We start from the raw sequence: 57,671 nt of genomic DNA, 5'->3' as shown, positions 1-57,671 counted from the left end.
ATAAGAGTTCGTGTAGTAGATGACCGCATTATAATCCGAGAGCTGCAGCAGAACGTCGAATCCGAAGAAGGTCAGCAGACAGAGGGAAAGGATACCCCAGCCTGCGCGTTCTGCCATTTTGAAGCGGTACAGATGTCCGTAGACTGTAAGCGCCACGCCTTCCACCAGCCAGCCAATCGACCACCAGGCCGCTCCCAGCTGGAACGGAATCATCAGAATGGCGAAGGTCAGTGAGGTAACATAGAACAGCAGACGGCTCTCGCGTTCCTGCGGCATCTGCTTCTCCAGCACCACGCCAAGCCCCAGATACATCAGGCAGAAGGCCAGCGCCAGCGCGCCTTTGAATTCATCCAGACCGGCATTCAGGAACAGAAGATACAGCGTTATGCAGCTAACGAGCGTGTTACAGCCCAGCAGGCCGAAGTCCAGCCAGTTCAGCTTCGTCTTGAATTTGAACGGATACCAGAGTGTAATCCCCAGATACATGGCGAAGGTTAGCACAGCGCAGAGAATGCCCGCAGCATAGCTATCCGCCAGATAAATCAGCAGCAGGATAGACGGCGTATTGAACAGGAAGCTGATGTAATTGACAACCACCCAGCGCTTGCGCAGAGAGATCAGCAGAATCAGCAGGTTCAGCACGAACAGATATCCCATAGCCGCGTACACCGCACTCCCCTCCAGCCCGAAGGCTCCAATATAAGAGAAGAGCGGCAGATAGCCCCCTACAAGCCCCATGGAACAGATCGTCCGTGACTCATAGCGCAGCGACAGCAGCACAGCGGACAGCGTGACCAGCACCGACAGGCCGATCCCGGCCCATAACCCGATAATCTCCAGCAGAAAATAACTGTAAAATATCGAGCCGTACAGCACCGACACCCCGCCGCCAATCAGCCCCAGTGCGAAGGCTCCCCGCCCCTTGCGGAACAGCCACTCCCCGCCCGCCAGCATGACTGCCCCCAGCAGGAAGAAGGCGCTGCCCTTCATATAATCATTGAACCAGGTGGAGTAGGTGTATCTGAACCCGGCGCCCACAGCCAGGATTAGCAGCAGAATCCCCAGGCGGTTGATCCAGTTCAGGCCGATCTTCATTTCGATCCGGTTCTGCTTGCGGCGGCGCTGCAGGATCTCCTCATCAACCCCTTCAGCAGCCAAATCATCCAGACCGCTGTCCATCGTCCCCCTGAGCGAACGCTCTGCCTCCCGCTGCCATTGTCTGCGCAGCAGGATACTCTCATTCAGCTTCGCCTGTACCTCATCCAGAATATATGTGATCTGGGACTTCTCCTGGCCCAGCTCGCGTGCCCCGATACTGTACATCTCCTCTATTCGCCGCTTGGCGTCCTGCTCGAAGGACGTCAGCCGGTCGAGATACGCATGATCCCGGGAGGCAAAATAAGTCTGCAGCTTCTGCCGCGATACCCGCAGAATGCCCAGCTTCTCATCCAGAATCTGCTCCGCCAGCGCAGTCCGCAGCTCCGAGTTATCGCGCTCAAGCCTCGCAGCCTGAGCCTTCAGCTCCGCCAGGCTCTGCCTGTTTGCCCCATTTTCCGTTCTTAACACTTCGTTCTCACGGACGAGATCACTGCTCTCGTATTCTTCAATCAAAGACTGGTATTCCTTCAAAAGCCCGTCCTGCTGCTGCTGCACAGCCCTCATCCGATCTCTGAAATCCTCCATAGCCGCCCCCCAGTATCTGCTAATCGGCAAATTGTTAATATATTGATATTACTATATTTCTAATTACCACCACAGACCTTACAAAAACCACATCGCTTAGTTAAGATCCTGTCACATTTTTGTCTTGGCAGACGTTATAGGTTTATTATTATCTTAATATTCGGGAGATGGGGAGAATCGTACATTGAAACTGAACCTGCACAAACCACAACAACGTTATATCCTCATCTTGTTACTGCTGCTGGTCTTCCTGCCTGTGCCTTTTATACATAAAGCGATGACTAAGCTGAGTATTACCGGCCTTGAGGGAGTCGAATTCAAGACAGATGCCTATGCACTGACAGCGGACCATAAGCTAATGCTGGATAAAGACATCGCTGAACGGATTCTGAATGCACGTATCGGCTGGGAGAAGGAGACGCCGCTCCCCAAGGGTGTGTACTATAAGGATCATGTGGCGGTACTCATGTATCACCATCTGACGAAAGACCCGTTAATGCTCTATCCCGGCGTATTACCCGCAGCACAGTTCGATGAGCAGATGCAGCTCCTGATGCAGGAGGGCTTCCATGTCATTACGATGAAGCAGTACCGGGAATTCATGCTGGACCGCGCGCCGGTTCCCGATAATGCGGTTCTATTGACGTTCGATGACGGCTATGAGAGCTTTTACAAGCTGGCGTTTCCCATTCTGCAAAAGTACGGCTACACCGCAGTGAACTTCATCATTGTCTCTGATGTAGACAACACTAGTAAGCGTCAGGTGCCCAAGCTGACCTGGGAGCAGATGCGGGAGATGAAGCGCGCCGGAATGGGCTTTTATAATCATACGTATAATCTGCATTATTACGCCGAAGTCGATGCAGAGGGCGGCACCCGACCGGCGGCGAGCTCCCTGCTGTACATTCATGATGAGAACCGGAATGAACTGAATGAAGAATACTACAGAAGAGTAACCGGGGACCTGGCTCATGCAGAGCGCAGGCTGAAAGAAGAATTGGGCAATACCGATTCGGCTATCGCTTTCCCTTACGGCTCCTATAACGACAAGCTGCTGGAAGTCTGCGATTCACTCGGCATCCGTCTGAAATTCAATATCGGGCTGGGCCTGAGCTCCAGAACCACACTGAACGCTCCACGGATCAATGAAGGGAACCGGACCCTAACCCCAGAGCTGTCCATCCAGCAGCTGAAGCAATTCGAGCCGCCGATGATTCTGACCGTGAATGGGAAGAAGGTTCTCCTTACCGGAACTCCGCCGGAGCTGCGGAACGGGAAGGTCATGGTTCCGCTGGATGCGCTATGCTCCGAGCTAGGCGTAGCGATGCATTACGACCGCAGCAGCGCGGTCCTGAAGCTGACGCGTCTTTAGCCAGAACAAGGCCGGTTGAGGCCGCGCCTACCCCTTAGCCGCCTGACGCACCATAGGCTCACGGCCTAAGGTTACCCGGTTCTTGCCGGTGGCCTTGGACAGGTAGAGGGCCTCGTCCGCCTCGCGGTACAGGTCCTCGAAGGTCACATCCGTGCGATCCGTAAAAGCAATGCCGATGCTCACCGTAAGCTGGATGTGATGCCCCCCGTCCAGCTCAACGATGTGCTCGCCCATAGCGGTGCGGAAGCTCTCTGCCTCCTTCAAGGCCGCAGCTTCGCTGCCGGCGAAGAAGCAGACGGCGAACTCTTCGCCGCCTACGCGCCCGGCAATTCCTTTGTTATGATATACCCGCATAATCTTGCCAGACAAATCCACCAGTGCCTGATCACCGGCCATGTGTCCGTATGTATCATTAATTAATTTGAAATCATCGATGTCGAACAGCAGCAAGGCCATGCCCGCGCCGATCTGTGCGGAATAATTCTGCACCAGCCTCATGAAATGCCTGCGGTTGTACAGCCCGGTCAGATCATCCACCGTGGCCTGATACAGCAGCTCCCGCTCATACCGCTTCTTCTCGCTCAGATCACTGAATACCAGCAGCATTCCCGTACTCTTCGCCCGGACCTGCTCTGTGGCAATGAGCACAACCCCATAGCAGGACCCGCTCCGGCCGGGAGGCTCGATTTCGAACTGGCCTTCCCTCCGCTCCGCATAGCAGGCCGACAGCTGCCCGTGCTGCCTCAGCAGCGGCTGAATGCTAGTGCCCATCCAGGTCTCCGGCTTCTCCTCCAGCAGCTCAGAGAGCATAGCAGCAGCCGCCTCATTGATATCCATTATGTAATCGTAGCGGTCCGTCAGGACGATACCGTCCTTCATATTCTCGAAGATCTTATTCTTAGCCAGCGGATATAAGGACAGTCTGGGATCGCGGAACAAGGTGAGGTAAGCGGCCACGATGGGCGGCAGGTAGGTGAAGGCCGTGAAGCCTGTAATCGTAATCTGCAGCAGCGGAAGCAGGAACACCGCCAGGACCGGCACCAGCAGACTGAATAACAGCAGCGCATTATGGCGGAAATAATACCTGGGACCGTTCAGGAGGGAGATTGCCAGCAGATATACAGCATACAGTCCGAATAACTGATCGTACGCGATGAGAATCATGCTGAGTACCGTGGGCTTCACTACGATTCCGGTAACACCGGCTACCGTAGCCAGTCCGACCTCACTGCGCATCAGATGATGGTAAGAGTCGGTGAAGATCAGCAGCACATCCACCGCCACCGGGATACAAAAATAAATAAGCCTCTTGGACAAACCCTCAGAGGAACGGGATACATACTCTTTAATAACCGCATAGGTGAAGATCGCACTCAAAAAAAGCGGGCCCTGCTGCACATTCTTCCACCATAGCTTCGCCTCGAAGGAATCCGTTAGAATCTCTCCGGCTGTAGCCGCGAAGATCATGCTGACCAGCAGCATCAATATCCATAAATAGCATCTTCCTGGTGTATGTCGGTGCTTGTAAGAACCGATGCCCATGTAGAGACTTAGAACGCTGCCCATTACCAAGTAAAACGGATAACCCTGCATCCACGGCATGTCATATTTCTCCTATTTTTGAGATTGCTTTGCCTTATTATATCCTACTCTTTCGCACAAATGAATCATCCTGCCAAAAAATACTACCGGTACCTAAAGTACCGGACAAAACAAAAGAGGATACTCCTTCACCATCTGCATGGATGCGGGAATATCCTCTATAGCAATACCATTATTTCTTCTGAGCGAGACGTTGTTTGAACTTGTCAACGCGGCCGCCAGTTTCGGTATCTCTTTGTTTACCTGTGTAGAACGGGTGGGATGCAGAGCTGGAGTCTACACGGATTACCGGGTAAGAGTTGCCGTCTTCCCATTCCATAGTTTCACCGGATGATTTGGTGGATGAGCTAAGGAATTTGTAGCCTACGCTAGCATCGAAGAAAATAACCTGGTTGAACTTAGGGTGTATGCCTTGTTTCATTGTAGTAACCTCCTTTCCGTACGGATACAACTTATGAAGAATTATTGAAGCCATCTCTTGGTCTATTTGAAAATCCGGTTAGACAAAGGGAGATGCGTAAATCTTCCGATTTTTACACGCCATACTATCATACGTGAAATGAGCCGCTGAGTCAAGAGCCTGTCCTAGAGCGATTTCACCATTCCGCCGTCGATCAGCAGGGACTGTCCGGTTATATAAGTATTGGCAAAAGAACCGAGGAATACCGCCGCCTTGCCGAACTCCTCCGGCGTGCCGGTTCTTCCCAGCGGAATCGCCTTCAGGGCTTCCTCCTGAATCTGCGCAAGTGTGATGCCCTGCGCGTCCGCCCGCTTGCCGTCAAGCTGGAGGATCCGGTCTGTGCCGATCCGTCCGGGGGCCAGGCTGTTGATCAGGATGCCCTCCGGGGCAAGCTCTGTAGCCAGGCTCTTGTTCAGCGCGCTCACGCCTGCGCGGAACACATTCGAGAGAATCAGCCCCGCGATGGGCTGCTTGATCGAGACCGAGCTGATGCTGACGATCCGCCCTCCCCCTGTGCTGCGCATATGCGGCAGCGCCTCGCGGATCAGGCGGACCGCGCTCATCAGCGTAAGCTCGAAGCCGCCGCTCCAGTCAGCGTCGGCCATATCCCCGAAGCTGCCGCCCGGAGGCCCGCCGGCGTTCGTGACCAGCACCTCCAGGCCGCCGCCGAATTCGGCGGCCATCCGCACCGCCCGGGCAATCTCCTCCGGGCGGGTCACATCCAGCTCCGCTACGGCGACCTCCTGTCCCGTAGCCTCACGGATCGCCTGCCGCGCCGTTTCCAGCTGCGGCAGGCTCCGGCTCGCAATCGTCACCCTCGCCCCTTCACGGGCATACTCCAGGGCGGTCGCCAATCCCAGCCCCTTACTCGCTGCCGCAACGAGCACCGATTTCCCCTCAAGACCCAAATCCATCGTCCAGTCCTCCTGTCAGATTGGTTGCAGGACTTCCTGCTCCCACTCATTATACATCGTATTCCAGTTCCTTTTTGGCCTGGACAATGAAATCCAGCGGATTCTCGATGGTGTCCGCCGCATATTCCACTGCACCGATCTTCAGCCCCAAGGTGACCTTGTACTTGCCGGAGAACTCCGAGTCATTCAGCTCCTGCAGCCGCTGTTTGATCCGCTCAATGACAATCTTGGCTCCTTCCCGGTCCGTGAAGAGCAGAAGGCCCCAGGTAGCATCCTCCTTGTCCAGCAGATACAGCGCATCATTGGTACGAATGCTCGACTGGCTGAGCTGGGAGACATCGTAGATGGCTTCGGACAGCTGCTCTTCCGGGATCAGGCGGCGGATTTCATTCCAGTACTTCACCTTCACCACAAGCAGCGTCAGCGGGATTTTATAACGGACCGAGATTCCGGTGAACAGGCTGGCGTCCTTCTGAAAAGAAATGCTGTTGCGCAGATCCGTATTCTCATCCACCGCAGCCAGATTATTCGTGCGCTTCAGCAGCCGTTCATTCTCTGCCTGCAGCTCACGGGTGCTTGAGGTGAAGACCCACAGCACCACCGTAAGCAGCGGGGTCATAATCAGCCAGAAATACGTCTCTACACCGATCGATGCGCCCTGCGATACCGTCTGATAGACCACGAAGAAGCCGTAGCCGAAGACAAACGCCAGATTCAGCGTCAGTCCCGCCGTGACCGTGGTGAAATACGTGACCAGCGCCAGGATGAACGATACATTCAGAATAATAATGTTCTGGACGTAGTTATCCGGTGAGCCCGCGATATATACGATGCAGGCGAAGATCAGAACCAGAAAGGCCAGGAAGCCCAGATCCGAGGTTAGACTGCTGCGGTTACGTCTCACGCTTGATCACCACGTTTCTTCTTATGTTTGCGCAGCATCAGAATCAGCGCCACGACCACCAGCGTCACGATCATCACTGCTGCGGTCACGAAGCCCAGCACATCGCTGCGCTCCACCACCCGCGAGACCAGAGAGTCCGGCTTGGCGCCGGAGACCGTCTTGAAGCGGTAGGCATTCACCGTGCCGTCCTTATCCGCTACAACGCCGTCACCGTACACCCTCCACCTGTCCTTCTCGCTCCCGATCAGCTTGGAGACTACGAAGTAGCTCTCTGAGCTGACCGCAGTGACCGCCAGCAGGCCTCGTCCGCTCTCGTAAGGGGATTCCAGGAGCTGGAGCGTGCCGATGGCGGCTCCGTACTGCTCGTCCAGAGCGATTTTCTCATTGGAGAGGAGGGTTGATCCTTCTTTGTTATACTTGAAAAAGAGCTTGCCGTTGTTGTCACGGATCACCTTGTTATTCTTATAGGTCCCGATTGCAATGATATTGTTGTCCTTCAGGTTATCCGCTGCTGCGTTATCGCTGTAAAAGTGGACATCACCGGTATTTCCTCCGGCAAACTGCCCGAGCATATTGAAGACATTCCCGAGGCTCCGGTAGGTGTAATCATCCCTCTCCTTCGGCAGCACCACCGCCACACGGTTGAAGATGCCGTCCCGCAGGAACGGATAAGGGTAATTGCTCAGCAGGAGGTCGGTGCGGTCCTTCGTGTTCAGGCGCATGAGCGATTCCTTGCTGATATAGGCCCACGGCATCTCCTCTTTGTTCGGTGTACAGAGCATGCTCGCAAGCTCCAGATCGAACGCCACCGTCACGGTGAAGTTGCCGGAGATATTCAGGCTCTGCGGCACATTCAGATTCAGCACATCACCGTTGGCCAGCTCCTTCGTCAGCTTCTTGCTGCCGATGGGCGTATTATTGATGCTCACCGTCACCAGGGAACGGTTGAAGTCCAGATTCGCCGCATACCGGAAATCCAGGCTGATTCTGCCGTCATCCGCAATGGAGCGGTTGGACGGGAGAGAGACGAAATACGTCTGCTCCTGATGATTCGGCCCGGTGAGCTTGTCCCCCGTCTCCGTGAACGTAATGTTCGAGCTGATGGCCGGCGCAGGGTTCACTACATCGGTAGCACCAGTAACAACCTTCAGATCCTTGCGGAGCTGGCTCACCAGCTCCCGGCTTGCCATCAGCCGTCCGGCCTTGATCAGCAGGCTCTCGTCCTTGGAGGTCACCACCAGCGTAGGCAGGGAATCCTTGTTCACCAGCTGAATGACCGCATGGGTGCCGAGGTCATCCGCCGTACTTACCAGCTTCTTGATCCTATCGGGCAGATGATCATACATAGCCACCAGCACTACTGCACTCTTGTCCTTGACGGTATCCTCGCGGTATGGCAGCAGCGGAATGGTTCTGTCATTCAGCGTGTTGCCTTTGGCGAATCCCGAGAGGGCGTAAGTAGCACTCTCCAGCTCTGCTCCGCTGGCATTCTGCGGCACGGCGAGCAGACTTTGTTCATTTTTCACCGTATCCATTCCTGAGAATCTGGCACTGAAATCCTGAATGCCTCCTGTAATGGCCTTCGGTGTATAATTCACAGCAATGTTCGAGGTGTTGAACAGATGCAGCCAGCTGTCCTGCATATCATCGATATTGCACAGCTCATAGCCGCCCGTCGTGGTTCTTAAGCTCCCCTGTATCCTTAGCGTATTGCTACCCTTGGTCAGGAACCCTTTGGGCGCCTCTACACTCAGGCTCTGCTGCCCGTTATTGTCCAGGGACGGCCGGAAGGAATAGAACGGAATGCCGTTCAGCGACAGTGTTACGCTCGACAGCTTATCCTCACTGATCTGTGAGGTCTGGAATTGCAGATTGATCATCACTTTATCCACATTCCAGTAATCCATGACTGTGAAGAACTGCTGCTGGGAGCTTGCGCCCCTCAGCGAGACATCGCTGGTGAACAGCGTCTCATACGTTGCTCCGGCTTCACCGGGAAGCACCGCCGCCTGCGCCGCAGGAATTTGAACCAGGAAGAGGGAGAGGCAGAGCAGCACTGTTAGGATCTGTTTTTTCATCATGTTCCGTATCTCCTGTATATCTTATTTCTGGACCTCCGGCGCACTAGTACCGCTCGGTTTTGTACCACTTGACTTCCCGTTTGAAGATAACATCTTTGAAATAGTTGTACAGCCCGTAAGCGGCCACTACCATCCAGAGCTGGCAATACGAGACGTACATCAGCAGAATGATCCACAGGTTCGACAGGCTCATCTCGCCCTTCTCCGTGGTCAGGGTAACGAAGATCCCCACCACGAACAGCACAATGGCGAGCAGCCACAGGAAGCTGCTGAGCCCGGCGATGGTGGTATGTACATACCCCATGGCATGAAGCACGAGCAGAATATCCGAGGTGACCAGCGAGATCAGCAGCAGGAAGTAGATCGAGACATAATACAGAATATCGAAGCGGATCTTGACCGCCTTCCGGTCGAACAGAAGCGGAAGGTTCTTCACAATGACATAGATATTGCCCTTCGCCCAGCGTGTCCGCTGCTTGAACCATACCTTCACCGTCTGCGGCTCCTGCTCCCAGGTGACCGACTTCGGCTGGAACTTGATCCGGTAGCCCATCATATAGATGCGGAAGCTGATCTCCGTATCCTCGGCAATTGCCTTCACATCCCAGCCGCCGATGCTCTCGACAATGGTCCGGCGCATAATGAAGTTTGTTCCCGGGATCGTACAGAGCTTGAACAGCTTCCAGCGCCCTGCCTGCGCCATCCACTGGAAGGACAGCGTCTCGATATTAATGAACCGGGTCAGCAGGCTGGCATTCCGGTTGCGGGTTCTGAACTTGCCGATCACCGCCCCGAGGGTGGCATCATTCATAATCTCCGCCACCAGGTATTTCAGCGCCGTGCGCTCCGGCGTATTGTCGGCATCATAGATCGCAATCAGCTCCCCGCTGCTGCGGGTGAAGCCGATGTTCAGCGCATTGGATTTCCCTTTGCCGCCTGTGACGGCGTCCGTATTGATAATGATCAGATTGCGCTGCGGATTCCGCTCCTGGATAGCAGCCAGCAGCTCAGCGCTGTTGTCTGACGAATTATCATTGATGACGATAATCTCATACCGGTCATGCGGGTAATCCAGTGCCAGCAGGGATTCCACGGTTTTGCTGATGACGACCCCCTCATTGTGGGCAGGAACCATAATCGTCACCATGGGATGCTCCCCGGTAATCTCAGGCACCGGTTCGTTTTCCGTTTGAATGTAGTACAGATACCCCGCTATAATCAGCATCACATTCACCAGCAGCAGGGACCAGATACAGATGACCGCGATCACCATCAATACGTCTGAGATCGTCATAGTATTCTCCTAAACTCGCTATATTTTTCCCGAATTACTTGTTCAAATATTTCCTGCGGTACAACCTGTAACCGATAGTGAGCAGGCCGCCGAACAAGAGCAACGCAGCCAGGATCACGATGATGAAGAATTGATTCTGCACGCTGAACAGCTTGTTGAAGCTTGTCGCCTGCTTCTCCTTGTACTGGAAATCAACGGCGACCTTCTGCGGGGTATAATCGACATCCAGTGTGTTGCCATCCAAGCGGATCACCCCGTCAGCAGACTCAAGGGTGTGCATATCCGTGCGGACCGTATGGGCCTCCTGCTTATAGTCTGCGAAGGTATACCATTCCGCATTCAGATTCTGCAGAAGTTCCTCCAGCCCGCGCTCATCCTCCGGCAGGTCCAGCGTCACCGCCGTATTCAGCGGAAGCTCCGGCATCGCCTTGCCTGTTCTGCCAATTCCCTGCAGCAGTGCCGGGGGCAGACTGTACAGAGAGGAAGAGAAGGGCGCTGAGGTGTCTGTCTGCTCCATATAATGGGTCTCTCCGTCCGGGAAGAGCACCGCCGAATTGAAGAACCCCATGCCTGCGGCAGAATACTCCTTGTCATACGTCCAGTAGCTCTCGGCAGCAACGCCGAGCGGTGCCACGCCCCCTTCCGCCAGAACATTAATGAACTGATTCATCTTCCCGCGCAGGGACCGGTCATTCGAATTGATCGGCGGTCTGACCGCAGGGGCATTGACCACGATGCTGCCGTTGCGGGACTGGACGGCTCTGAGCGCCTCCAGATACCGCTTCATCGCGGGGAAATCCGTATTCGCGAATACCGGACGGACACTGGCGATGAAGGGAATACCGCTTCTATACAGGCGGTCTGCCATCTGCTCCAGCAGGTTCAGATCCGAGAAGGGATAGATCTCCTTGATTACCAGATACATCTGCGGCTGTGCGGTATAGTGCAGCCAATCCTTCAGCACATAGGCCGCAGCTATGGCTGTGAAATCGCCCTGCTTCAGATAAGGCAGGTATGCGGTCCGGCCGCTGCTTACCGCAAACGGCGCCTGCGCCCCCGCATCTGATGAGGACCACGTTCCATAAGAACGCCCCGCGGCCGAAGCGGTTATATAAGGCATCCCTTCGGCCTCCACCGGAATTCCGGTGAATCCGCCGATGGAGAGACTTGCGCCCGCTCTATGCCATACCCCGGTCTTCAGCCGCAGCGTCTGCTGCATCCGGGCAGGCGGTCTATATCCAACATGCAGCATAGCCCCCTTATACCCGGCTGCCTCCTGAAGGTAGGCTTGATTCGTAATCTCAAGCTCATCATTGTTAATCACAGTGATCACGCCGGAATAGCCCTTCATGCCGCCCGGCTCATAAGAGGAAATAGGCTTCAGCGTGACCTGTGCGCTGTAGGCGGCAAGCAGCCGTTGCAGCTCGGCCACATTCCCTTGCTGGCCTGAATTATTCGCCAGACTGTCGAACAGCAGCAGAATCCGCTGCGCCGGAGCCGGAGAAGCGGCAGCGGTTGCCGGACCGGCAGACGGCAGCAGATCACCCGCCAATACAATTAACAGTAGAATGACGATCCCTCTGCGTCTCACATGCCCACCCCTTTATTCAGTGCCGGATAATCCTTGAGCGGCCGTGCAGACGGCGCGGACGGTGCAGACGGCACCGATCTGCGTGATGAGATGCCGCGGCCGATTACGCTGGCAGCCGTCTGGAAGATGATCAGGTCGAAGGCCAGCGTGAACAGGAATTCATGCTTGGCAATATCCGCGTCACCTGCCCCGATAATGGAGACTACGATACCCGACAGTCCGACCAGCATGGTCGCCAGAATCACAAGCAGACGCTGCATGCCCCGGAAATCCCGGGTACGGATGGACCGGACGAAGGATGGCATATAGACCCCTATCGTTACGGCCATCCAGAGCAGAATGAAGGCAAAGGGACGGGGCGCCAGCTTCTCCTTAAGTGTGCTGTACAAGCTGAAGAAATGACTCTGCGCCCGGAACTCCTTGCCTGCGGACTGCTCGTAGTTCCCCATGGCCGCCGGCTTAATTTTATAGGCACTCTCAGAAGCCGTATCCAGAATCGAGCCCAGCTCATTCGGGTGAGAAGCATAATAGGTCAGAATGGAGACGAAGCCGTAACGGCTGTAGAAATTTTTATCCAGCAGCTCGGATTTCACATCCACCGTCCCGTATTGGTCATAGTACGTATTCTCTTTGAGAATTGCGTATTGTTCATTGATTCCGAAGGAGCCAAGCGCCGTCTCCGGGTTCTTGGATTCCATCAGCACCCCGCGCGTCATCGCATGATACTGGTTAATATTCACGAACTCTTTGGAGATATTAAGATACGTCGCAATTCCGGCGAACATCATCAGACCGGCCGACAGGAGCGTGACCCAGCGGAACAGCTTGTCCCGGCGGATCAGCACCAGCGGAACTGAGAGCAGGGAAATTACCATCCCCACCGGAGCATTCTGCTGCTTGGAGGTGGTCAGGATCAGGGTGCTGATCAGCAGGATCGCCAGCATGGCATAATCGTTGTATCTCTTCCGGTACAGCAGCAGCCAGGAGGCGAACACCAGAATCATGGTCACCATCACCAGGCTCTCGCCGAAGAAGGAGCTGAAGTAGTTGGTATACCCCGTATCCCCGAAAATGAACACCGCAAGAGCCGCGACTGCCATCCCCCGCTTAGTTGACATTTTCAGCGTGATCGCTTCAACCAGCAAGTAGACTGCGGCAACATACAGCACGGTGTAGATGGCAGCCTGGAAGCGGATATCGAAGACCTCGCGGCTGAAAAACAGCTTGTTGACGAAGATCGCCAGCTTGATGAACAGGGACTGGGAGGAGACCACCATCGTGCTGTTCTCGTTGAAATATTGAAAGATTCCGAACTGCTTCACGAAATAGCCGAAGTACTGGCTGTCATAGTCCGGAGCATTGAAATACAGGCCGTTGCTATATATAATCCGGTAAAAGTCTCCGTTATCCGCCATGCCGATATAAGGGGAGGTAAACAGCGAAATAGCCGTCACCAGCAGCACGCAGAATGCGGCGGCAAATGCCGGAGTAATCCGAAAGCCAGCTAACGTGATACCGGGCCGGGTGGATGTAAGCTCTAGGTTGTTTATCATTCCGATTCCCCTTTTGGTTATATTATGGAGCCTTATAGGAGTAAGCCAGCAGTGCCATCAGGTTATCAAAAGAGTATGCCTGCCCGGAGGCAGGATCACCGAAGCCGCCATATAGCGGACTCACTGGATCTGTCACCCTGAATTCATTCATCCGTTCTATACTGGACTGATAGAGGTCACCATCCTCCAGCACGGCTCCAATCATGGCTGTGAGCGCATAGACCGCTGTTGAACGGATATCATTAGCCGGCTTGCCCTCACGTGTATATTGTCCGAATAAGGTTCCCGCTGCGACCTGAGCTTTGATGTAGCTGATGCTGGCCGGCTTTTGACGGCCGGTCTCTGCCAGATGAAGAATAGTCAGCAGAGATTCTACCGAGTTGATGCCTTCAGAGCTGTACTGTCCGCTCTGGTAATCGAAGCGGGTCTCATAGAATGGAAAAGAATCGGACAAATATCCCTCCTCCAAAATACCGCTCATATTCTTCAGCAAATTCTCTTGTAATTCGCTAGATATCGACAATTTCTGCAATACACTCAGATCAATATAACACAAAGTTACGAAGCTGTTGACCACTTTCAAATAATTGTCATAGATGTCATAAATGTAACCTTTTTTAGTATTGTTTTTATAGAAACGTTCTCCATATTTATCAGCTTCTCTGGTATATTCCGGCTGGCTAAATGCCTGCCCTGCCTCATATAACGCTCCGATCATCCGCAGGTCATCCACCGCTGCATTCACGGGATAACGCTTCTGCTGCCTAGGACTGTAGCGGTAGCTGAAGCCGCCCTCCATATCGAAGGTTCTGCGGGCCGTCTTCCACTGTCGGTCGAACAGCTCCTGATTGCGGGTCCTGACAGCAGTCTCCATCAGGAGAGACGCGGACTCGCTCAGAATCTCATGGCCTGTAGCCACCTCTGCCGCTTCAGAGGTCTCCTTCAGATTCGTATATACACCATCGGGTCCTGTAAGCTGCGTATTTATGAAATGAAATAATTCCCGCTGTTCCACTGTAGGCTCAAGCTGCGGCGCTTCATCCGGCCGTGTAGTCTCTGAAGGAGAGGCTACCGGAGTATAGGGAGAGGATGGTGCCGGCCCGGCCTTATCGCCGCCGCAGGAGGTTAGCAGGAGCAGCGACATCCCCAGAACAGCAGCCTTGCTATATCTGTTTTCCAATCGATCACATCCTTAAATGACAACTACCAATTGATCCATACTAATATAACGGTAATTATTGTCACATTATTTACTGTTTCTTCAAACATTATGTGCCGCTATCACATATTTCTCCTTTTCCGCCAGAAAAAGAGCCGCTCCATGTCTTAACGACTGGAACAGCTCTTATGAATGCTTAGGTATTCTCTATCTCTAGCTCTCTTTAATTCTCCGGTACGTAGCCTCATCAGCGACGATGTAGAGTCTGGCGTCTGCGGGAATCGCCTGGTCAAGCTTACGGTTAATGCCCAGATCGCCACGGTCGGACAGCAGAGTCGCCCCCTGGCGCAGCAGATCCTGAAAGGCCTCTCCATAGGTTGTCCAGCCGCTGCGGCGGGGAATCTCAAAGATATCATCCCCGTGCTCGCGGCTGAGCAGCTGAGTAATGACCTCTGAATTGCCCTCCTGCAGGGCAGAGCGGACGGCCAGTCTGGAGATGGCATCATGGGAGAGCACGAACTCGTTCACCTGCACATGCTTGAAGTTCTGAATGTTCTTCTCCTGCATAATCTCTACGGTAGTATGTACCTGCGGGGCAATCCGCTCAATGCTGGAAGCAATCAGCAGCGACTTGCCGTCGCTTAAGGAAGCTTCGTCAATACGGGTGTCGCTGAACACAATCGCTGCTCTGGCGCTCCCGATATTCGCCTTCAGCAGAATGTCATCGCTCGCAGCATCGCCGCTGATGAAGTGGACCTGCTCCATGGATTCCAGCGGATGCCGTCCGTTCTCATCAATAATAACTACTTTGCATTCCCCGTCGTAACACAGAATCTCATCCACTGCCGCCTGTGTCTTGCGGTTCCAGTTAATCAGCACCACATGATTGTGCCCGTGAAAGGTCAAGGTTCCGGCTCCTCTCCTGCGCTGCATCTCGCCCATGGCATCGATAATCTTGCCGATCACCAGACTGAGCAGACCGATGCCAAAGATATATAAGAAAATCGTAAACACCTTGCCGGTGACGGTAGCGGCAAAGTAATCGCCATACCCGACGGTAGCCATGGTGGTCATTACCCAATAAAAGGCGTTGAACCAGCTATGAAACGTATCCGGCTCCAGCAGGAAGGCGATGGTTGCACTTAGAAGAATGAAGGCCAGAATAATAAAGGCAATGGACTTCTTCTTGAGATGAAGCAGCTTACCGGATAATTGGATTAGAAAATGCAATGCTCATCCCTGCCTCCCGGGTGAATTGAGCCGGCGGTCAGCAGCCTGCGCCAAGTCCCTCGCGGAGCGCAGCCGCTGACCGCCTGCCAGGCTTTCTAGATAATCAGACTGCTGACCGCGAAGGCCGTCCCGATGAACACCATGCAGAGCATGACGCCGACCGCAACATTTCCCTTCTCCAGCTGCTCTGAAATCCGGAAGCCGGGCGTGAACAGCTCGAAGATCCAGTAAGAAGCAATCAGGCAGACATACCCCACAGCGAACCAGAGCATCATGAACCAGATGGAGGTATTTGTGTAGGCGGCCACGCCTAGAATGACCGCCGTAGCCAGGAACTTGCCGCCGAACGCCAGGCCTACCGCAACATTTCCCTTTTTCAGCTCCTCCATATCCTTGAAAGGAGTCATGAGCGCAAAGATCACCATACCCAGCACCTGAAGCAGAACAATGGTCAGAATACTAACCACCAGATTAATTACGATCGTCATTTAGCCCACCCCCGAAATTTCGCATAGGCCGAATCATAGTCGGCGAAATCATGTACTTCCTCCAGCACCACTGAGACTTTCTTCTGCTTCTCCAGCGCGGTATAGCGCTTGTCGTCAATCGGCTGCTTGATCCGGTTGCCGGAAGGCAGCTCCAGCACTGCGAAATTTCTGGTCTTGCTCTGGTATTCCGTCTTGTACACGCCAACCAGGTCCACATCCGTTGTGATGGACACCTTGAGATTAGCCAGATCCTCTGTGGCCGCCTTCTGGTCGGCGTAAGACTTAAGTGTCGTCCAGGCGGACAGCTTAATCTCATTCTTCTGGTCAGCGTCCGTTATCAGCTCGGCATCCATGAACTGGAGCGTCCAGACGGTGTCGCCTGTAGCATAATTCCCGTCGTTGGGAAGCAGCTCATTATCCGGCAATATAGTCATATCGCTGCCGACCAGATCGCCAACCTTGCCTTCCACCACCCGGTAATCCCATGGTACACGCGATACACTATCCGACGTATCAGTGCCGGTATGAAATACACTGCCGCTGTTCGCTGAGCATGCACTCAGCACCATAACCGCCAGCAGCAGCACTGTAGTCAGCAGGGTGCCCCGGGCTCTGCGCCCGGCAGCATGCCCCTCTCTATTCTTGAACATCTTCAAGCCCCCTCACTCCTAGCGCGATAAAATGACTGGCATTGCCTGTAATCGGCCCGCCGGCCCGGCCAAGCAGCCCGCAGGGCGTTCCGTTAATGACGAACATGCCGGTCAGCAGGTGCAGCTCGCCTTCCGCCGTCATGATCCGGGCCATTTCTGCCCTTTTCTGATAGACCACGGGGAAGAGCTGGCTGCTGTCGTAGCCCTCCTCGTCCTCGATCTCAAGCGCGCCGCTGTCATCAAAGATCCGTACAGATCCGCCTTCGCGGCCGAATACAGATTTGGATACAAAGCTCTCTGAGAACACTGCCTTATTGTACGTCGGCAGGATGTACCGGGAGATTGCCTCGCGTTCCGGCTCTGTGAACAGCAGGCCAAGCTCGTACATTCCCCAGACAGCGGCCATCAGCCCCTTGGACTGGAGAATGATGCTATGCGGTCCGTTGAACAGCTGGAGCTTCCCGCTCTCAATGGCGTAGGCCAGAGCCTCGCCTCCTTCATCTACGGCCATCCACTCCTTCGGATACAGCGCGAACATCCGCTCTATGATCCGGTTCTCTCCGTCCTTGACCACACCCTCATCAATCCACAAATCCAGGCAATCGACACAGCGGACATCCAGTCCGCTATGCGCGGCCAGAGCCTCAATCGTTCCGCTGTCCTCCTCATGGCTGCCATAATCCACACAGGCTACCGTGTCGGGGCGCTCCACGCCCCAGGCTGCAGCAAGCTGCTGCTTCATGGCCGCATTCGCGCTTCCGACGCCTGCTTCCGCGCAGATCCACGGCGTTGCAATGGAAGCTTCCACATAGCCGGTCGGAGTATCCGCATTCAGCTCCAGCAGCTTAATCGTACCATCACCTGCCACGGCAAAATCGAACCGGGCATACCGGCTGATCAGTCCCGGCTCCGGCAACGGACAGTCATCCAGCATCTGCCACAGCACCGGCGGAATCCCCAGCAGGTCGTACAGGTCATGTCTGAGATGGACATAACGCACGGCCTTATCCAGAATCGCCCAGAGCGCGGCGGCGGCTTCCTTCAATTCCTGATAGGTCTCGCTGCGCATCACAGCCACCGCATCCAGCCAGTATTCCTCGTCCTCCAGATCGGCCCAGGTGAAGCCCAGCTCATGCAGCCGCTCAACCCGGGGAGCGCGCTCCAGACCGGACTGGTCTATATACTCGAATGCCTGCTCCGCCCGGATCATCCGCCGAACCCGCTCTTGCCGGAGCGCACCGAGCTTTTGCCGGAGCTTTTAGAGCCGGATTTGGATTTGCTCGAACCCAGCCCGCTGGAGGTGCCGCCGATACCGCCCGATTTGGAAGAGGTATTCCTTCTGGTAATGGAGCCGGTGGATGAAGTTGAGGTCTTCGGCTTCACCACCGAGCCGGCCACCGGCTTGTTCTGGAATCGTCCGCTATTATAGGAAGGCGGCTTATAGGTATTGCGTGTACTACCATAATAAGTAGGCCGGTCATTGTACCAGCCTCTGGAAGAGTAGAACGAACCGCTATTGAAGAGCATGTGATACAGAAGCACATCATCCCAGCCGAAGCCCGAGTTATACCCGCCGTAGTTGTTGATTACCGTCGTGCCGCCTGAGGTTACTGCCCCTTGCCCTTCCTGGACCTTCTCTTCCTGGTCTTCCGGATATGGAATACTCCAGTCTACATTCTTGTCGAAGTATTGCTTAACCTCCTCGGTAGACCAGGAGACCAGCTTAGGCTCCTCACCGCCTGTGCCGCTTGCGCCTGCACCTCCGGGAATGAATAACGCGTTAGCCAGCAGGGCAATCCCGAGCGAGGTGGATAATACGCGGACCGGTTTGCCGTCCGGGGTGAACAGCCTGCTGACTGCGGGTTCTTTAGCATTTTCTTCTTTTGCCAACTTGGGGCCTCCTTTCCTGGTATTCATCCTTAACCTTCCGTACGCATAGGAACCAGCAAAAGCTCCAGCTTCCCTTCATCCACATTCAGCCTTCCCTCTACCGCCTCGAACTCACGGCCGCCAACGACAATATAATTGACATGCTCAAGCGCCGTAACCATATTCATGCTCCAGACGCGCTCTTCAATCATTTGCAGGTCGCCTTCAGGCAGCTTCTCGAACAGGATGACCTTCAACCCGTTATCCATTCTACTCCATCTCCTCTTGAATACTCGTATGCTTCTGATACGCTGCTATGACTCTTTCGTTTCAACTCCCGCAGCCTTGAATATGTATACCACAGCATATAAATAATAATGACAACAAGCAGTTTTGCAGTGGCCGGCTACGGACTTACAATACCTTCTGGACCCAGCTGTCCATGACCTGGTCAGGGCGGATGCCCAGCTCATTCTCCAGGAGCTCCTTGTATTTATCGTAGTGTGTCCTGAATCCGATGAAATCCCCCAGGTCGGCGTAACTTCGCAGAATCAGCCTGCAGAGCTGGTCGGAATAAGGATCGGCTGCCTGCAGCTCCAGCAGCCTCTCCAGTGCCAGCCGGGGCCGCCCGGAGGACAGCTCATATTCAGCGGAATGCAGCGCCATGCGGATATACCGGACCTGCAGCTCCTTGCGCCGGATCTCTGCCCAGTCGTAATGATGCTCCTGCAGGTAGTCTCCACGGTACAGCTTCAATATCTTTTCCCGGCGCAGCCATTCCTCTTCTGACTCCACAGGCGTACCGGCATAGCCCAGCTCGAACTCCTCCACATCCAGCAGCACCTGCTCCTTGGTCAGCCTGTACCGCTCCTGCGAGAATTCGACGAGCACCTCCATATCCCAGGCCTTCAGCAGCTTGCGGATATGGTATACCGTGGTATGCAGGTTCGTTACGGCCTTCTCGGGCTTGAAATCGGGCCAGACGAGATCCACAATGGTGTCCTTGAGTATCCACTGGCCGCGGTTATGCAGCAGCAGGGCGAAGACCTCCTGCGCCTTGCTGGTTCTCCACTGCATTTTGCGCCCCGGCTCCGTGCTGTCTGTGAATTCAAGCCGGTGGAAGCAGAGGATTGACAGCTCCTTGACAGGCGCCGGTGTAGGCGGCATCTTCACTTCAGCGCTCTCCTTGCCGACTTCCAGCCGCTCAAGGGTTTTGCTTAACCGCTGGGAGGTCACCGGCTTCAGCAAATAATCAGCTGCATTGAGTTCAAAGGCTTCGATCGCATACTCGCTGTATGCGGTAATATAGACAATCCGGGTGCTCCGGTCCATACCGGCAATGTATTCACCTGCTTCCAGCCCGTTCATCTCCGGCATCCCGATATCCAGGAAGACAATATCCGCCTTCTCCCGTTCCAGATGCGCAAGTCCCAGGCGTGCCGAGGTGAATTTCCCGGTGATTTCCACACGCCCATCCTTCAGGAGCATACGCTCCAGATGCTGCAGCGCCGGCTTCTCATCGTCAATCAATATGGCCTTCATCAGTCGGACTCACCTCCTCTTCGTTCGTAGTTCTCAAATGCCTTTAAGTGGGGATGGTATATGATATAGCGGTCCCTCTTCCCGGTACACTGTCAATATTCAGGCCTGCTCCATACATCTTAAGCAGGCGGTGCTGAATATTGCGCAGTCCGATGCCCCCCTCTGTCCGCTCTTCCGAGAGGACCTCCGCAATCTTCTCCGGGGTCATACCTACACCGTCATCCGTGACTGCTACCTTGAGACAGCCGGGCAGCAGCTCGACGGTCAGCCGTACCGTTCCTCCGGCCTCCTTCTGCATCAGGCCATGATTCACAGCATTCTCCACAATCGGCTGGATGCTCAGCGGCGGAACCATAGCCATCACATCTTCCGGCACATCGAACTCGATATTCAGCCGTTCATCGAACCTCGCCTGCTCCAGCGCAAGATAGGATTTGACCAGTCCCAGCTCCTTCTCCATGGATACCGTCTGTCCCCGGTTCTGGAAGTCGAAGCTGCTCCGCAGGTATTGGCTGAGGTCCAGCAGCAGCTCCGTGGCCTTGTCCGGGTCCTCAGGACAGACCGAGATAATGGCATTCAGCGCATTATATAAGAAATGCGGCTTGATCTGCGCCTGGAGGAAGGCAATCTCCGACTGGACAGATACACGGATCGACTTGCGCATATCCAGCAGGGTCTGCATCCGTGCCTTGAATTCGCGCACCTCCACCGGCTTGCTCAGATAATCATTCGCTCCGGCCTCGAAGGCTGCGAGGATATCATCTGGGCGGCTGCTCGCCATCAGTACCAGAATCGGCAGCTCGGACAAGGTGAACCGTTCACGGATGGCCTTACAGAGCAGAAGCCCGGGCATCTCCGGCATTACCCAGTCGGCAATCACCAGATCAAGCTCAGGATGCTGCTGGATGATCTGGATCGCCTCAGCCCCGCTGCTGGCGGTAATCACAGAATGGTTATCCAGCTGCAATACGCCTACCAGCACGCGGAGGTTAACGGGATCATTATCCACTACCAGAATGGAGCAGCAGTCTTCAGCCGGCAGCTGCACAGGTTCTTCTCCGGGAAGCGTGTACGAAGGCGCCGTCTCCCAGCCGTGAAGCTCTCCGAATTCCTCCTCCAGCAGTGCATGACTCCTCTGCAGGATCGGCTGGGTGAAGCTGAAGACGGAGCCTTGCCCCAGTTCGGAATGCACCTCAATCTCCCCGCCCGTCAGTTCTACCAGCCTCTGGGTAATGCTGAGGCCAAGCCCGTTCTCACGGTAGACCTTACTGGCGACAGGACCGCTTGGATCATTGGCATCGAAGATCGTACGCAGACGCTCAGGCGCGATACCCTGGCCAGTGTCTGTTATGATGATGGCAACATACTCTTCTTTAACCTCAGCAGACAGCGTTATCACGCCTCTGGGCGTATAATTCACTGCACTTGCGAGTAAATTATGCAGAATCTGAGCGAACCGCTGCTCATCCGTCTCCAGCAGCGGAAGCTGCTCCGGCAGATTCAGCCGGAATTCCAGCTGGCTGTTGCCGTAGACCTGACGGGTGACCGCCATAATGGAGGAAGCTGCCATGCGGAGATCGACGGCCTGCCGGCGCAGGAAGAGCGCGCCGTGATTCAGCTTCGCAAAGTCCGACATATCATGGATCAGGGCTGTAAGCCGCTTGCCGGTGGAGACAATCGTGAGCAGCTGATCCTGCTGGGCAGCGCTGATGGAGCCGGCCGTCCCCTGAGCCAGCACCTTGGCCATGTTGACAATTCCCTGCAGCGGCCTCCGCAGCTCCTGCGACGTATCGGAGATGAAGTCATCCTTCAAGCCGTCAAGCGACAAAAGGCGGCGTGAGAGCTGTTCCACTTCGCGGAAGGAAGCTGCGTATTGCCGGGTCATAAGGATCGCCTGCACGAATCCGAACAGGAGTATCTCGTAGGAGATGATGAAATAGCTGAAGGTCATGCCCATGAAGCTGACCAGATAATAGATAATGACCACGCTCAGGCTTTCAATACTGACCATCATCAGGAACATATTCTTCGGATTGCGCCGGGTGCCCTGGACCATGGAGTAGAGCACGAAGCCCAGGCTTACCGAGCCCCAGGTCAGCAGCAGCACCTCCAGATAGCTGAACAGATAGGCCGGGACGAAGGCAGCAATCAGCAGCAGGAATGCCGTAACCAGCCTGGAGGCCTTAATTACCCCGATAGACATCGGGTAATTCACTGAATTGGCGACATAGTGCAGCAGATAATAATAGACCAGTGTAGAGGACGCGAGCTGCAGCTTGAGTATAATCTCGTAAGGGAAGCCGGGCAGCGCCGCCAGGATAAGCTTTTCGCCGTGCGTAAAAATGTAGACAAAGGCCGCTATGCAGAACAAGCCCAGATACAACGTGACCCCCCGGCTCTCCCTCACCTTGGAGAACATCAGCAGGAAGAGGGCTAGCACGAAGAATCCGATCAGTGCAGCCCCGTCTACAAACAGGGCAAATTCCCTGTGCTTCAAAATAGCGGCCTGATTACCGATCACAATCGGCTGGACGATCCCGCCTGAGGAGTAGCTGTAGTTAGCTGCCTGCACAATAATCTCCATGGTATCCCCGGTTACCGAGGCGAATCCCATAAAAGGCATGTTATTCTGTCTGCCCTCAGAGGCCGAGGCTGCCGGGGTTCCGCTGCTTCCAATCTCCTGCCCGTTCAGATAGACCTTGCTGGCACTGCGGATGTTGCTGGTGCGCAGGCCGTAGACCATGTCTTCCCCTGGGGCAATCATCGCCTGAAGGCGGTATGTAGCATAGCCTTTGGCTCTGCGCTCGCCCTGTTCGGAGATATCGTCGTTCCACTTCCCCGGGACCTGAATCATCGTTGAGGGGGCGGGGACCTCCTTACCAGCGTTCACCGGATGGAAATCCCCGGGCGACAGCAGTACATCCCGGTACAGCTCCCACTCTCCGTCCAGCTTCATAATCCCGTCGTGGCGGGCGTCCCAGGAGCGAAGGTCAATCACACCCTGCACCGCCTGCGGCCTGTCTCCCTTAATCTGATGTGTCTGGAGGACCGAGAGCAGCGGAACGATCAACACCAGCACCAGACTGCCGAGAATGCTCAGCCAATACTTTCTCATGTCCTCTGCCAGTCCCTTCTAGTTGTCATTGTATAAATTATACAACAGGCTCCGTTCATCTGAAGCAAAAAAAAAGCCGAGTTCCATTTATTTCGGAATCGGCTGTTCATCTTATTAGAGCTACGCGGATGGAATATTTTACTTCGTTTCCGGAGCGGCTGCGGCAGGAACCGCACTCTCCTGGGTCTTCGACAAGAAGATATTCAGAATGATCGCTGTCAGCGACCCGGACACGATTCCATTCTGCAGCAGCATTCTGGCGAATTCCGGCAGCTGGTCGAACATGGACGGAAGCACTGCAGAGCCGAGGCCCACCGCGATGCTGCAGGCAGCAATCAGCAGATTGCCGTCCTTGCGCAGATCCACATCGGACAGAATCGACATACCGGAAGCGGCGACCGAGCCGAACATGACAATCATCGCCCCGCCCAGCACCGCATTCGGCACCACTGTAGTCAGTGCCGCCAGCTTAGGCAGCAGACCAAGTACGATCATAATTCCGCCTGCTGCAAAAATAACATTCCGCGTCTTCACCCGCGTCAGCGACAGCAAGCCGACATTCTGGGAGAATGCGGTGTACGGGAAGGCATTGAACAGGCCCCCCAGCATGATGGCCAGTCCCTCGGAACGCAGGCCGTTCACGATCTGCTTCTGCTCCACCTGCTGGTCCGTCGCCTTACCTACGGCAAAGTAGACCCCGGTGGATTCGACCATAGACACAATATTGACGATGATCATTGTGAATATGGCGGTAATGCTGAACTGAGGCCAGCCGAAGTAGAACGGCTGTGCAACGCTGACCCAGGAAGCTGTGGTCACGGTAGAGAAATGAACGATGCCCATGGCATAGCCGATTACTGTACCCACTACAAGTCCTACCAGCACAGATACGGAGCGCAGGAACCCTGTGGTCAGCCGGTTAACGGCCAGAATAACGAGCAGTGTGATCAGAGCCAGCAGCAGATTGCGGGGCTGCCCGAAGTCGGCGCTGCCCTGGCCGCCGGCCACATTATTCATCGCTACGGGAATCAGCGACAGTCCGATGATTGTGACTACCGAGCCGGTGACCACGGTCGGGAAGAACTTCAGCAGCTTCCCGTACACCGGGGCTGCCAGCACCACGAACAACCCGGAGATAATGATTGCGCCATAAGCCGTTGCCAGATTGGAGCCTGAAGCGATGGCGATAATCGGGCTAACGGCTGTGAAGGTACAGCCGAGAACAACCGGCAGCCCGCTTCCGAAATATTTGCTGCCCATAATCTGAAGCAGGGTCGCCAGTCCACAGGTGAACAGATCCGCTGCAATCAGATACGCCATCTGTGTACCATTCAAGTTGAGTGCTCCCCCGACAACCAGCGGTACTATGACCGCTCCGGCATACATCGCCAGTACATGCTGAAGCCCTAGGGCCAGTATCTTCTGTTTGCTTAACATCCTGCACGCTCCTTGATTAATCCTTCATTATCTATGAAATGAATCTCACCCGGCGACATGGAAGCAATCCGTGCCAGGGAATACACCGGAACTCCGCGCTGCTCCAGCAGACCGCGTCCCTCCTGGAAGCTCTTCTCGATGACACAGCCGACCCCGGCCAGCTGCGCCCCCGACTCTGCTACGATATCGCATAGCCCTACAAGCGCCGCGCCGGTAGCCAGGAAATCATCAACGATCAATACGGTATCGTCCGGCCCGAGATATTTCTGTGAGATGCTGATCTGGTAGTCCTCTTGACGGGTGAAGGAGTGAACCGGTGCCGAATACACCGCTTCGGACAAGGTGACTGCCTTCTTCTTCTTGGCGTAGATGAACGGAACACCCAGCGCAATTCCCGCCGCCATGGCGAACTGAATGCCGCTGGCCTCCACAGTCAGCACCTTGGTGATCTGCCGGTCTCCGAAGACTGCTGCGAATTCCTTCCCGATCGCAAGCGCAAGCGCCGTGTCTACCTGATGGTTAAGAAATGAGTCCACTTTCAGCACAGTCTCCGATAGAATTAAGCCTTCTTGTCTAATGCGTTCTTCCAATACTTTCATTACAGCGGATCTTCCTCCTTAGAAATAAAAAAAGACAGATAAAATAAAAAGGACAGATTCCCTGAGTGTTTCTCTCAAGTGAATCTGTCCTTCTGGGTTTTTGTCCCTTGGTGGTGTAACACATATACGTGTCCGCATCGCTTGGACCAGTCTTTCCCGTGCCGCAGCACAAGAAACGGAACCCTAGATGCGCTATTTCACTCATAGTCGGATAATTACAGTGGCTATCCGGTAGAAACTTATGGGCCATATTCCCAAGATTATATGAGTTATATGAAATCTGTTATTTGAACTCAGAATGAATCATGTTTGTTATCTTACACGCTCTACCCGCTGCTTACAAGCAAAATTTTAAGTAAATTGCGGTGATTTCAAAGTTTTCATGAAAACTCCGGCAAAAGCGGGCCTGCCTCCGGAAAGCCTTGTAAATTTTAGGTTTAAGGTGTATTCTTCATGTCTTCTATATCACTGAAGCTCCATAAAAGCTATAATTATATAGCTTAGCATTCTAACTGAACAAAGGCGGCGGACAATGAGAATAAAACAACAGGTTTGGTTAGCTGCATCAGCTTCTATCCTGCTGCTAGGCAGTATGATTACTATATCTATCCTCTTTATGGAGGGTGGCCCGCGCCTGCTTACAGCAGGATTAGGCGCGGGCGGCATTCTGGTTAGTATCGGCATTCTGTACAGTATTCAGCGAAATATAGACCGCGGCCTGGGCCGGATCACGGAGATCTCACAGGATATCGCAGCAGGCATTTTTGACCCTGCTGCTGCGGCTACTGTCCGGAAGGATGAATTCGGCCAGCTTTCAGCTTCCTTTTTCGGGCTGGCAGCTGAGCTCCATCACAGAACCGCAGATGAGCGCGAACTGCGGCTTAGAGCCGAGGAACAGGCCTGGATTAATACGCAGGTGTCTGAGATGGCGCTGCTGCTTCAAGGCTCTGTCCAGCTGAGGACCGCCTCGCGTGTGTTCATCGGCAGGCTGGCTACCGCTGTCGGCGGAAGCTACGGGGCGATCTATCTGAAGCAGGGGGGGCAGCTGAACTTCGCGGCAGGCTATGCCTTCGATGATGCTTCAGGGCAACAGGAGTCCATACCGCTGGGCAGCGGCCTGGTCGGACAATGCGCACTGGATCAGCAGATGATCGTACTGCAGGATCTACCAGAGAATTATATCAAGGTCCGCTCCGGCCTGGGGGAGGCTGCGCCCACCTCGCTGATTATAGTCCCTATTAAGCATGAACAGGAAGTTGTAGCAGTCATGGAACTGGCTGCCTTAAGCCCGTTCAACTCCAAGGAGATGCAGCTGATTGAACGCACCGGACAGAACATGGGCGTGCTGATGAATACGCTGGCGGATGTCGCCAGAATTGAAGAGCTGCTGAGCGAGACTCAGCTGCAGAAGGAAGAACTGGAGGCCCAGACCGAAGAACTGACCGCCCAGACCCAGGAGCTGGAAGCTCAGACCGAAGAGCTGATGGCCCAGACAGAGGAGCTGCGGCTGCAGACCGACCAGTTACAGGACCAGAAGACTGAACTGGAGGCGCAGTCCGAGAGCCTGCTGACCTCCAATGAACAGCTTCAGACACAAATGAAGCTCACAGAGGCCCAGAAGGACGAGATTGAAGCCCAGACAGAGGAACTGCGGCAGCAGACGGAAGAGCTGCATGCCTCCAACCTGGAATTGCAGAATCAGATGGAGATTTCCCGCCGGCAAACCATGGAGATCAAGGCCCAGGCCGACGAGATCTCTGCGGCAAACCGCGATATGCAGAAGCAGCTGCAAATCACGGAAATGCAAAAGTCCGAGATCGCAGATCAGGCTGAGGAGCTCCAGGCCCAGACGAGTGAATTGCTGGAGCAGAAGGAGCAGCTTCAGGCCCAGACAGAAGAGCTTCAGTCTCAGACGGAGGAGCTTCAGGCCCAGACCGATACATTGCAAACTCAGGCCGATGAACTGCTGATCCAGAAGGAGGAGCTGGCTGCCTCCCATGATCAGCTGCTGCTTCAAGTCGAGCTTACTGAGAAGCAAAAGGAGGAGATCCAGGCACAGGCGCAGGAAATCTTCATGGCCGCGCAGTACAAATCGGAATTCCTGGCCAATGTCTCCCATGAGCTGCGCACCCCGCTGAACAGCCTGCTGATCCTCTCGCAGATTCTTGCCGAGAACAAGGACGGCAATCTGGAAGCGAAGCAGCTGGAATACGTTCATACGATCTTCTCGGCAGGCAAGGATCTGCTGCAGCTGATCGATGAGATTCTCGATCTGGCGAAGCTTGAGGTCGGCAAAATGACCCCTGTAATCGAGCCGGTCTCCCCACAGGATCTCAGCAATCATGTCTTCCGCCACTTCGAACAGCAGGCCAAGAAGAAGAACCTGCGGTTCGATGTCCATTCCGACAACCGGCTGCCGGATTATCTGATGACCGATGGTCACAGATTGCAGCAGGTCTTGAATAATCTGTTATCCAACGCCATCAAATTCACACCGGAGCAAGGCTCCGTCTCCCTGTCGATCCGCACCAGCGGCGAAGAGGTCATCTTCGCCGTCAGCGATACCGGTATCGGCATAGCCGCTTCCAAGCTGGAGAGCATCTTCGAAGCGTTCCAGCAGGCAGACGGCACCACCAGCCGCAAATACGGCGGCACCGGTCTCGGCCTCACGATCTGCCGGGAGCTGGCTACCCTGCTGGGCGGAAGAATTGAGGTTGATTCCGTGGAAGGCAAGGGCAGCACCTTCTCCCTCATTATTCCCGCCGTGGAACCGGGAGAGGATGCCCAGACCCTTGCTGCCGCAGCCTATTCAGCAGCAGCCTCTCCGGAGATTCCGGCTTCCGAGCCTATCCGCCGCGAGAATCCGGCCTTCCGCGAGTCCTTCGTGCCCGACATTTCCATCTCCAATCCGAAGCTGCTGCAATATGCGGAAATGGATGATGACCGGGGCAACCTGCTGAGCGGGGATATTACCCTGCTGATTATCGAAGAGGACGCCGAATTCGCCGCCCGGCTGCTGGAGCTGGCGCGCAGCCGGGGCTTCAAGGCCATCGTCGCCTTCCAGGGCGATCAGGGGCTTGCCCTGGCCCATGCCTACAAGCCTGATGCCATCCTGCTGGATCTGCATCTTCCCGTTCTGGACGGCTGGTCCATTATCAGCCGCCTGAAGAGCAGGCCGGAACTGCGGCATATCCCTGTGCATGTCATCTCGACAGCCGAGGAGAACCAGCAGAGCTTGTCGATGGGCGCCCTATCCTTCTGGAAGAAGCCGAATGATTATGCAGAGCTGGAAGCAGCCTTTCTCCAGATTGAGACTTATATCCGCCGTCCGGTGAAGAGTCTGCTGATTGTCGAAGACAACAAGGTTCTGCGCGGAAGTCTTGTCGAATTCATCGCCCATCCCGATGTGAACATTATTGCAGTGGGCACCGGAAGAGAAGCGATGGAGCATCTGGCCAGCCATCATTTTGACTGTATGGTGCTGGACCTGGGCCTCTCGGATATTTCCGGCTTCGACCTGCTGGAGCAGGTCAAGACCAACCGCAAGCTGCAGACCTTGCCGGTGATTATTTATACAGGCAAGGATCTCAGCAAGACAGATGAGCAGCGCCTTAAGCACTACGCCGAGAGTATTGTGATCAAGAACGTGCGTTCAATGGAACGTCTCTATGACGATACGGCCCTCTACCTCCACCGCAAGCATGCAGACCTGCCTTTGGATAAGCAGCGCCTGATCGAGAACCTGCATAATCCGGAGTCCGCTTTTGCCGGGAAAAGCATTCTGCTTGTGGATGATGATATGCGTAATATTTTTGCGTTATCCAGTGTGCTGGAAGGTTATAATATGGAGATCAGCTTTGCCCAGAATGGCAGAGAAGCCCTGGAGCATCTGGAGACCCACCCTGGCGTTGAACTGGTATTCATGGATATTATGATGCCGGAGATGGATGGTTACGAGACGATGAAGCATATCCGGCTAAATCCGGACTATGATCAGATCGTCATTATTGCGCTGACCGCCCGCGCCTTGGAGGAAGACCGGGTCAAATGCCTCGAAGCTGGGGCGAGCGATTATATATCCAAACCGATTAATACCACACAGCTGGTGAGAGTGCTGAAATTATGGTTGATTCAATAGGAGGCAGCATGGAGTATCCGATTAATATTTTGATTGTAGATGACCGGGCAGATGAGTTCCTGTCCATTCAGGCATTGCTGGCCGATTCGCCCTACCGGCTGGTTCAAGCCCTCTCGGGCATGGATGCTCTGAAATGTCTGCTGGAGCAGGAATTCGCCCTGATCATTATGGATGTGCTCATGCCTGGCATGAACGGGTTTGAAACGGCGAAACGGATAAAGATGCGTCAGAAGTCACGGGATATCCCGATTATTTTCCTAACCTCGCTGACCTCTGAGCTGGAGAACTATATGTTGGCTTATTCGGCAGGGGCCATTGACTACCTGACCAAGCCGTTCCATCCGATCGTGTTAAAAAGCAAGATTGACGGCTTCGTCCGTCTCTACCAGACCCGCAAGGAGCTGCAGCTCAAAACGCAGGAGCTGGAGACAGCCAACAGCATCCTGACCGAGCTGAAGGAGACCGCCGAGGTGGCGCTGCGGATCAAGAGCGGCTTCCTTGCCATGATGAGCCATGAGATCCGTACTCCGCTGAACGGGATTATCGCCATGTCGGATGTGCTTCGTTCCTCCGAGCTGTCCCCGGACGACCAGGAGATGGCCGAAATCATTCATACCAGCGGTCACGCGCTTGTCTCTGTCATTACGCACATCCTGGACTTCACCAAGATCGAATCCGGTAAAATGGAGCTGGATTATGAGCTCTTCAATCTTCACTCCTGCATCAAAGAAACGGTCGATCTGTTCAGGGCTCTGGCGAGAGAACGCAGCCTGACCCTGGAGACCTCTATTGATCCTGACATTCCTGCCCTGCTTATCGGTGACCCCAACCGTCTGCGCCAGGTACTGAATAATCTGATCGGCAATGCCATCAAGTTCACGATCACCGGCGGCGTCAAAGTGCATGTCCATCTCCGGCAGGCTATGGATAAGCTGCTGGAGCTGGAATTCATTATTGAAGATACCGGTATTGGCATTCCAGAAGACAAGATGAAATATCTGTTCCAGCCGTTCACCCAGATCGGAGCCACCATCAACCGCAAGTTCGGCGGAACCGGGCTCGGGCTGTCCATCTGCAAAATGCTGGTCGACCTCATGGGCGGAACAATCTATGCCAAGCCGGGTCTAGTAGGCGGGGCTACCTTCATCTTCACCATCCAGGTCGCTGAAGGCCAGCCGGACTGAGGCTCCCCCGTCGTTCAGCATGAACCCGTCTCACTGCATACAAGAAGCTCCCCCTTCAGATCATGAAGCGGGAGCTTCTTTGTTATTGCTGTGGACTATTGTAGAATGAAATGGATTAACTCTGGAAGGGGATGAACTCTTTAGATGGGAACCTCTAGACTCCCTTTGTTCCAGCGGAATTTCGTTCTGCAGGCGCGAAGTACAACTCATCATTGGGAAGGCACCGGTCCCCTTTCGATCAAGACATTTCGGAATGGCCGGGCCTATTACAAAACAAATCTTGGTCATTATGCTGTGGAGGAAGAGGGCTACCTTCTTCTAAATGAGGGGGAGCAGTACGGAATAGCCATTGAGTCAGAGACAGAAGTCGACTCTTTTTGTGTCTTTTTCAAGACTGGCTTTGCTGAAGAATTTCATCGAGCCATTCATGTCGGAACAGAGAAGTCTTTGGACGATCCATTTTCAGAATCTAAGCACCCGTTGCAATTTCATACAAAGTCATACCGCCATAGTCATTTGATAACTGCGCTTATCGAGAACTTCAAGAATTCCTTACCTGTACTCGGCAGCGAGAATCTCTGGCTTGATGAACAGTATCAAAATCTAATTCAGGCACTGCTTAACGTCCATCAGAAGATGGCTCAAGAAATTAATACCGTCCCCGGCACACGCCCGGCCACCAGGGAGGAGCTGTTCCGGCGGTTGACCGTAGCATACGAATACTTGCATGCGTACTACAACCAAAATGTGTCTCTTGAAGAAGTCTCAAAGGTCTCATGTCTCTCTAAAAACCATCTGATCCGCAGCTTCCGCCACTTTTTCAAAAGAACGCCACACCAGTTCATCCTCGAAAAAAGGATACTTGAAGCACAGCGTCTCCTTGCTCAAACGGACAGCAATGTAACCGAGATTAGCCTAAGTATTGGCTTCGATAATGTCTCTTCCTTCAATAAGGTTTTTAAACAAAGAACGGGACTCTCACCCCGGATGTTTAGAAAAAAGTGATTTTGGAAAAGTAACCTTCATCCGCACATGTTACATTTACTGTGTGGAGCATACAATATAACAAAGGAGCGATATTCACATGAATTCAGAATTTCAAATCAAAGGCATCGGGCAAATATCCATTCGGGTACATGACATGGAAGCTGCCACCCGGTTCTATCAAGATACCCTAGGCCTAAACCTTTTATTTCAAATCCCAAACATGACTTTCCTGGAGTGTAACGGAATTCAGCTGGTCTTGAGTATTGCCGAAGACCCGCGGTTCGATCATCCCAGCTCGGTGTTCTATTTCCAAGTTGACAATATTCACGCATCGTACGAAACGTTGGTCGAGCGGAATGTACATTTCCTGGACAAGCCGCATAAAGTCGCTGAGATGGGTCAAACCGCAACCTGGATGACGTTCTTTCAGGACCCCGATCAGAATGTACATGCACTGATGAGTGAAGTACCTGTGTCTTAATAATTTCTTCTGGGGGGCGCTATTGCCCCTTTATTCGGTTTTTCGCTTACATTTGGCCCGCGTACCCTATCCCCCCACCGCCGCAATCAACACCGGCAGGACCAGGAAGGAGGCCAGCGTCGTCCAGACGATACAACGCGAGACCAGCGCAGGCGAGCTGCCGAAGCGTTCCGCCAGGACGACGGAATTGACAGCCACCGGCATGGAAGCCAGGATCAGCAGCACCGAGAACAGGGTGCCTGTGATGTTCAGGGCAAGCAACACCAGCGCGGCCAGCAGCGGAGCCAGCACCAGCCGGACGGTCAGCCCCGTCCAGAAGGCCAGCTGCACATTGCGCTCCGTATGTGCTGCCTGGACCTTGACCATCTGCGCGCCGAGGATCGCCAGTACTACCGGCGAATATGCTCCGGCGGCCATCGCAACGCCTGAGGCCAGCTCATGCGGCATATGCAGGCCCAGCGCCCGCAGCAGCAGCGCCAGGATGGCGGCGTAGATGGCCGGCAGCGAGAAGACGGACTTCACCGCGCTGCGCACGGAGAACTGTGACCGGGCGGCAAAATACACGCCGATCGTATTCACGATCACCATCTGGGCGATGACATAGACCGATGCCTTGTCCAGGCCCAGCTGGCCGAAGGCCAGCAGCACCAGCGGCAGGCCGTAATTGACGCTGTTCGTGAAGGTGGAGATGAGCGTCAGGCCGGCGGCCTCCGGCGGAGCCAGCTTCAGCATTTTACCAATTAGGGTCGCCACACCCCACAGCAGAAACAGGTTCATGAGCGAGAAGGCCAGTGTCTTATAGACATCATCGAAGGAGATATCTGCCGTAGCCAGCGTGTCGAGAATAATAGCCGGACTGAGAAAATACAGGTACAGTGTCAGCAGAGGCTTCGTATCGAGCTGCTTATACCGTCCAAGCAGCGCTCCGGCGGCCACCGGAATGGACAGCGGCACGATGACCTCAACAAGTGTCGTGAGTACAGTCTGAATCACAAGCCAGGACTCCTCTATGTAGTAGTTATTTTCTACTATAACCCTCCCGGCAGAGAGCGTCTAAGACAAGGAAACAATATCCTTGATAGCAATTGCCTATGACCCCCGCCCCGTGCAGACAAAATAACCCCACAAAGTGGAGCTTTAGCGTAGGTGTTGACTCAGGTACTTTGCGGGGACCCCAAAACATAAAAAAAATCCCGCACCCTTAAATTAAGGGCCACGGGATTCCGGTTAGGTCTTCATTTTACAGCATTTTGATCTCAAGCAGCTCGTATTTGATGATCCCCATCGGGGCATTGACGCTGATGATATCGCCTACCTTTTTGCCGATCAGCTCTTTGCCGAGCGGGCTCTCGTAGGAAATCTTGTTGTCCAGCACATCGGCTTCCGCCGGTCCAACCACTCTATATTCGATCTTCTCCGAGTACTCCACATCGTTGAGGATAACGATGCAGCCTACGCTGACTGTACTCAGATCCATATTGCTGGCATCCACGATCTGCGCCTTGATCAGCATCTTCTCGAGAATCATAATGCGGGTCTCCATGAAGGATTGATCCTCCTTGGCGGAGTGGTATTCGCTGTTCTCCTTCAGATCGCCGTAGCTGATCGCCAGCTTAAGCCGGGCTGCAAGCTCCTTGCGCCCTGCTCCCTTCAGTTCCCTCAGCTCTTCCTCCAGCTTGGCCAAGCCTTCTTTGGTCAAAAATACTTCGTCATTATTAGACATGTATACAACTCCTATTATTTGCTCACTTTATAGTATTCTAACTCATAATCGCCCAACATGCGAAGAGAAAGCGCTATAACGCATTATTAAGGAGTATTCACGGCAGAGTCCCGGCTTCAAGCCTCTGCCTGCGGAGCAGGGGCCGCTGCAGGCTTGCCGCTGCCGCTTCTCAGGAGAAAGGTCAGCGGAATAGCCAGCAGCCCCACTGCCGTAGCGATCAGGAAAATATCCTGCACGCCCATCGTCATACCCTGAGCCTTCAGCAGAGAACCGGCTGTCCGGGCTGGCCCATCCGCCAGCTCCTGCTGATGGGCCAGCGATCTGGAAGCGAGCAGCGAGCTGAATACGGCAATGGACAAGGCACCTGTAGCCTGGCGGACCCAGTTGGTTACAGAGGAGGCATGCCCGGTAATGGCTCTTGGCACCGCGGACATTCCGGCATTGGTCACCGGCATGAAGGCCAGTGCAATGCCGACATTGCGCACCGCCATAAGCACCGCCACACGGGTATGAGTCACGGCCAGCGTGATGTGGGCAAGCTCCCAGGTTGAGGCGCTTAGCAGCAGAATGCCGCCAAGGATGAGCCAGAACGGGCCGATCCGGGAGTACAGCTTGCCGACCACTGGTGACAGAACAGCCATCACGATGGAGCCCGGCAACAGCACCAGCGCGGTCTTCAGCGGGGTAGACTGCTGAATATCCTGCAGGAAGACCGGGATCAGGAAGGTTCCCGAGTATAACGCAACGGTAATAATGCAGTTGATGATCAGGCTGTAGGTGAACCGACTCTGCCGGAATACCTTCAGATTCAGCAGCGGCTCCTGGATCGACAGCTCCCTGCGGATGAAATACGTTAAGGCCGCCGCCCCAACCAGCAGCAGGGTCAGGGTGTTCCATGACGTCCAGCCCCAGGCGCCCCCTTTATTGAACGCCAGAATAATGAAGGCGCTGCTCAGAATGACTGTGACGAAGCCCGGCAGATCGAAGCTTCTGCTCCCGGTGCTCTGCCGCTGGAACGGCAGGCACTTGAGAGCTACGCCAATGGCAATCAGGCCAATCGGCAGATTGATTACGAACAGCGATTTCCAGCCGAAGTATCCGGTCAGCCAGCCGCCGAGTGTCGGGCCGAAGGCAGGCGCCAGCATCGAGGACAGGCTCCAGAGACTCATCGCGAAGGCCTGCTTTTCTTTGTCGATGAACTGATAAATCATCGTCATGGTAGTAGGGATGATCAGGCCGCCGAATATCCCCTGGATAATGCGGAAGGTAATCAGGGAATGAATATTCCAGGCCACCGTGCACAGTGCCGAGAACAAGGTGAAGCCCGACAGGGCGAATACGTACAGAACCTTATAGCTCCATTTATCCCCGAAATAACCCACCACAGGCGCAATGACGCCGGTAGCCAGCAGATAGCCGGTAATCATCCATTGTACGGTGCTGATCCCGGCGTGGAAGTCGTTCAGAAAGACCGGGAACGCTACGTTAATGGTGGTCGTACTGAGAATGGCCATGAAATTTCCGAAAAAGATGGCCAGAATAATCAGCCAGAATGATGAATGTTTTGCCGCCGGACTGCTCAAGGGCGCTCTCTCCTCTATTTTGCGGTTCACCCCAATATAGGTGTATAATACAATTAATTTAATATATGTGTATTATACAACTATATTTTTGAAAGTCAACTTGACTTATTTCATGATTCTTTCATAATAAGGCGGCAATATCCGGTTCCCTTAGCATAAGGCCGGTGTTATCACTTATACTAGGGAGACATATGACAAAGTAACCGGTAAAGGACGGAATCTAACTATGGCTGATGAACAGAAGGATAAGCACCTCGAAGCCCTGAACCAGGAGCTGATCACGCTGATCCGCCTCGGCTCGCTGGATAAGAAGCATGGCGGGCTGGACCGCTCCTCGTATACCCTGCTCCACCATTTGTCGATACACGACAAGGTAGGCGTTAAGGCGCTTGCCGAACAATTCGGCCTCGACACCTCTACCATCAGCAGGCAGACAAGTGTCCTGGAGGCGAAGAACTATGTGGAACGGGTGCCTGATCCGCAGGATGGGCGCTCCAGCTATTTTCAGCTTACTGCGCTTGGTGCACAGACCTTCACCGAGGCCCGGGACATCCGGCTTGCGCGCTACGGGGAGATCTTCGGGGACTGGTCCCCGGAGGACTGCGGACTCTTCAGCGGACTGCTCGCCCGGCTCAACCGCACCCTGCAGCAAAAATAGCACGAAGAGGATTGACGGATGCTGGCGAAGCTGGTAGATTGAATTAATCATACAAAATAACTCGGAATTATATTTTAGCCAAAGGGGCCGGTCTGCATGAACTTTATTTTCTTTTCCCCGCATTTCCCCAAGAACAGCGCTGATTTCTGTACGCATCTGCGGGAGCAGGGAGCCACGGTGCTTGGGATTGGCGATGCAGCCTATGACCAGCTGGAGGACAAGCTGAAATCGGCATTGACCGAGTACTATAAGGTAAGCAACCTCGAGAGCTATGAGGAGATTCTGCGGGCTGTCGGTTATTTCACCCATAAATACGGCAAGATTGACCGCTTTGAGTCGCTGAATGAATACTGGCTGGAGCAGGATGCGGCGATCCGTACGGACTTCAACATCTACGGCACCAAGTCGGATTTCGTCCATAATCTGAAGCAGAAGTCCAAGATGAAGGAATTTTTCCGCAAAAGCGGGGTAAGCACCGTCCAGTTCTCCACCGGCACAACACGCGTGAGCGTCGAGAGCTTCATCCAGAGCGCGGGCTTTCCGCTGGTGGTGAAGCCCGATCTCGGCTCCGGGGCCAGTAATACGTACAAGATCAATAACGAAGAGGAGCTCCAGCACTTTTTTGACACGAAGCCGGAGGATGTAGCCTTCATTATTGAGGAATTCATAGACGGGGTTATCTTCACCTATGACGGGCTGGTGGACAGGGACGGGAATGTACGCTTCGCAGTCAGCCACCTGTTCGAGAACAGTGTGATGGATGTCGTCAATACGGACAATCACCTCTACTACTTCTGTCTGCGGGAGATCAGTCCAGAGGTCGAGGAGGCGGGGCGGAGCATTTTGCAGGCTTTTGACATCCGGGAACGGTTCTTCCATATCGAGCTGTTCAAATCGCACAAGGATGGCCGGATCATTGCCCTGGAAGTGAATATGCGACCGCCCGGCGCCTGGATGACGGATGCGATTAACTTCGCCTATGATGTCAATGTGTATAAGGAATGGGCCAGTATGGTTGTGCATAATGAGGTCGGCGGTCCATACGAAGGCAAATATTATACCGGCTATGCCAGCCGCAAGAATCATAAGCATTACGCTCACAGCCACGAGGACATCTACCGTGCATTCGGCGGGAAGATCGTCAATTATGACGAGATTGAAGAGGTCTTCAGCAGAGCGATGGGCAACCGCGCTTATCAGTTCCGTTCACCCGAGCTTTCGGAGGTCAGAGACATTAGAGGCTATATTCAACAAGAAGAGGGATAGGATGTGTTAACGGATGAGGATAAGCTACCATAAGGAGTACAGCCACAACCTGGGCAGAGACATGGAGTATAAAATATACGGCCACGCCGGCAAACCGATGCTCGTCTTCCCCACCTCGCTTGGACGCTTTTATCAATATGAGGATTCGGGCATGATCGGCACGCTCTCGTCCTTCATTGAAGCGGGCAAGCTGCAGATCTGGGCCTGCGACAGTCTGGATGAGGAGACCTTCTTCTCCACCCACTGGAACAATGAGGACCGTGTGCACCGCCATGAACAGTATGACAAATATATTGCGCATGAGCTGATTCCCGGCATCCTCCATGAGAGCAAGCACAACAACGGCGGGACCGACCAGCGCATTCTGATCTCCGGCTGCTCGATGGGCGCTTATTACAGCGCCAGCTTCTTTTTCCGTTATCCGCACTATTTCGATACCTTGATCGCCCTGAGCGGCGTCTACTCCACCTACTACTTCTTCGGCGACTATATGAGCGGGAACGTCTATCTTAATTCACCGCTGCATTACCTGCCGGGGCTGACGGATGAGCATTATCTGAACCAGTACCGCAGCAGCACAATCATCGTCTGTGTCGGTCAAGGGGCGTATGAGGACGAGATGCTTCACGAGACCCGGCTGCTTCAGGAAGTGCTGGGGCAGAAAGGCATTCCGGCCCGGATCGACTACTGGGGCCATGATGTGAGCCATGACTGGCCATGGTGGAACAAGCAGATTCATTATTATGTGGAAGGCTGCCTGGGCTAGTGAAGCCGGGCTTGAACGCGAACCCATTTGTACAAAAAAAGGAACTGCTGAAATAAGCAGTTCCTTTTTCTTTGACCGCTGCCGCCTTGTCCTATGCAGGTACATGCTCCGAACAGAACTGAAGCAGCGCGGCTTCCTCATCTTCTTCCATATCGAAATCGAGCAGCTGGCCTGACGAGGTCTCCAGCAGATCGTAGCTGACAATGCTTGTCTGCTCCTCTTCCACTTTGACAATCACGCGGGCGGACACGCCGTTCTCCACGTACAGCTCATCATCCTCCGGCACATCAATATTCACGACGAACTCATATCGCTTGCCGCTTAGGATATTAAATGGATCTCTTACGTTCTCCACGGTGTAGCTTGTAAATGTCAACAAGTTGCATTCCTCATTTCTCAATTCACTGCCAGATTATTGTAACACAGTATCTGCGGCTTTGCCTTTGGTCTTCTTAATCTGCTTGCTGCGCAGCTGTCCGCAGGCCGCATCAATATCGACGCCCTGCTCCAGCCGGGTGCTGACGCTGACGCCCTGCTTCTTCAGCGTATCGAAGAACGCACGCACCGACTCCCGACTGCTCCGCTGATACTGGCTATGCTCATCCACAGGATTATACGGAATCAGGTTGACGTTCGCCAGCTGGCGGCGGTCTCCGATTAACGCAGCCAGCTCCAGCGCATGCTCCTCACGGTCATTGATATCCTTCAGCAGGATATACTCCAGCGTGATTCTCCGGTTCGTCTTCTCCAGATAGTAATCAATCGCCGGCATTAACTTCTCTATAGGAATGGCCCGGTTAATCTTCATAATCTGTGTCCGCAGCTCATTATTCGGGGCGTGCAGCGAGATCGCCAGATTAACCTGCATATTGGCGTCGGCGAATTCTCTGATTTTGTCCGCCAGGCCGCTGGTGGATACGGTGATTCCTTTGCCGGCAATCGCCAGACCCTTGTGATCCTTGATGGTAATCAGGAAGTTCAGCAGATGCCGGAAGTTATCGAACGGCTCGCCGATCCCCATAACCACGACATGAGTGACCTTCTGGCCGTGGCCGGCCTGATCCAGATAATGCTGGACCTTCATAATCTGCTCCACGATCTCGCCGCTGGTCAGGTCCCGGCTCTTCGCCAGCAGCCCGCTTGCACAGAAGCTGCACCCGATATTACAGCCGACCTGAGTGGTGACACATACGGACAAGCCGTATTTCTGCCGCATCATCACTGTCTCAATCAGGTTGCCGTCCTGGAGGCGGAAGAGGAACTTCACCGTACCGTCGGCCGATTCCTGCTTCACATGCTCTTCCATCGTCTGAAACACATAATGCTCTTCCAGCAGCTCTATGCATTCCTGATTCATTCCGTCCATCTCGGCGAAGCTGGTGATCCGCTTGCGGTACAGCCATTCCCAGACCGCAGTGGCCCGGGATTTCTTGTGGCCATGCTCCAGCAGCCATGCTGTCAATTGCTCCAAAGTCAATCCATAAATGGATTCTTTATTCATTTCATATCCTCTTTTCAAAACATTAAAGTTCAATCTATCTATTCTACCTTGACAGGGACATTAGCAACAATACCTTATTGTCTCAAATTTCGTTTATTAAAACAAGAGGAAACACTGCGGAGCCGGGCGCTTTTGAGCAGAGAAACAAGTGGAAACGGCTTTGCCGTCCTTTTAAAGGACGGTACCGTTTCAGCGAGAAATAGAAGGACAATTTATCATGTGATACATATAAATTTATATTTACAAAAAGCGCAGTCCGCAGGGACCACGCCTTTTTCGCCAAACCTTATTTATACAGAACCTTCTCGACATTGTACTTCGCGCGAAGCTTGTTCACGATGTAGGTCTCATAAATCTCTCTGTCCACCGGATCTTCGACGAGGCAGACTTCGATGCGGGTAACCTCATCGCGGTGGGGCTTCATCACGGATACATTATCCTCGAAATGCTTCTTGATCCGCGGTCTCAGCTTGCGGGCCTTGCCCACAAACAACAGCTCGTCCTGATCATTGTAGAACATGAAGATGCCGCCGGCTTCGCGGGTAATCAGGTGGAAATCGGTGAATCCGTAAATATGGCTCAGCTCAGGGTTAGCTTGCTTGTAAATAATAACTTCCGGTGACGGAATGGTAATGCTGATCATTAAGCTTCACTTCCTCATTGGATATAGAAATAAATAGTATCACAGAATGGGTATCGTGACTATTTGTATCTTGTGCAAATTGCCCTAGAGCTATAAGGAAAAATCAAAAAATCCGGCTCTACGGCTTCAAAACATACTGGTTATTGATTAATCACTCTTCATGGACTGATGAAAAGGACAGCCCTTCGCTTCCGCAGCCTCATGCTGCCCGGAGTCCGCCTGTTGCTTCTTCCGGTAGACGAAGCGCGGGCTTAGCTGCAAATCACGCAGCTTGTTGTCATTCCAGATCGGCGTGGAGGAAGGCGACATCGGCGGAATCAGCCAGCCCCACTTGGCGGATACTTCCCGTCCCTGCTGCTGCTCCTGTTCCTGGAAGCGGACGAACTGGTCTGCGGCAGTATGATGGTCTACAATACTGACCCCGGCCTGCTTGAAGGAATGGAGGACAGCCCGGTTCAGTTCCAGCAGCGCCCGGTCCTTCCACAGCGAGGTATTAGTGGACCGGTCCAGGCCTAGCAGGTCAGCTACCGCAGGCAGACGGTTGTAGCGGTCCGTATCGCCGAAATTCCGCGAGCCGATCTCCGTCTCCATGTACCAGCCGTTGAATGGCGCTGCCGGGTAACGGATGCCGCCGATCTCCAGACACATGTCCGAGACAATCGGAACGGAGTACCAGCGCAGGCCCAGCTCCGTGAACTGCGGGAGCTCCGGGTGGCTGAGCGGCACCTCCTGTACAAGTCCTGGCGGGATTGGGAAGTAACGGGGCTCCTCCCGGCCGATGCTGATCACGAGCGGCAGAATGTCGAAATCCCCGCCCGTGCCCTGCCAGCCCAGCCTGAGGCAGACAGCGGTGAATTCATCCGAGGCCGGATCACCGGCACGCGGATGCTCCCCGTCCCCGGGATAACCGGCATAGCGGATCAGCTGATGATTCCAGATCCGGATGGCACGGCCTTGCTCCTCTTCACTACGGAAGACGGTAATGACCGGCCGGATACGGCCACCGTTATTCGCATGCTTCATATGATGCAGCAGCGCCTCCGCGACCTCCGCTACAGTCTCTGTTCTGCGGGCGTCAATCACCTCCAGGGAATGCCAGATCAGTCTTCCGATGCAGCGGCTGTTATGGCGCCAGGCCATCCTTGCCCCGTGCGCCAGCTCTTCTGCCGTATGCCTGTATGTACCTGTGCGCTGCACCTCTTCGCGTATCTCCGCCAGACGAAGGTCCCGTTCACCCTCTGTTAACCCCAGCTCCTGATAGCAGGCCGTAATGAAGGACTCCGCCTGCCGGATCAGCTCCTGAGTGCTATGCTGTGGAACTGTGTGATTCATCTTCTCTCTCCTATCCATGCGTGCCCTGCTACAGTGCCCTCAGCGTATCATCTCTGCCCCAGCTCTGCCAGCCTGGAGATAATCCGTCGTTTGCGGTAGAGCATCCGCGCAGCCTCTGTAACCTCCTCCAGCGTCTTCCGGTTGAGGTATGCGCCGAAGAACATGCCTGCGACCGGAACGGTCTGGAGCAGCTTTTTCCAGCCCCAATTGTCGCGGTATACAGTCACTACCTCCTTCCAGCCCTGAATCCTGGAGACGGTCTCCTGGGTCGCGGCGAGAATGTTGCCATCCCCGCCTGCCTGTAGATTCAGCTCCTTCAGCAGCGTGCGCTTCCCCACTACATCGGAGGAGGCGAACTGCATCACCTTCACGGTGAAGATCCGCTCGGCCTTATCGGTCGGATCGTAGCCATAACACAACCCGATCTCCTGAATCGCCTTCAAGGAGAGGCCCAGGACAGCCGGAATATCAGCAGCCAGTGTGAAAATCCCGCCGAAGCCCGTGGTCGCCCCCTGGGCCGTAGCCGTATTCCGGCTCCGCTCCGCGAGCTTCAGTGCCACTGCATCCATGACAGCCAGCGGGTAAGGCCCGGTAGAGGGAGCGCCCGCCGCCCGGCTTGTCTCTTCCATCAGCTTGCCCACCTTGCGCCCGGCCACCAGATAGTTGCCGCCGTTCTGGATGTAGCCGCCCAGTTCATCAAGCAGCCGGCCTACCTTCTCGTGGATAACCTTTGGCGTGATTGCATCCAGCAGCTTGAAGGGCAACCGGGTAATCCGGTCCCAGATCATCAGCCTATTCTGCTCTTTCTCCCACTTGGTAATCTCCTTAAGTGCGGCATACAGCATCTCCGGTGTCTCCGGAGGCCCTCCTGAACCGGTATTGTCCGCTTCTGGCATAGTTATGTACCTCCCCTGAATGGTCTCGTCATTACCTTATAACCCTTTTTCACAGCAAATGATTGCAGAGGCCCCATATCCGGGCCTCGCATCCCAGCAACAGCAAACCGGCACTCCCGGATCAACTCCGGGAATGCCGGTTCACAATACCTGGTTCAGGCTTTAATCCTGTGACTCGCCTGCCTGCCCATCCAGCGAAGACAATCTGCGCTTCTCTTCCTCCAGCCTCTCTTGGACCAGCTCTACCCCTTGTCTGCCGACCGAACCTTCCGGGGCATGGCGCACGGCTTCTTCAGCGTGGTCCAGGCTGTTCTCTGCCTGCTCCATCATCTGTCCGGTCGGATGGCTCACGGCCTGGGTTACAGCGTTATGCAGCTTCGTCACCGCATCGTGCGCCTGATCCACCGTGCTGTTGGTGCGCAGACTAGATTCGTAATGCTTCATATTATATTTCCCCCTCCATCACAATGTCCGTTCTTCTGTAGGATGGATTAGGGAAGGAAATCTTATGCGGATTGTAGGCGCGGGGTTCACATGCGGACCGTACGGACGTTATTACTCTCAAAACCGTGGCCTTTCGCTCCATGCGGACTGGAGAGACCTTATCCCCCCAAAAGCAAGGCCGAATTGGGCCAAATGGGAGCAATAAAGGCTCTGGAGTCCGCATGGGTTCGAAAACAGGCTGATTGCTGGAAATAACGGCGCTGGAGTCCGTACGTAACTGAGTAGCGGAGGTTATGGTACCTTAAGCGGCGCCTACACCAGGAACATGGCGACAATGGTCATTGCCGTAAGACCCAGCAGGACCGGCTTCAGATTGCGCCGGGCCAGCTCGAACGGGCTGACGCCGCAGATCGCAGCGGCGGGAATGAGCGCCCACGGGATCAGGGTGCCACCGCCGACCCAGATGGCGGCCACCTGCCCAAGGGCGGTCAGCGTTGCCGCGCCGGAGTGGATCGCGGCGGCGAACAGCCCGGCAATCGAACCGGCCAGCGAGATGCCGGAGAATCCGGAGCCGTCGAGGCCGGTAATCGCGCCGATCACCGTCAGCGTAACGGCGGATGCCGCGCCGTTCAGGGGCACGTGATTCGCCAGGGCCACGCCCAGGTCGTTCACGATGCCGTGCGAGCCGTCCGGCAGCACCTTGCCGAACAGCTCGGTGAAGGCGGCGTCGCCCAGGTAGAAGAAGGCGGCAATCGGGATGACCGGCCCGAAGACCTTGAAGCCGAAGGTGAAGCCTTCAATGAGATAGGCGGTGATCTTCTCTAGCCCTTGCCCCTGTCCGCGATGGGCCAGCAGGGTAACGGCAATCAGGATCAGCACAGCGGTTCCCCCGACCAGCGCGGTAGCATCGCCGCCTTGCAGGTGAAGCATGAACATGCCGATCACATCCAGCAGGAAGAGCAGCGGAATGGCGATCGCCAGCCCTTTGCGCAGACGTTCACTCAGGAGGACTGGCTGGTCATCCTCCGTCCCCGCATCAGCCAGCGGCTCTGCTGCTGCTACGGGTGAAGTGACCAGACCGTCTCTCCAGGTGCCGTTCCTCTGGTCTCTCTTCATCATCCAGAAGGCTGTCACCGTGGTCACTATCCCCATTACGACCACCAGCGGAATACTGGCCTCCATCACGCTCGACACCGGAAGACCAGCGGCATCCGCCGTCAGCTTCGGAGCGCCTTGAATAATATAATCGCCGGAGAGGGCGATCCCGTGCCCAAACAGGTTCATAGCTACCGCTGCGCCCAGCGCAGGCAGGCCGACCCGGACCGCCACCGGCAGCAGAACGGCTCCGACCAGCGCTACCGCAGGGGACGGCCAGAAGAAGAACGAGGTTACCATCATAATCAGTCCGATTCCCCAGTAGGCCATCGCCGGTGTGCGCAGGAACCGGGTGAGCGGCGATACCATCGTCTCGTTGATGCCTGTTATAATCAGAATCCGGCTCATCGCCACGATAATAGAGATAATCATTATAGTGCCGAGCAGCTCCTTAGTCGCATAGACAAAAGAGTTAAAGATCCCCGACACCGACCCGCTAAGCGTCGCCGTTGCCAGCAGCCCGAGCGCCAGAATCCCGGTCACACAGATCATGGTTGTATCACGCCGCTTGATCAGCAGCGCCAGAATGAACACAATAAACACCAGATACACCCAATGAATCGCAGTAAGCTGGATACCCATTAGCCATGCGCCCCCTTTCCACTTACAAATAGCAAGCAGGTGCTATATGCTATGCAGGAGGATAGGCTATTGTTCGCCTCAGGGACGCGCAAAAAGACCCCCGCCTCCACATCACATGGATTCAGGGATCTTATTTGCGGATTACACTCTGTTACCGGTGCCTGCCTGCTCTTCTGGCCCGGAGGAACGCAAGCTGCTTCAGTCTGTCCTGATCGTATAAGCTGCCCGCGATTTCCGGTTGCCCGGTATGTAGATGGGTAATCTCCTGCACTGCTGCTGGTCTGGAGAAGACAGGATGAAGGGTAGAAGTACCGTCCCTGTGAACGATCAGGCTATGACCGGACGAGGGGTGCGGCTCGCGCACATACTCGTCAAGGTAGCCATATACCTTACGTTGCATCACAGGATCTTTGCTCATCTGCTGCAGAATATTCGGAGCGATTACAAGCTCTCGCTGATCCCTCCGGTCTCCTGCATCAGTCTTCTTCCCCTTGCTGCCATCTTTGGCTACCGCCATAATACGGACGGACAGACCGTACCTTGCCTTGATTCTGCGTGCCTGATCCTCAATTGCCGCTCCCACAGCCGCCATCATCTCCGGGAAGCTAAGCGGGGATGACCCGGCGGAAGTGTGTTCCGCCTGTTGCGGTGAGCGGGTCAGCGAAGCGGCGTTGATTCGTGATATGGGAATATACATCGGACGCTCCTCTTCTCGCGCGTAAAGTTCAGGACAACTATTTATCGGCAAAAAGAGGAAAATTACTTATAAAGGGCTATTCCTTAGCCAATGCGCCCGCAGCTGCATCCTCGCCGCCAAGCCGCCCGGAGGTGAAGGAGTATCCCAGTCCAACGCCGTTGCCTACATAGGTATCATTAAATAACACCCCTTCAGACTCCACGCCCACAGCATACAGTCCTTTGACCGGCAGACGCTTATCATTCAGCACCTGGAACTTGGTATTGACCAGCAGACCGCCTACTGAACAGAGGTTGTTGATCTCAGCAATAACGGCGTAATACGGCCCGCTGCTGCCCATAGGAATCAGATATTCCTTCGCCTTGCCGAACTCCGTATCGGTGCCCGTCTTCGCTGCTTCCTCATAGAGCTTGAACTCAGCGGCAAATACTTCCGGGTCCATCCCTGCATTCTTCGCCAGCTCCTCAAGTGTATTGCCCTTGAAGCCGTCGCCGTTCGCTACCATGGATTCGAAGACTTTATCGGCATCCTTCCAAGGCTGGTCGAGCGTGAACTTGCCCTTGTAGGAGGCATAGAATTCCGGCGGCATGCCCGGCAGCTTAGGTGCCTGAATCCCCTTCATCCCCTTGGACTTCAGGGCATCCAGCTGCGCCTGCGAGACAATAACCAGATGATAAGCTCCGTTAAAAGCACTGGTATTCGCCGCTGCAACCGCCGTCAGCGTCGCCGCCTCATCTCTGAATCTCGCGCCCGAAGGGCCTACATTCATCAGGGTTGGCAGGTAAGACAGCATCATCGGATAGCTGGCTTCAAACGGCTCATACTCTGTCTTCAGCTTATCTGTAGCTCTGGCCAGCGTCTGGTGAAGCATCTGCCCGCCGAAGTTGTCCGGCACCTTCGCGCCGATCTCCCAGGACATCTTCAGCCCTTCACCGATGTTCTGCCCAAGCCCGCCGTTCACGCCTTCGAAGCCAAAGGCTTCCTTAACCATCTCTTTATTCCCGGCATATCCTCCGGTAGCCATCACAACGCTTGCCCCTGTAATCTCCAGGGTGGTTCCGTCAGACTTCTTGGCAACGACTCCGGTCACCTCTCCATTAGCGCCAGTCATCAGCTTCTGCGCGGTGGCCTCCGTGATCACCTGTCCGCCGCCCTTCTCTACGGATGCTGCAAGCATCTTGCGCAGCAGCTCCTGGCGTGTCTCATAAGGAGGCAGCATATGAAGCTGTTCCCCGGCGAAGTTCAGGAAGGTGGTGGTGTAGCCCTTGCCGGTCAGCCAGTCATAGGTCTCGCCCGACTTCGTAACGTATTGGCGGATTGCCGCCGCATCCACGCGCCAGTGATTGTTCACGATCCAGTCGGCAATCTCCTTCTCGACTTCTACTTTCAGCCCGCTGCTTAGCGCGGCCGAGGAGTTGTAGAATTTGCCCGCCCAGGACAGGTTGCTCGCGCCGCCGATCGTCGCTGTTTTCTCGATCAGGATCACCTTCGCGCCCTTATCCGCTGCCGATACCGCTGCCGATACTCCAGAGGCACCTGCTCCAACCACGACCACATCTGCGGACAGCTGCTCGGTCTTGCCTTCTCCCGATTTCACTACAGCCTTTGTTTTAAAAGCCTCCACATTACCGCCCGCCTGCTTAAGCGCATCCTCCACAGCGGTCAGAATCGCCTTGCTGGACTCGGACGCACCGCTGACGGCATCAATATTCAGGGTCTGGCCGGATAGAATCTCCTCCTTGACCTTATTGATCGCCTCCACCCCGATTCCGGCGGTTTCGTTCTGGCTGACCACATTGATTCCGGTAATGACCGAATGATCGTCAAGCGTCACCTCAACCTGAATCTTGCCGTCCTTGCCTTCAGCTTCCGCTTTATAGGTTCCGGCTTTGAAGCCTGCCGGTACAGCACTTGTATCCGCTGGCTGTGACGCCTGCGGCGAAGCGGACGGCTGCTCGGAAGCTGCCGGTGCGGCGGAATTATTACCGCTACAGCCGCTCAGGAGCGACAGGACCAATACCAGACATACGGTGAATAGGAACACTCGTTTTGTTGCTTGCTTACGCATTAATTTCTCCCCCTGTGTGGTTAATGCAGTCCCGTTTCTCTCTAATAGGACTGCTGACTACCGCACAAAGTGTAAACCTTGGTACTGTACCAAGGTCAATGGACAATATGTGAAACTTTTCTCAAAGTAGGGGAGACGCTTCCTCCGGTTCAACCGGAATATTAATCTCCAGATACGTTTTGCTGCCGTTACCCGTGCGCTCAGTGAACAGAATTTTACCGCTGATATCCCCGCTAATCTTATAATTCCTTGCCTCCACATACTCCAGCATGAATCCGAAGGCATCCCGCTCCAGGTAATCCTCCTGGCCGCTGACAATGACGGCAGAGATGCAGGTAGCCGGCTCCAGAACCTCCACACTGTCATTCAGGCAGACCCCGAGCTTCACCTGATCCTCCGCAAGCAGGCCAAGTCCCCAGCTATACTCCAGATCCCCTGGTCCACAGACGTATTCGCCCGCCTTATGCTCAACCCGGAAGGAATAAAAGGTGAACGGCAGCAGCTCCATCCACGCCTGAACCGTGTCTTTGAGCTCCTCCTTTTGCAGCAAATGATTCTTATTCGTCTGCTGAATCCGGTACATGCGCGGCACCTGCTTCATCTTGCACGTATACAGGGATGCGCTGACCTGCGCCAGCTCCGCCTGAATCTCCTGAATCTTGCCGAGCAGCAGCGTGCTGCGCCGGATCTCCTCCTCCAGCTGCATACCCGCAGCGGCAATCGACTCTACCACTTGCTCACACGGCGCGTCCTTGATCAGCCCGGCTACATCCTGAAGCGGGATCTGCATGCTCCGGTACCATCTGCTCGTCAATAGATTCCGCGCATCCAGATCGTTGAAATACCTGTAATTATTATGATGATCCTTCATCGGCCGGACAATATCATGTTTCTCATATAAGCGCAGTGTATCTGCCGTCACTCCCAGAATGGATGCAAATTCACCGATTGAATACTTCATCAGCAGCCCCCCAGCTTACTTGATCGCATACGCTCATGCCTATGATTCATGTAATTAATGATAGAGGGTTTGACCGGGAGACATTGTGGATTATGTCACACCGCTTCTGCCGGAGGACCGGGAGGAGCTTTTCCTGTCGCAGGTGACGGCGGCATGGTCTATACTTGAAAGATACGGAAGAAACTCACGAACGGAGGCGGCTGCCATGCCCGCAAAGCTAACAGACAAGGTCGCTGACCTGCCCTTGACGCCTGGCGTATATCTAATGAAGGACGGCCTGGGTCATGTGATTTATGTCGGTAAGGCGAAGCAGCTGAGGAAGCGGGTCCAGTCTTATTTTTATAATAATAAGGGACATTCGCCCAAGGTGAAGCAGCTCGTTAAGCATATCCGCGATCTGGACTACCGGTTGACCGATACAGAGCTGGAGGCCTTCATGCTGGAATGCCAGCTGATCAAAGAGATCAAGCCGATGTATAACCGCAAAATGAAAAATCCGCTCGCCTACAGCTATATTTCCATCGTAGACAAAGCGCCTTACCGGCAGATTGAGATCAGCTACGAGCCAAGTACAGAGGCGGGCGGCCTCGTCTATGGCCCTTATACCAGCCGGAGTACGGTGGAAAGAGCGGTGCTGGGCATCAAAGAATCGCAGCGCATTCTGTGCAGCAGCCCCCATTCCCGCAGCTCCCGCTGCCTGAACCATTCGCTGGGCTTATGCATCGGCATGTGCGGCGGCGGGGAGGCAGCTGTGGCACAATATGAAGCCGTTATAGATGAGATCATTTGCCTGCTGGAAGGCAGAGACAGCGTAATTGTAGCCGGACTGGAAGCCCGGATGGAGGAAGCTGCGCTGCGGTTCGACTTCGAGACCGCTGCCAAGTTCCGCGATTATCTGGGGGCGGTTCACTCGCTGCTGCAGAAGGAGCAAGTGATCGAATTCACCGGAGCAAACAAGAATATTATCGTGCTGGAGCCGGTGGACGCGCAGTCCCATAAGCTGATCCTCATCAAGGGCAGCGTCATCCTCTACCGCACCCTGCTGGCAAGAGAAGCGCTGAACGAAGGGCAGCTCACCGGGAGGATCGCTGCATCTGCCAGGGAAGTCTTCCGCAGCAGCAGCCAGACTGCCGCTACGGAAGAGATGAGCCGGCACAAGATCGACGAGGCACAGATCATCTACAGCTACCTCAAGAACAGCTCCAGCCATTATCTGCTCGTCCCGCCGGAGTGGCTGGAGAATGAGGAGGTGACAGGGTTAGAGGAAGGGATAGCGGAACTGGTTCAGTCTTCTGTCTTGGGTACATAGCAATTGACTCTGCATCCCCACTTAATACACCGCCTGCGGCGCAAACCGCCCGGTGCCTTTTAACGTATAGTCATAGAATTCAAGAATTAGCCTGTTCATGGTCTCAATACAGTAATACTTATCGATATCCGCCTGCCCGCGCTGCAGCATATTCGCAAGGATGGGGGAGAACAGCGGCAGATCAGTCAAGCTCAAGTGCTTGGCTCCCTGAAAATGAACGGTATACGCATCCTTGAAGTTCGGATTGTCGGTCTTATTCGCCGCATAAGCCGAGTTCTTCCCAAGCTGTCTCCACACATCGTCCGTATAGATGTTCAGCAGCGGTACGCGGTAGGGTTCATTTTTGGCCGCCAGATCATTGCGTCTCCGGTCATACACCAGCTCGGTGAAGAACGGCGCATCCAGATTCACAACAGCATCCACATCACTGCGCTCCCGGCCGAGCGCCACGCTTGCCGCACCGCCCATCGAGTGGCCGAATACGCCAATGTGCTCCGTATCGATCAGCCGGTACACGGGGTCTTCGCTACTGGCGGCTTTCTCCAGGATATTATCGATTACCAGATTCATATCCGCAGTCCGCAGCATCATCCATTTGCGTGTAAGGCCGTACAACTCCTCCATGGTGTAGATCCCGTCTTTGTTGGAATCGTTAACTTCCCGCATATAATCAGCATTAATCATAGTGACCTTCCCGTCCACGCTCTGTGTATAAAACGAATGGTAAGGATGATCGATGGATACTACAACATAGCCGTGGCTGGCCAGCTCCGTGAAGGTTGAAGCGTTGCTCTCTCTAACCCCAAAGGCTCCATGGGAAAAGACAATAAGCGGGTATGTTCCCTCCGCGTGGCCGGGATACCAGAATTCCACATTTACCCGCCGGCGCTCCCCGGTATCCGTAAATTTCTCCATCCGGTTGGGGTCCGTATAGGTGTAGATAGCCGTTCTGACTTCATATTCCCCGGTCACTTCTGGTGCACGGTACTGCGGGAATAGAATAGGCGGAATAAGTGCGATTAGCAGCGCCACAGCGGTTAGCAGCCTTTTCCACACCCGGGTTGAACGTCTGGACGGTCTCACGCCTGTCTTCTTGCGGACCAGATCAACCGAGCCTTTCAGCGCAAACATAAACAGCAGGACCGCCAGCAGCACCCAGCTGAAGCTCCAGTCAATAACGGGGGATAGTGTCAGTATAACGAATACGATAAACAGGGTAATTCTAATCCAGCTTATGAGCTTAATGCGGCTGTGCATAGGGATAATTCTCCTTTTCGCGTGAGGTGATGATTTCATCATAAAAAACTGCGAAAAGGATGTATACCCATTTACGGTAAGCTGTAGCTACAGGGCAATAAGATGCATAATACCCCCATAAAGTGCGGCACTATCTACGGAATTACCCGCGGATATCCTGCTTCACAGCCTTCAGTCTCTCATTAATCTGCTCCGCTTCCTTCTTATCCTTCTCATAGGACAGCAGACGGACAATGGAATAGACTACAGCGATTTGCAGAGCAAGCAGAAGTGCAGCGGACACACTCGCTACAACTCCGATCAGGCTGGCAAGGGCAATCAACAGAATTTCCAGCAGGAGAAAATGAATCAAAATTCTAACACGCATCGCCTGCTCGCTTACCCCGTTAGGAGCGTACAACATCATGCCTGTCAATGCTCCAAGCAGGGAGAAGCCCATAATCGTATAAATGGATATCAGGTCAAAGGCGAGTTCCGGCATAAAAATCTGCCGCAGCACCGTAATGATAATGATGATGGATGCGAAGATAACCAGAAAATCGCGGATGATATCTTTGACAACCTCAGAACGCTTCATGCTGTGATCCCCTCCTTTATAATCCAAGTCTTTGTTTCAGTACGGGCACATACTGTCTTGAAATGACTACACGTTCCCCATTATCAAGCAGAGCTGTGAACCGGCCGCTGAGGGACGGGTGCACACTTTCGATCTTGGCGATATTCAGAATCGTGGATTTGGAGACGCGAAAACAGTTCTTGTCTCTGCACAGCTCCTCCAGCTCATACAGCTTCTGCTTCACTTCATGCACCTGGTTCTCGCTGTAGACAAACACTTTGCCGTCCACGGCTTCGAAATAATAGACATCACTGAGCTTGATGCGGCTGACCCGCTCTTCCTGAACTCCCAGGAGCACAAGGGTCTCTGCCTTAAGCTTATGTACAATCTCACTGATCTCTTCATTTGCTTCATAGCATCTGATGATGATTTCCTCTTGCTGCTCCTTGCTGATATGTTCGATGGAAATTTTGATAGGATCACCTGCGTTAATTCAGATTGGAAGGTCTGTTTTACTTGACAAAAAGCTCGGCTAATAACATAATAATAACAAGGATTTGCTCGCACGTTGTGTACGACTAAATCCGCATCTTAAGACATTCGGTATCTAGCTCAAACGTTGTGTTTGACTTAAATACCCAATGTCTTAATTTCATTGTCATAACTGCAACATTTTATGGGTAATATAGTATTAGGTCGCACGTTGTGTACGACCATAGAGAGGAGATCGCACGTTGTGTGCGATCTCCTCTTATTTATTTGTATTCCCACTTGATTATTTTTTGGTCCAGATGTCTTGAGTAGAAATCCATAATCTTCTGCTGATGTCTCTTTCTTGGCTGAAAACCATAAACATTACGAAAATAGACAGAGGCAATAAAGTTAACCATATCGGCAAGCTGAATTAGATTACAATTTTTATCGTGTGATAGTTTTACTTGTAGATCTGGATAGACCCTTCTATTTGCAGGATTCCTTAACGCATCCCCAAAATTATTCAATTCACTCGGTTTACCGTCATCACAAATGACGAAAGCATGAGAATCTGAGGTATCTAACTCCGTCGAGATACATTTAACAAGCTCTGTATATGCGTGGATGTGCATCCGATTATGATTAGTCTCTCCTGTGTTAGTTTGGTACAAGGCCTTGTTCACGATGGCCGCAACCACTTTAACATCAGACACTTGCAGTAGGGCTAGCAAATGATCGACAACAGCGAACCTCTCAACATCAGACAAAATATAATAGAAGTCCTCCCCATCAATAAACGCCTTACCATGAATTTCAAATTTTCTAAAAAAATCAATACTGGGGAATTGCTCTACTGGAATACCATGGATCTTTGATTTTATATCCTTTTCAAGACTATCCTTAATTTTTTGAACCTCATTATGTAGATAGACTTGGTAGTGCGCGGGTACAAGCACACCAGCATAACAAAGAACAGGTTGATTTCTCATATCCCCGAAACCATTATTGCCGGACTCGTCTGTATAGAACCCATATAATGTCACGTTAGTTCCTGCTCTCACGTTTATTTTCCACCCTCAGTAACTCACTCCATTTTACATTAACTCCAAATAATTTGAAATGATGCTCAGGAGCATGTATTTATCATCAGAAAAAAAGCCATCCGCCAGATACTCCGGTACGGACAGCCTTATATAAGCTTAATTGTTATGATACCGCCCTCTAGGCACGACCAACGGGGAACCGGAGACTGGGTCAGGAATGACTGTGCTATCCAGTCCGAAGATCTCTTTAACCCGCAGGCTTGTGATGACCTCTGCGGGCGAGCCCTCGGCAACCAGCCGACCGGAATGCAGCGCAAAGATATGGTCGGCATACCGGGCGGACAGGTTGATATCATGCAGGACCATCACAATGGTGGTTCCGTGCTTGCGGTTCAGATCGGTGAGCAGGTCCAGAATCTCCACCTGGTAGGTGATATCCAGGAAGGTGGTCGGCTCATCCAGGAACAGGATATCGGTCTGCTGGGCCAGGGCCATCGCAATCCAGACCCGCTGCTGCTGGCCGCCTGAGAGCTCATCGATATTACGGTTAGCGAACTCTGTGATATTCATAATCTCCATCGCTTCGGCCACGGCTTCGTAATCCTTCCGGGACCAGCCCCCAAGCAAGGACTGGTGCGGGAATCTGCCGCGTCCCACCAGATCGGCAACCGATATTCCTTCCGGCACAATCGGGGATTGCGGCAGCAGCCCGATGACCCGGGCCAGCGCTTTGGCCGGAATCTGCGAGATCGGCTTGCCGTCCAGCGTCACCTGGCCTGCGGTATGCTTGATCAGCCTGGCCATGGTTTTGAGCAGGGTGGATTTCCCGCAGCCGTTCGCGCCGATAATGACGCTGATCTGATGATCCGGGATCACCAGGTCTATCCCATGAATAATCGTCTTATTCTCATAGCCCGCTATCAACTGCTCAGCTCCAAACACATGTGCCTTGTTCATTATAATTCTCCCTTTCGATTCATGCGGATTAACAGGAAGATCAGGTAAGGTGCTCCGAGTAATCCGGTAATGATGCCTACAGGGAATCTGTACTCAAAAGCAAATTGTCCAATCAGATCGGACGCCAGGACCAGATTCACGCCGACCAGACCTGCGGGTATGATGCTGGAGGCACCTGTACCTACCAGTCTTTTGGCAATTGGCCCTGACAGGAAGGAGACAAACGCAATAGGTCCAGTAGTAGCCGTAGCAATCGCCACCATGAAGACAGAGCTGACAATCAGTGCAATTCGGGTCCGGTCTGTGCGGACTCCAAGCGAGGTAGCCGACTGCTCCCCCAGCTCCAGAATACTCAGATGCTTGCCCAGCAGGATGATGATAGGCGAACAGATCAGCACGATGATCACCAGCGGCGGAAGCTCGCGCATCTGTGAGCCGTTGAGACTGCCGGTCAGCCAGCGGACCGCTGAAGGGATGTCCTTCTCGGAGCCGATCAGCAGCAGGTAGGAGATCACGGCATCCAGCATCGCCTGAAGACCAATCCCGATCAGAATTAACCGCCCGATGGAGAAGGTTCTTCCCCTGGAGAGCACGTAGATCAGCAGCACGGTGGCAAGGCCAGCGATTACCGAAGCAATAGAGACTACAGCTCCGCTGGCTTGAAGGATCACGATGCAGTATACAGCCGCCGCACTCGATCCTGAGGTAATGCCAATCACATTCGGGTTCGCCAGCGGATTGCGCAGCATCGTCTGGAAGGTGTACCCGGCAATCCCGAAAGCGAATCCGGCAAAAAGACCCGCCAGCATCCTCGGCAGCCGGATCACATTCACGGCGAAGGAGACGCCCTTCAGCTCTTCCCCGGAGAGTGCGCGCAGCACATCGGCAATCGGATAGACGGTATTGCCGAGCAGCAGCATGGCGCAGCAGAGCCCTACGGCAAGTACTGCAAGCAGGCTGGTAACAATCAGGCCGCGGCGGTGTCGCTGACGTCTGCCCGCCATAATAAATTCAATCGTTTCATTTCTCATAAGGATCGCACTTTCGACTTCATCGCTAATAGAATCAGGATCGGTGCCCCTACGAAGGCTGTAACTACACCGACTTCAAGCTCTCCGGGGCTGCCGATCAGCCGCCCGCCTACATCGGAGATTGTCAGAATAATCGCCCCGGTGACCGCTGACATCGGGATCACGAACCGCAGGTCCGAACCGAGGATCAGACGGATCACATGAGTGGACAAAAGGCCGATGAACCCGATAGGCCCGGCCAGTGCCGTCACAGCTCCGCATAACAATACCCCTGCCAGCGCGGCGATAAGCCGCAGTGTCCCTGTGCGGACCCCGAGGCCTGTCGCCACATCATCGCCCAGGGCCAGCGCATTCAGGGCCGGAGCTGTAAGGAAGGCAATCAGCATGCCGATCATCAGGAACGGAATGAAGGTTGTAATGCCGCTCCAGGTCCCCGCACCCACGCTGCCCACCTGCCAGAACCGGAACTGGTCCATGACGTAAGCGCGCGGAATCATGATGGCAGTGACCAGAGAGGACAGAGCCGCGCTGATCGCAGCACCCGCCAGAACGAGCTTAATGGGCGTGGCTCCGCCACGCCCCATCGAGCCGATTCCGAATACGAAGACCGCTGTAATTGCAGCTCCGGCTAAGGCTAGCCATATATATTGGCCTGCAGTGCTTATGTTCAGGAAAGCAATTCCGCAGACCACGAACAAAGAGGCTCCCGTGTTCACCCCGAGGATGCTGGGGTCGGCAATCGGGTTGCGGGTCACCGCCTGCATCAAGGCTCCCGATACACCTAGCGCCCCGCCGCACATCAGGCTGAACACCGTCCGGGAGATCCGCTTGCGCACCACATTTGCCCCATAGCTGTCCACCTCTGGACGGAAAAGCCCGTCAATCAGCTCATTCCAGCCTACATGACGGGCTCCCAGTACCAGTGACGCAATGATGCACAGGACCAGCAGGACCATGCAGCTCATCAGCACCAGGATGAAATTCTTCGGCATATGCAATTTTAGCTTATTGTTGTCCAAGACCGGTGAACTCATCATTTTATTTTATCAATAGCTCCCCCAATTAAGGCAAGGTATTCATCAATGGTGTACGCAATGGACAGCGGATTCGGTGTTCCGGCAGCAACCAGCGGAGTATCACTGTCGATAAAAGCTACCGATCCCCGTTCAATGGCCGGGATTTTGCCGATCAGTGAATCTGCCTGAAGCGTCTTAAGCAATTCGGCATTTCCATAACCTACGATCAGATCTGCATCATACAGGGCTTCCACATTCTCGGAGCTTAAGCTGAGCGAGTAGCTGGTAGGGTCTGTAATCTGTTTGGTAATGCTCTCGGGATAGATCATCCCCAGCTCATACAGGAATGCGACCCGGGAGTCCACAGGTGTATAAATATGCAGTTTCGACAAATCCTCAGCGGAGAAATTGACCCAGACTACTTTTTTGCCGGCAATCTGCGGATATTTGCTCAGCTTGTCCTTAACCAGGGCTTCGGTGTCCTTGATGAGCTGCTCGCCTTCAGGCTTCATGCCCATGCCTTCTGCGTTCAGCAGCACCTGCTCACGCCATGTTGTAGCCCAAGCAGCTGTCGGGTAAGCTACCACTGGAGCGATCTGGCTCAGTGTCTCATAGTCTTCCTTCGTTAGGCCCGAGTACGCGGCCAGAATAACATCAGGATTGGCGTCTGAGATCGCCTCGAAATCAAGACCATCGGTATCCTGGAATACATTCGGATCGGTTACATTCAGCTCCTTGAGCTTATCTGCAGTCCAAGGCAGCAGTCCGCTGCCATCCTGCACGCCGAAGTTCGCAGCCGAGAAGCCTACAGGGACAACGCCCAAGGCCAGAGCCACATCATGGTTAGCCCACTGCACAGTAACTACGCGTTCCGGCTTGCTCTTAATTACAGCTTCACCAAGCGCATGCTTGATGGTAATCGGATAGGTCACAGCATCCTGCGCCGCTGGTGCTTCTGTGCTTGCCGCTTCGCTGGTTGCAGCTGCTGCCGGTGCAGGGGAAGGTGAAGCTGCTGAATTCGGCTGGTTGGACGAGCAGCCTGCCAGCACTATAGTTAGCGCTAATGGAATGAATAATGTCTTGAAAGAGAACTTTTTGGTACGGTTCATGTGTGGACCCTTCCTTATCTGAATAGGTTTTGGTCGATCTTATACTGTGGCTTATCCGGCAATAAGACATCGTGCAATTTTATACGATAATGAGAATCATTATCGATAAATATATAGGGGCTGGGGCAGGTTGTCAATGTAAAATTTGGATTCCGCCCGCAAACCTCAGCAAAATGCCCGATGGTAATTTTCGGATTAAAAAAATTTAAAAAAAATTGGGCTAAAGGGCGCTGTTGGTGGTCGGGGCGGGATTAGGATCGTTGGTTGGGATAGTAGTAGCTGTGGTGGTGGCTGGTGGTATTGGGGTGGAT

The 57,671-nt window shown here is 54.1% G+C and carries 50 protein-coding genes and 1 riboswitch (1 of these 51 running past the window's edge); of the genes, 9 read left to right on the top strand and 41 right to left on the bottom strand.

The features are described 5' to 3' along the window. Positions 1 to 1,683, bottom strand: partial view of a DUF2339 domain-containing protein gene (locus tag NSS64_RS30285; RefSeq protein ID WP_341142536.1) — the 5' portion only. 888 nt of this gene lie to the left of the window's left edge; the window shows 1,683 of its 2,571 coding nt (coding positions 1–1,683); its start codon is at positions 1,681 to 1,683; the stop codon falls past the left edge of the window. A gap of 184 nt (positions 1,684 to 1,867) precedes the next feature. On the opposite strand from NSS64_RS30285, the gene NSS64_RS30280 reads away from it, so the two are divergent. Further along, on the top strand, positions 1,868 to 3,055 hold the full coding sequence (locus NSS64_RS30280) for a polysaccharide deacetylase family protein (protein WP_341142535.1): 1,188 nt from the start codon (positions 1,868 to 1,870) through the stop codon (positions 3,053 to 3,055). 27 nt (positions 3,056 to 3,082) lie between these two features. Here NSS64_RS30280 and NSS64_RS30275 read toward each other — a convergent pair whose 3' ends face one another. The 19 genes from NSS64_RS30275 to NSS64_RS30185 form a co-directional block, all read right to left on the bottom strand. After that, positions 3,083 to 4,657, bottom strand: a complete 1,575-nt coding sequence (locus NSS64_RS30275; RefSeq protein ID WP_341142534.1) for a sensor domain-containing diguanylate cyclase — start codon at positions 4,655 to 4,657, stop codon at positions 3,083 to 3,085. A 172-nt stretch (positions 4,658 to 4,829) separates the two neighbouring features. Further along, a complete protein-coding gene (locus NSS64_RS30270; protein WP_036722727.1) occupies positions 4,830 to 5,078 on the bottom strand; it encodes a type B 50S ribosomal protein L31 in 249 nt (82 codons plus the stop codon). Positions 5,079 to 5,242: 164 nt separating this feature from the next. After that, a complete protein-coding gene (locus tag NSS64_RS30265) occupies positions 5,243 to 6,031 on the bottom strand; it encodes an SDR family oxidoreductase (RefSeq protein ID WP_341142533.1) in 789 nt (262 codons plus the stop codon). Between the two features lie 49 nt (positions 6,032 to 6,080). Beyond that, entirely contained in the window at positions 6,081 to 6,935 is an 855-nt protein-coding gene (locus NSS64_RS30260) for a diguanylate cyclase domain-containing protein (RefSeq protein ID WP_076081509.1), read from the bottom strand. Beyond that, complete coding sequence (locus NSS64_RS30255; RefSeq protein WP_340994891.1) at positions 6,932 to 9,016, bottom strand: cellulose biosynthesis cyclic di-GMP-binding regulatory protein BcsB; 2,085 nt, start codon at positions 9,014 to 9,016, stop codon at positions 6,932 to 6,934. Before NSS64_RS30255 ends, NSS64_RS30260 begins: the two co-directional genes overlap by 4 nt. 43 nt (positions 9,017 to 9,059) lie before the next feature. Next, a complete protein-coding gene (locus NSS64_RS30250) occupies positions 9,060 to 10,310 on the bottom strand; it encodes a glycosyltransferase family 2 protein (protein WP_341142532.1) in 1,251 nt (416 codons plus the stop codon). 34 nt (positions 10,311 to 10,344) lie between these two features. Then, positions 10,345 to 11,901 (bottom strand): hypothetical protein, encoded by a 1,557-nt coding sequence (locus NSS64_RS30245; RefSeq protein ID WP_341142531.1) that lies wholly within the window; start codon positions 11,899 to 11,901, stop codon positions 10,345 to 10,347. Beyond that, complete coding sequence (wsfD, locus tag NSS64_RS30240) at positions 11,898 to 13,454, bottom strand: glycan biosynthesis hexose transferase WsfD (protein ID WP_341142530.1); 1,557 nt, start codon at positions 13,452 to 13,454, stop codon at positions 11,898 to 11,900. The genes NSS64_RS30245 and wsfD overlap by 4 nt, the downstream gene beginning before the upstream one ends. A gap of 22 nt (positions 13,455 to 13,476) precedes the next feature. Beyond that, the gene (locus NSS64_RS30235; RefSeq protein ID WP_341142529.1) at positions 13,477 to 14,634 is read right to left on the bottom strand and encodes a hypothetical protein; all 1,158 of its coding nucleotides are present in this window, start codon (positions 14,632 to 14,634) and stop codon (positions 13,477 to 13,479) included. Between the two features lie 192 nt (positions 14,635 to 14,826). Beyond that, positions 14,827 to 15,843 (bottom strand): potassium channel protein, encoded by a 1,017-nt coding sequence (locus NSS64_RS30230; RefSeq protein ID WP_340946296.1) that lies wholly within the window; start codon positions 15,841 to 15,843, stop codon positions 14,827 to 14,829. Positions 15,844 to 15,938: 95 nt separating this feature from the next. Beyond that, positions 15,939 to 16,331, bottom strand: coding sequence for a DUF350 domain-containing protein (locus tag NSS64_RS30225; protein WP_339311995.1), 393 nt, complete (start codon positions 16,329 to 16,331; stop codon positions 15,939 to 15,941). Next, positions 16,328 to 16,981, bottom strand: a complete 654-nt coding sequence (locus NSS64_RS30220) for a signal peptide protein (RefSeq protein ID WP_341142528.1) — start codon at positions 16,979 to 16,981, stop codon at positions 16,328 to 16,330. The genes NSS64_RS30225 and NSS64_RS30220 overlap by 4 nt, the downstream gene beginning before the upstream one ends. Further along, positions 16,968 to 18,191 (bottom strand): glutathionylspermidine synthase family protein, encoded by a 1,224-nt coding sequence (locus NSS64_RS30215; protein WP_341142527.1) that lies wholly within the window; start codon positions 18,189 to 18,191, stop codon positions 16,968 to 16,970. The genes NSS64_RS30220 and NSS64_RS30215 overlap by 14 nt, the downstream gene beginning before the upstream one ends. Beyond that, a complete protein-coding gene (locus NSS64_RS30210) occupies positions 18,188 to 18,871 on the bottom strand; it encodes a hypothetical protein (protein ID WP_341142526.1) in 684 nt (227 codons plus the stop codon). The genes NSS64_RS30215 and NSS64_RS30210 overlap by 4 nt, the downstream gene beginning before the upstream one ends. 29 nt (positions 18,872 to 18,900) lie before the next feature. Continuing rightward, the gene (locus tag NSS64_RS30205) at positions 18,901 to 19,119 is read right to left on the bottom strand and encodes a hypothetical protein (RefSeq protein ID WP_036691939.1); all 219 of its coding nucleotides are present in this window, start codon (positions 19,117 to 19,119) and stop codon (positions 18,901 to 18,903) included. Between the two features lie 145 nt (positions 19,120 to 19,264). Continuing rightward, positions 19,265 to 20,392, bottom strand: coding sequence for a response regulator (locus NSS64_RS30200; protein WP_341142525.1), 1,128 nt, complete (start codon positions 20,390 to 20,392; stop codon positions 19,265 to 19,267). 43 nt (positions 20,393 to 20,435) lie between these two features. Continuing rightward, entirely contained in the window at positions 20,436 to 23,507 is a 3,072-nt protein-coding gene (locus tag NSS64_RS30195; protein WP_341142524.1) for an ATP-binding protein, read from the bottom strand. Between the two features lie 138 nt (positions 23,508 to 23,645). Further along, the gene (locus NSS64_RS30190; RefSeq protein ID WP_076081459.1) at positions 23,646 to 24,944 is read right to left on the bottom strand and encodes a nucleobase:cation symporter-2 family protein; all 1,299 of its coding nucleotides are present in this window, start codon (positions 24,942 to 24,944) and stop codon (positions 23,646 to 23,648) included. Continuing rightward, entirely contained in the window at positions 24,938 to 25,543 is a 606-nt protein-coding gene (locus tag NSS64_RS30185; RefSeq protein WP_209868713.1) for a xanthine phosphoribosyltransferase, read from the bottom strand. The genes NSS64_RS30190 and NSS64_RS30185 overlap by 7 nt, the downstream gene beginning before the upstream one ends. A 184-nt stretch (positions 25,544 to 25,727) precedes the next feature. Then, positions 25,728 to 25,831, bottom strand: a riboswitch (purine riboswitch). A 244-nt stretch (positions 25,832 to 26,075) separates the two neighbouring features. On the opposite strand from NSS64_RS30185, the gene NSS64_RS30180 reads away from it, so the two are divergent. From NSS64_RS30180 to NSS64_RS30165, 4 genes are all read left to right on the top strand, one after another. Further along, positions 26,076 to 29,681 (top strand): response regulator, encoded by a 3,606-nt coding sequence (locus tag NSS64_RS30180; RefSeq protein ID WP_341142523.1) that lies wholly within the window; start codon positions 26,076 to 26,078, stop codon positions 29,679 to 29,681. An 8-nt stretch (positions 29,682 to 29,689) separates the two neighbouring features. Next, positions 29,690 to 30,865, top strand: a complete 1,176-nt coding sequence (locus tag NSS64_RS30175) for an ATP-binding response regulator (protein WP_341142522.1) — start codon at positions 29,690 to 29,692, stop codon at positions 30,863 to 30,865. A 144-nt stretch (positions 30,866 to 31,009) separates the two neighbouring features. After that, positions 31,010 to 31,870, top strand: coding sequence for a helix-turn-helix domain-containing protein (locus NSS64_RS30170; protein WP_341142521.1), 861 nt, complete (start codon positions 31,010 to 31,012; stop codon positions 31,868 to 31,870). Between the two features lie 79 nt (positions 31,871 to 31,949). Then, positions 31,950 to 32,333, top strand: coding sequence for a VOC family protein (locus NSS64_RS30165; RefSeq protein ID WP_340946283.1), 384 nt, complete (start codon positions 31,950 to 31,952; stop codon positions 32,331 to 32,333). 66 nt (positions 32,334 to 32,399) lie between these two features. On the opposite strand, the gene NSS64_RS30160 is transcribed toward NSS64_RS30165, so the two are convergent. From NSS64_RS30160 to NSS64_RS30150, 3 genes are all read right to left on the bottom strand, one after another. After that, positions 32,400 to 33,326, bottom strand: coding sequence for an AEC family transporter (locus NSS64_RS30160; protein WP_340994905.1), 927 nt, complete (start codon positions 33,324 to 33,326; stop codon positions 32,400 to 32,402). Positions 33,327 to 33,573: 247 nt separating this feature from the next. After that, positions 33,574 to 34,056, bottom strand: a complete 483-nt coding sequence (gene greA, locus NSS64_RS30155; protein WP_036691918.1) for a transcription elongation factor GreA — start codon at positions 34,054 to 34,056, stop codon at positions 33,574 to 33,576. Positions 34,057 to 34,172: 116 nt separating this feature from the next. Beyond that, positions 34,173 to 35,639 (bottom strand): MDR family MFS transporter, encoded by a 1,467-nt coding sequence (locus tag NSS64_RS30150; protein ID WP_341142520.1) that lies wholly within the window; start codon positions 35,637 to 35,639, stop codon positions 34,173 to 34,175. A 226-nt stretch (positions 35,640 to 35,865) separates the two neighbouring features. Here NSS64_RS30150 and NSS64_RS30145 point away from each other — a divergent pair, with 226 nt between their 5' ends. The 3 genes from NSS64_RS30145 to NSS64_RS30135 all read left to right on the top strand — a co-directional run bounded on the left by NSS64_RS30145 (position 35,866) and on the right by NSS64_RS30135 (position 38,329). Beyond that, positions 35,866 to 36,297: a MarR family winged helix-turn-helix transcriptional regulator gene (locus tag NSS64_RS30145; protein WP_341142519.1), complete on the top strand. Its 432-nt coding sequence runs from the start codon at positions 35,866 to 35,868 to the stop codon at positions 36,295 to 36,297. 96 nt (positions 36,298 to 36,393) lie between these two features. Continuing rightward, positions 36,394 to 37,563 carry an ATP-grasp domain-containing protein gene (locus tag NSS64_RS30140; protein ID WP_341142518.1) on the top strand — a complete coding sequence of 390 codons (1,170 nt, stop codon included), beginning with the start codon at positions 36,394 to 36,396 and terminating at the stop codon, positions 37,561 to 37,563. A gap of 13 nt (positions 37,564 to 37,576) precedes the next feature. Next, entirely contained in the window at positions 37,577 to 38,329 is a 753-nt protein-coding gene (locus NSS64_RS30135) for an esterase family protein (RefSeq protein ID WP_340994909.1), read from the top strand. A gap of 91 nt (positions 38,330 to 38,420) precedes the next feature. Here NSS64_RS30135 and NSS64_RS30130 read toward each other — a convergent pair whose 3' ends face one another. The 10 genes from NSS64_RS30130 to NSS64_RS30085 all read right to left on the bottom strand — a co-directional run bounded on the left by NSS64_RS30130 (position 38,421) and on the right by NSS64_RS30085 (position 48,608). Continuing rightward, entirely contained in the window at positions 38,421 to 38,708 is a 288-nt protein-coding gene (locus tag NSS64_RS30130; RefSeq protein ID WP_076081434.1) for a DUF6509 family protein, read from the bottom strand. Between the two features lie 33 nt (positions 38,709 to 38,741). Further along, positions 38,742 to 39,830: a 23S rRNA (adenine(2503)-C(2))-methyltransferase RlmN gene (gene rlmN / locus NSS64_RS30125; RefSeq protein ID WP_341142517.1), complete on the bottom strand. Its 1,089-nt coding sequence runs from the start codon at positions 39,828 to 39,830 to the stop codon at positions 38,742 to 38,744. A 286-nt stretch (positions 39,831 to 40,116) separates the two neighbouring features. After that, a complete protein-coding gene (locus NSS64_RS30120; RefSeq protein ID WP_036722768.1) occupies positions 40,117 to 40,473 on the bottom strand; it encodes a nucleotide excision repair endonuclease in 357 nt (118 codons plus the stop codon). A gap of 147 nt (positions 40,474 to 40,620) precedes the next feature. Continuing rightward, a complete protein-coding gene (locus NSS64_RS30115; RefSeq protein ID WP_341142516.1) occupies positions 40,621 to 41,805 on the bottom strand; it encodes a nitric oxide synthase oxygenase in 1,185 nt (394 codons plus the stop codon). Between the two features lie 47 nt (positions 41,806 to 41,852). Next, positions 41,853 to 42,701 carry an EcsC family protein gene (locus NSS64_RS30110; RefSeq protein WP_341142515.1) on the bottom strand — a complete coding sequence of 283 codons (849 nt, stop codon included), beginning with the start codon at positions 42,699 to 42,701 and terminating at the stop codon, positions 41,853 to 41,855. A gap of 162 nt (positions 42,702 to 42,863) precedes the next feature. Further along, complete coding sequence (locus NSS64_RS30105; protein WP_340946263.1) at positions 42,864 to 43,145, bottom strand: hypothetical protein; 282 nt, start codon at positions 43,143 to 43,145, stop codon at positions 42,864 to 42,866. A gap of 312 nt (positions 43,146 to 43,457) precedes the next feature. Further along, positions 43,458 to 44,882 carry a hypothetical protein gene (locus NSS64_RS30100; RefSeq protein ID WP_341142514.1) on the bottom strand — a complete coding sequence of 475 codons (1,425 nt, stop codon included), beginning with the start codon at positions 44,880 to 44,882 and terminating at the stop codon, positions 43,458 to 43,460. Positions 44,883 to 45,033: 151 nt separating this feature from the next. Continuing rightward, positions 45,034 to 45,579 (bottom strand): hypothetical protein, encoded by a 546-nt coding sequence (locus NSS64_RS30095; RefSeq protein ID WP_341142513.1) that lies wholly within the window; start codon positions 45,577 to 45,579, stop codon positions 45,034 to 45,036. Between the two features lie 76 nt (positions 45,580 to 45,655). Further along, complete coding sequence (locus NSS64_RS30090; RefSeq protein ID WP_341142512.1) at positions 45,656 to 47,647, bottom strand: FAD-dependent oxidoreductase; 1,992 nt, start codon at positions 47,645 to 47,647, stop codon at positions 45,656 to 45,658. Between the two features lie 121 nt (positions 47,648 to 47,768). Then, the gene (locus tag NSS64_RS30085; protein WP_340994918.1) at positions 47,769 to 48,608 is read right to left on the bottom strand and encodes a MerR family transcriptional regulator; all 840 of its coding nucleotides are present in this window, start codon (positions 48,606 to 48,608) and stop codon (positions 47,769 to 47,771) included. An 85-nt stretch (positions 48,609 to 48,693) separates the two neighbouring features. Between NSS64_RS30085 and NSS64_RS30080 the strand changes: the two genes are divergently transcribed. After that, entirely contained in the window at positions 48,694 to 49,917 is a 1,224-nt protein-coding gene (locus tag NSS64_RS30080) for a UvrB/UvrC motif-containing protein (RefSeq protein ID WP_341142511.1), read from the top strand. A gap of 21 nt (positions 49,918 to 49,938) precedes the next feature. On the opposite strand, the gene NSS64_RS30075 is transcribed toward NSS64_RS30080, so the two are convergent. From NSS64_RS30075 to NSS64_RS30040, 8 genes are all read right to left on the bottom strand, one after another. Beyond that, complete coding sequence (locus NSS64_RS30075; RefSeq protein ID WP_341142510.1) at positions 49,939 to 51,174, bottom strand: alpha/beta hydrolase; 1,236 nt, start codon at positions 51,172 to 51,174, stop codon at positions 49,939 to 49,941. A gap of 142 nt (positions 51,175 to 51,316) precedes the next feature. Then, positions 51,317 to 51,751: a DUF3021 family protein gene (locus NSS64_RS30070; protein ID WP_341142509.1), complete on the bottom strand. Its 435-nt coding sequence runs from the start codon at positions 51,749 to 51,751 to the stop codon at positions 51,317 to 51,319. A gap of 16 nt (positions 51,752 to 51,767) precedes the next feature. Next, positions 51,768 to 52,088: a LytTR family DNA-binding domain-containing protein gene (locus NSS64_RS30065; RefSeq protein WP_341142508.1), complete on the bottom strand. Its 321-nt coding sequence runs from the start codon at positions 52,086 to 52,088 to the stop codon at positions 51,768 to 51,770. Between the two features lie 397 nt (positions 52,089 to 52,485). Further along, the gene (locus NSS64_RS30060; protein ID WP_341142507.1) at positions 52,486 to 53,265 is read right to left on the bottom strand and encodes a DUF3800 domain-containing protein; all 780 of its coding nucleotides are present in this window, start codon (positions 53,263 to 53,265) and stop codon (positions 52,486 to 52,488) included. Positions 53,266 to 53,403: 138 nt separating this feature from the next. Next, positions 53,404 to 54,204 carry an ABC transporter ATP-binding protein gene (locus NSS64_RS30055; protein WP_340946247.1) on the bottom strand — a complete coding sequence of 267 codons (801 nt, stop codon included), beginning with the start codon at positions 54,202 to 54,204 and terminating at the stop codon, positions 53,404 to 53,406. After that, positions 54,204 to 55,235 carry a FecCD family ABC transporter permease gene (locus NSS64_RS30050; RefSeq protein ID WP_341142506.1) on the bottom strand — a complete coding sequence of 344 codons (1,032 nt, stop codon included), beginning with the start codon at positions 55,233 to 55,235 and terminating at the stop codon, positions 54,204 to 54,206. Before NSS64_RS30050 ends, NSS64_RS30055 begins: the two co-directional genes overlap by 1 nt. Beyond that, entirely contained in the window at positions 55,232 to 56,227 is a 996-nt protein-coding gene (locus NSS64_RS30045) for a FecCD family ABC transporter permease (RefSeq protein WP_445667861.1), read from the bottom strand. The genes NSS64_RS30050 and NSS64_RS30045 overlap by 4 nt, the downstream gene beginning before the upstream one ends. Positions 56,228 to 56,268: 41 nt before the next feature. Next, on the bottom strand, positions 56,269 to 57,360 hold the full coding sequence (locus NSS64_RS30040) for an iron-siderophore ABC transporter substrate-binding protein (protein ID WP_341142504.1): 1,092 nt from the start codon (positions 57,358 to 57,360) through the stop codon (positions 56,269 to 56,271). Positions 57,361 to 57,671 lie beyond the last annotated feature (311 nt).

This window comes from Paenibacillus sp. FSL H8-0122, from assembly GCF_038005345.1.
Lineage (GTDB): Bacteria > Bacillota > Bacilli > Paenibacillales > Paenibacillaceae > Paenibacillus_AQ.
Note: the sequence above shows the minus strand (reverse complement) of the source record. Positions and strands in the feature narration are given on the sequence as shown.

What these genes read in the sequence shown, in the direction of transcription:
- NSS64_RS30120 (WP_036722768.1), bottom strand. Translation starts at nt 40,473, where the DNA reads ATGATCAGCATTACCATTCCGTCACCGGAAGTTATTATTTACAAGCAA.
- NSS64_RS30070 (WP_341142509.1), bottom strand. Translation starts at nt 51,751, where the DNA reads ATGAAGCGTTCTGAGGTTGTCAAAGATATCATCCGCGATTTTCTGGTT.
- NSS64_RS30175 (WP_341142522.1), top strand. Translation starts at nt 29,690, where the DNA reads ATGGAGTATCCGATTAATATTTTGATTGTAGATGACCGGGCAGATGAG.
- NSS64_RS30170 (WP_341142521.1), top strand. Translation starts at nt 31,010, where the DNA reads ATGGGAACCTCTAGACTCCCTTTGTTCCAGCGGAATTTCGTTCTGCAG.
- NSS64_RS30225 (WP_339311995.1), bottom strand. Translation starts at nt 16,331, where the DNA reads ATGACGATCGTAATTAATCTGGTGGTTAGTATTCTGACCATTGTTCTG.
- NSS64_RS30110 (WP_341142515.1), bottom strand. Translation starts at nt 42,701, where the DNA reads ATGCCAGAAGCGGACAATACCGGTTCAGGAGGGCCTCCGGAGACACCG.
- NSS64_RS30185 (WP_209868713.1), bottom strand. Translation starts at nt 25,543, where the DNA reads ATGAAAGTATTGGAAGAACGCATTAGACAAGAAGGCTTAATTCTATCG.
- NSS64_RS30140 (WP_341142518.1), top strand. Translation starts at nt 36,394, where the DNA reads ATGAACTTTATTTTCTTTTCCCCGCATTTCCCCAAGAACAGCGCTGAT.
- NSS64_RS30180 (WP_341142523.1), top strand. Translation starts at nt 26,076, where the DNA reads ATGAGAATAAAACAACAGGTTTGGTTAGCTGCATCAGCTTCTATCCTG.
- NSS64_RS30100 (WP_341142514.1), bottom strand. Translation starts at nt 44,882, where the DNA reads ATGGGTATCCAGCTTACTGCGATTCATTGGGTGTATCTGGTGTTTATT.
- NSS64_RS30265 (WP_341142533.1), bottom strand. Translation starts at nt 6,031, where the DNA reads ATGGATTTGGGTCTTGAGGGGAAATCGGTGCTCGTTGCGGCAGCGAGT.
- NSS64_RS30090 (WP_341142512.1), bottom strand. Translation starts at nt 47,647, where the DNA reads ATGCGTAAGCAAGCAACAAAACGAGTGTTCCTATTCACCGTATGTCTG.
- NSS64_RS30190 (WP_076081459.1), bottom strand. Translation starts at nt 24,944, where the DNA reads ATGTTAAGCAAACAGAAGATACTGGCCCTAGGGCTTCAGCATGTACTG.
- NSS64_RS30105 (WP_340946263.1), bottom strand. Translation starts at nt 43,145, where the DNA reads ATGAAGCATTACGAATCTAGTCTGCGCACCAACAGCACGGTGGATCAG.
- NSS64_RS30040 (WP_341142504.1), bottom strand. Translation starts at nt 57,360, where the DNA reads ATGAACCGTACCAAAAAGTTCTCTTTCAAGACATTATTCATTCCATTA.
- NSS64_RS30195 (WP_341142524.1), bottom strand. Translation starts at nt 23,507, where the DNA reads ATGAGAAAGTATTGGCTGAGCATTCTCGGCAGTCTGGTGCTGGTGTTG.
- NSS64_RS30205 (WP_036691939.1), bottom strand. Translation starts at nt 19,119, where the DNA reads ATGGATAACGGGTTGAAGGTCATCCTGTTCGAGAAGCTGCCTGAAGGC.
- NSS64_RS30250 (WP_341142532.1), bottom strand. Translation starts at nt 10,310, where the DNA reads ATGACGATCTCAGACGTATTGATGGTGATCGCGGTCATCTGTATCTGG.
- NSS64_RS30255 (WP_340994891.1), bottom strand. Translation starts at nt 9,016, where the DNA reads ATGATGAAAAAACAGATCCTAACAGTGCTGCTCTGCCTCTCCCTCTTC.
- NSS64_RS30115 (WP_341142516.1), bottom strand. Translation starts at nt 41,805, where the DNA reads ATGAATCACACAGTTCCACAGCATAGCACTCAGGAGCTGATCCGGCAG.
- NSS64_RS30050 (WP_341142506.1), bottom strand. Translation starts at nt 55,235, where the DNA reads ATGAGAAATGAAACGATTGAATTTATTATGGCGGGCAGACGTCAGCGA.
- NSS64_RS30045 (WP_445667861.1), bottom strand. Translation starts at nt 56,227, where the DNA reads ATGCCGAAGAATTTCATCCTGGTGCTGATGAGCTGCATGGTCCTGCTG.
- greA (WP_036691918.1), bottom strand. Translation starts at nt 34,056, where the DNA reads ATGTCTAATAATGACGAAGTATTTTTGACCAAAGAAGGCTTGGCCAAG.
- NSS64_RS30200 (WP_341142525.1), bottom strand. Translation starts at nt 20,392, where the DNA reads ATGAAGGCCATATTGATTGACGATGAGAAGCCGGCGCTGCAGCATCTG.
- NSS64_RS30095 (WP_341142513.1), bottom strand. Translation starts at nt 45,579, where the DNA reads ATGTATATTCCCATATCACGAATCAACGCCGCTTCGCTGACCCGCTCA.
- NSS64_RS30135 (WP_340994909.1), top strand. Translation starts at nt 37,577, where the DNA reads ATGAGGATAAGCTACCATAAGGAGTACAGCCACAACCTGGGCAGAGAC.
- NSS64_RS30275 (WP_341142534.1), bottom strand. Translation starts at nt 4,657, where the DNA reads ATGCCGTGGATGCAGGGTTATCCGTTTTACTTGGTAATGGGCAGCGTT.
- NSS64_RS30145 (WP_341142519.1), top strand. Translation starts at nt 35,866, where the DNA reads ATGGCTGATGAACAGAAGGATAAGCACCTCGAAGCCCTGAACCAGGAG.
- NSS64_RS30075 (WP_341142510.1), bottom strand. Translation starts at nt 51,174, where the DNA reads ATGCACAGCCGCATTAAGCTCATAAGCTGGATTAGAATTACCCTGTTT.
- wsfD (WP_341142530.1), bottom strand. Translation starts at nt 13,454, where the DNA reads ATGATAAACAACCTAGAGCTTACATCCACCCGGCCCGGTATCACGTTA.
- rlmN (WP_341142517.1), bottom strand. Translation starts at nt 39,830, where the DNA reads ATGAATAAAGAATCCATTTATGGATTGACTTTGGAGCAATTGACAGCA.
- NSS64_RS30085 (WP_340994918.1), bottom strand. Translation starts at nt 48,608, where the DNA reads ATGAAGTATTCAATCGGTGAATTTGCATCCATTCTGGGAGTGACGGCA.
- NSS64_RS30270 (WP_036722727.1), bottom strand. Translation starts at nt 5,078, where the DNA reads ATGAAACAAGGCATACACCCTAAGTTCAACCAGGTTATTTTCTTCGAT.
- NSS64_RS30215 (WP_341142527.1), bottom strand. Translation starts at nt 18,191, where the DNA reads ATGATCCGGGCGGAGCAGGCATTCGAGTATATAGACCAGTCCGGTCTG.
- NSS64_RS30055 (WP_340946247.1), bottom strand. Translation starts at nt 54,204, where the DNA reads ATGAACAAGGCACATGTGTTTGGAGCTGAGCAGTTGATAGCGGGCTAT.
- NSS64_RS30220 (WP_341142528.1), bottom strand. Translation starts at nt 16,981, where the DNA reads ATGTTCAAGAATAGAGAGGGGCATGCTGCCGGGCGCAGAGCCCGGGGC.
- NSS64_RS30165 (WP_340946283.1), top strand. Translation starts at nt 31,950, where the DNA reads ATGAATTCAGAATTTCAAATCAAAGGCATCGGGCAAATATCCATTCGG.